Raw genomic sequence first — 57671 nt, 5'->3', positions numbered from 1 at the left:
GGCGCAACATCTGGTCGAAGAACACGCCTTCGCTCTGCCCAAACCCGTGGAGTCGGGCTTCTACATCATTCAGCAGCCCATGACCCTCGAAGCCCTTGAGCGCTCACTGTACGAAAACCCGCCAAGCGATGCACTGCGCGGGGAATTCCGCTCGCTCAATCGCCATCTCGGTGAGCGGGTGAAACCGGGGCAAATGGTGATTTTCAGCGATTCACGGCATTACATGTGCCGCCGCGAAGAGGCGCAAATGATGATCGCGGCGCAGAAGGTCAACGAAGCATTGAAGGATCTGAGTGATGAAGAGGCGTCGTTTTTAGTCAGCATCATGAGGTGATTGAGCCGTTTTTGGAGGTGTCGGCGGGCTCGTTAGGCGTGGCGTCGTTCATGATCGGTCAGCATTTGGAGAGTCTGAAAACGACACTGAAAGAACTTGATGGGCTGCATCAGCAACAATTTCGTAAACACGGCCATTTGCACTCCCCTGAGTTTCTTTCCCAGCGCAAGCGGTTGATGGCCAAACTCGATGCCGGCCTAGGGTGGCTTGTACGAAAAGGCACCGGTATCCCGGATCATCCCAAGCTCAAGCGTGCCTTGGGCCTTTCTACTCGTAGAACGATTCATCATTGGAACAAGGCTGGGGCACCAACACAGTTACCTGGCTACGCCTCTAATATTGATGGTGTGGCGAAGGCCGCCAAGTTTATGAAGGCGGGAGGCTATGTAGGAATAGGACTTGCGGCAGGTGCAGCCACCATGCGCATCAACGAGGTTTGCCGAACAGGAAGCGCCGAAGACTGCAGGCAGGTGCAATTTTCCGAGGGCGGTAAACTGTCTGGCAACGTAATTGGCGGGGTTACCGCAGGCGTTGTGACGGGAAAAGTCACCTTAAAGTACTGCGCCGGTATTGCTTTGAAGACCCGCGGCTTAGGCGGTATCGTTTGCGCGTTAATTCTCAGCGGGGGTACAGCATCGGTCGGAGGAAATATCGGGGCGAAGTTGGGAGAGGCAAGTGGAGAATTGCTCCACGAGGTAACCACTCCATGAGCCAAGAAAAAATTTTCTTTGGAGCATGCGCCCTACTTTTATTGGTATGTATGCTAATAAATTTGGTCGTCATTTTATATGTGGCTTTTTTCAAACTTGACGAAATTGAAAAGTATCTTAAGAACTCCTCTGTTTTAGAAGAAGATCAGTTGATGGGCAGCGGAGCCATTAGCAGATTAATGCGCTTGAGCCGAATTAGCGGATTGCTTTGCGCCAGCAAGTCATTTCTGCAACGAACTGAGCCTCTGATAATCTCGGATCTAGCGCAACTCCCTGCGACGCTTAGGTTGTGGGTCAATATTCCATTTCATATTGCAACGTTTTTCATTGTTTGTATGGTGACTTTATGGGGGTGGGGCAAATATACCGGTCTACTGAATTAAGACTGCTCAGACATTCAGGGTTTTCCTGACGCAGCGATTGTCTGTTTGTTCGTTCTTCGCAGTGATAGCGCTTTGGGGATTGGGAAAGGCCACTGGACTGCTGGGCTAACCCGCAGTCCACACACCTCAATTCGCCAACCGCGCCCCACCCAAACTCCCACTCAACTCATACGCCGCCAATTCCGCCTGATGCGCCGCCAATATCTCCGGCAACGACCCACGCAAGTACTCGACCCACGTCTTGATCTTCGCATCCAGATACTGCCGCGACGGGTAGATCGCATACAGATTCAATTCCTGTGAGCGATAGTTCGGCATCACCCGCACCAACGTGCCGTTGCGCAGCCCTTCAATCGCCGCATAGACCGGTAAAACGCCAACCCCCATGCCGCTGGTGATTGCGGTCTTCATCGCATCAGCGGAGTTCACCAAAAACGGTGAGCTGTTGATGGTGACCATTTCCTGGCCGTCAGGGCCGTCGAAGGCCCATTTCTCCAGCGGGATGACCGGGCTCACCAGGCGCAGGCAGGCGTGGTTGAGCAAATCGCTGGGTTTGTGCGCGCAGCCGTTGGCTTTTACATAGGCGGGCGACGCGCAAACGATGCTGTAGGTGATGCCCAAACGCTGGGAGACGAAGCCCGAGTCCGGCAGTTCGCTGGCGAGCACGATGGACACGTCGTAGCCCTCGTCGAGCAGATCCGGCACGCGGTTGGCCATGGTCAGGTCGAAGGTCACGTCCGGGTGGGTTTTGCGGTAGCGGGCGATGGCGTCGATCACGAAGTGCTGACCGATGCCGGTCATGGTGTGCACCTTGAGTTGCCCGGCCGGCCGCGCGTGGGCGTCGCTGGCCTCGGCTTCGGCTTCTTCGACGTAGGCCAGGATCTGCTCGCAACGCAATAGATAGCGCTTGCCGGCCTCGGTCAGGGCGATGCGGCGGGTGGTGCGGTTGAGCAGGCGGGTTTGCAGGTGGGCTTCCAGGTTGGAGACCGCGCGCGAGACGTTGGCCGTGGTGGTGTCGAGTTGCACGGCGGCGGCGGTGAAGCTGCCGGCCTCGGCCACGTAACTGAAGGCGCGCATGTTTTGCAAAGTGTCCATGGGGTGCTCTCTTGGCGAATGGCAAATTGTGACACGAAGTTGCTGATTCTTTACAGGCGACTAAAGACGAGACCAAGGGATTATCGCGTTAACGGTAACAAAGATTCACAAGAATCCCGGCTTATCGCCAACAAGGCCGACCCCTAGAATTGCGCCCACCTATGTAGGAGCTGCCGCAGGCTGCGATCTTTTGACCTTCGCTTTTAAAAGCAACATCAAAAGATCGCAGCCTACGGCAGCTCCTACAGGGGATCTCCCTCATCTCAGGAAATCGCAGCAGTGCCGCGTCGCATCAACAGAGCGCTCAAGACGCTCAGTGTTTTGGCTTTAACCCTGGCAATCAGCGGCTGCATCGGCACCGCAGGTATTGCCCCGCAAGACAAGGCACTGGAGGCCAATGCATTGGCCACCGACGATGCCATTCAGAGCGCCGAGCAAGACGCTCATTGGCCCACCGCTCAATGGTGGCAAGCCTACGGCGACCCGCAATTGAACCGCTGGATCGACCTCGCCCTGCAAGGCAGCCCGAGCATGGCCATGGCCGCTGCGCGAGTGCGTCAGGCGCGGTCGATGGCCGGCCTTGCCGAGTCCGCCGAGTCGTTGCAGATCAATGGCCAATCCACCCTCAAGCGCCACAACTGGCCCACCGATCAGTTTTACGGCCCCGGCGAGTTGGCCAACACCACCACTTGGGACAACAACGCCGCGCTGGGTTTCAGCTATGCCCTCGACCTCTGGGGGCGCGAAAGCAACGCCACCGAACGCGCGGTGGACATGGCTCACGTGAGCGTCGCCGAAGCACGGCAGGCCCAGCTTGAATTGCAGAACAACATCGTGCGCGCCTACATCGAGCTCTCGTTGCATTACGCGCAACGGGATATCGTTGCGGCAACGTTGAAGCAGCAACAGCAAATTCTTGACCTGGCACAGAAACGTCTGAACGGCGGCATTGGCACCCATTTCGAAGTCAGCCAGGCCGAAACACCATTGCCGGAAACCCATCGGCAGATCGATGCCCTGGACGAGGAAATTGCCCTAAGCCGCAACCAACTCGCCGCGCTGGCCGGTAAGGGACCGGGGGAGGGCGCACAGTTGCAACGGCCGACGCTGTCATTGGGCGCGGCACTGAAGTTGCCGTCGTCTTTGCCGGCGCAATTGCTCGGTCAACGCCCGGACGTGGTCGCCAGTCGCTGGCAAGTGGCGGCGCAGGCGCGGGGTATTGATGTCGCCCACGCCGGTTTCTACCCCAACGTCGATCTGGTCGGCAGCCTCGGCTACATGGCCACCGGCGGTGGGGCGCTGGAGTTTTTGACCGGCAAGAAGCTCAACTACAGCGTCGGCCCGGCGATTTCGTTGCCGATCTTCGATGGTGGCCGCTTGCGTGCGGAGTTGGGCGAGGCCTCGGCGGGTTATGACATCGCGGTGGCCAGGTACAACCAGACGCTGGTCAACGCGCTGAAGAACATCTCCGACCAGCTGATTCGCCGCGAGTCGATGGACAAGCAACAAGCCTTCGCCGCCGAGTCGGTGGCCACGGCGCAGAAAACCTACGACATCGCGATGATCGCCTATCAGCGCGGGCTCACCGATTACCTCAACGTGCTCAATGCGCAGACTTTGTTGTTCAAGCAGCAACAGGTGCAGCAGCAGGTTCAGGCAGCGCGCTTGAGTGCTCATGCGGAATTGGTGACTGCTTTGGGCGGAGGCGTCGGCGCTGGCAACGACGTCCCGAATGCCGAAAAAACCCAGCCCCCGAAAACCCCGGTTCTTTTGCGTTGAACACAAAACCTGTGGGAGCGAGCCTGCTCGCGATAGCGGTATGTCGGTCGACATCAATGTTGAATGTGAAATCGCCATCGCGAGCAGGCTCGCTCCCACAGGTTCCGCGACCTGACTGAATTTCATTGAGCAAAATTCCATGACTCCCTTGCCCGCACCTTTGCGCTGGCTGTATTCCTTTGAATGGCGCCGGGGTTTCTTCGACTGGGCACGCAGCGACGGCGTGACCTGGGTGTACATTTTCAAGGTGCTGTTCGCCGCGTTCCTGACCCTGTGGCTGGCCATGCGCCTTGAGTTGCCACAACCGCGCACCGCGATGATCACCGTGTTCATCGTCATGCAACCGCAAAGCGGTCAGGTGTTCGCCAAGAGTTTCTATCGCTTCCTCGGCACGTTGGCCGGGTCGGCGGTGATGATCACGTTGATTGCCCTGTTTGCGCAGAACACCGAACTGTTCCTCGGCTCGCTGGCAATCTGGGTCGGCCTCTGCTCGGCCGGCGCGGCGCGTTATCGCAACTTCCGCGCTTATGGATTTGTGCTCGCCGGTTATACGGCGGCGATGATCGGGCTGCCTGCATTGGCTCATCCCGACGGCGCGTTCATGGCAGCAGTCTGGCGTGTGCTGGAAATCTCCCTGGGGATTCTCTGTTCGACGCTGGTGAGCGCCGCGATCCTGCCGCAAACCGCCAGCGCCGCGATGCGCAATGCCTTGTATCAGCGCTTCGGCGTGTTTGCCTTGTTCGTCACCGATGGCTTGCGCGGTCGCAGCCGGCGCGAGGCATTTGAAGCGAACAACGTGCGGTTTATCGCCGAGGCGGTAGGTCTGGAAGGACTGCGCAGCGTCACGGTGTTCGAAGACCCGCACATGCGTCGGCGCAACGGACGGCTCAGCCGCTTGAACAGCGAGTTCATGGGCATCACCACGCGCTTCAATGCGCTGCATCAGTTGCTCGAACGCCTGCGCAACAGCGGCGCCGATCATGTGGTCGCGGCGATCAAACCGGGTTTGCAGGATCTGGCCGAAGTGCTCGACGGTTTCAGCGGTCGAGCCTTGACCAGCCCCGACGCTGCGCGCCTGGCCAGTGCTTTGGCGACCTATAAGGAAAACTTGCCGGCGCGGGTCCGCAGCCTGCGGGCGACCTTTCAGGAGAGTGATCCGAGCGACGCCGAGCAGCTGGATTTTCACACCGCCTACGAGCTGCTTTATCGCTATGTCGACGACCTGCACAGTTATGCACAGACCCACGCATCGCTGGCCGATCACAGCCACGAACGGGAACGTTGGGACGAGCCCTTCACCCCGCAAACCAATTGGCTGGCCTCGGCGGCATCGGGCATTCGCGCAGCATTCATTCTCGTGGTGCTCGGCAGTTATTGGGTGGCCACGGCGTGGCCGAGCGGGGCGACCATGACCCTGATCGCCGCCGCCACCGTCGGCCTTTCAGCGGCGACACCGAACCCCAAACGGATGGCGTTTCAGATGGCCTGCGGGACGTTGCTCGGGGCGCTGATCGGCTTCGTCGAGATGTTCTTCATCTTCCCCTTGATCGACGGTTTTCCGTTGCTCTGCGTAATGCTGGCGCCGGTGATCGTGATCGGGGCGTTCCTGGCTTCACGGCCGCAATACGCCGGGGTTGGTCTGGGGTTGCTGATCTTCTTCAGCACCGGCTCGGTGCCGGACAACCTCACGGTTTACAACCCTTACGCCTTCATCAACGATTACATCGCCATGATCATGGGCATGCTGGTGTGCGCGGCGGCCGGGGCGATCATTTTGCCGCCCAACAGTCGCTGGCTATGGCGGCGCCTGGAGCAGGACTTGCGCGGGCAAGTGGTATACGCCATCAGCGGCAAACTCAAAGGTTTGGCGTCGAGTTTCGAAAGTCGCACTCGCGATCTTTTGCATCAGGCCTATGGCCTCGCAGCGGGACAGCCGCAGGTGCAACGGGACTTATTGCGCTGGATGTTCGTGGTGCTGGAAGTCGGCCACGCGATCATCGAGTTGCGCAAGGAACAGGCGATTCTGCCGGTGCATCCGGCCTATGCCGAATCCCGGCCGTGGCGTCAGGCGATCCGGGCGATGGGGCGTTCGCTGGTGCGACTGTTTCTGCAACCCGGCCCGAGCAATCTGCAGCGTGCGCTGGTCGCGGTCGACCACGCGATCAGCCGCGTGCAGGCCACCGATGAACCCTTCGCACCGCACTTCGACACCTCCGCCTTGCGCCGGGTGAAGAGCTACCTGCACTTCATCCGCACCTCGCTGCTTGACCCGCAATCGCCACTGGCCGGCTACATAAAAGCTAGTGCCATCGCCAAGCCCCAAGGACTTGAACATGCCTCGTGAAATCGCCTTCCACGGCGTGTACATGCCGACCATGACCCTGATGTTTTTCATCGCGGCGGCGCTGGCCTGGGCGCTGGATCGGTTCCTGTCCGGGTTCGATCTGTACCGCTTTTTCTGGCACCCGGCGCTGCTGCGCCTGAGTCTGTTTACCTGTCTGTTCGGCGCTCTTGCGCTGACTGTTTACCGTTGACTTTCTATCACTGAAGAAGGCCCTGATGAAAAAGCTTTTCAGCCTGCTCGCGACCCTGTTGGTGTTGGCCCTTGCCCTGTGGATCGGCCGGACCCTGTGGGTGCATTACATGAACACGCCCTGGACCCGCGACGGCCGGGTGCGCGCCGACATCATCAACGTTGCCGCCGACGTTACCGGTGAAGTGGTGGATGTGCCGGTGCGCGACAACCAGTTGGTGAAAAAGGGCGATTTGCTGATGCGCATCGACCCCGAGCATTACCGCATCGCGGTGAAACAGGCGCAGTCGCTGGTGGCCTCGCGCAAAGCCACGTGGGAGATGCGCAAGGTCAACGCCCATCGCCGCGCCGACCTCGACAACCTGGTGATCTCCAGGGAAAACCGCGACGACGCCACCAACATCGCCGACTCGGCCCTGGCCGATTACCAGCACGCCCAGGCACAACTGGAAGCGGCCGAACTGAACCTCAAACGCACCGAAGTGCGCGCGGCGGTGGACGGCTATGTGACCAACCTCAACGTCCATCGCGGCGACTACGCACGCATCGGCGAAGCGAAAATGGCCGTGGTCGACATGAACTCGTTCTGGGTTTATGGCTTCTTCGAAGAAACCAAACTGCCGCATGTGCGCGTGGGCGATAAAGCCGATATGCAATTGATGAGCGGCGAAGTGCTCAAGGGACATGTGGAAAGCATTTCTCGCGGGATCTATGACCGGGATAATCCCGAAAGCCGCGAGCTGATCGCCGATGTGAACCCGACCTTTAACTGGGTGCGCCTGGCGCAGCGGGTGCCGGTGCGGATTCACATTGATGAAGTGCCAGAGGGCGTGCTGTTGGCGGCGGGGATTACTTGCACCGTTGTGGTGAAACAGGCTGTCGAGGGGTAACTGACAGACCGAGTCGTCTGCTTCGCGAGCAAGCCCGCTCCCACACTTGATCTACTTTGTGCACATATTTTGTGTTCACTGAAGATCAAATGTGGGAGCGGGCTTGCTCGCGAGTGAGGCAACTCGGTCCCTCAGGCAGATGGCGACAGTTCACTCCTTGCAAAACGTCTCATGCAAATGCCGCCAAACCACCTTGCCATCGGCCTGTTTCTCGAACACCACCGAAGACCGTCGATCAGAATGCAACCCCGTCGCATCGGTCTGCTGCTCGCGGTAACTCACCACCGCGCCACCGTCGTATAGCGCAACACCGCGCAACTCGCTGAGCTCAATCCTGAACCCGAGCTTCTTCCCGCCCGCCAGTAGAAACAGTTCATTCAACGCCTCGAAATCCAGCACCCGGCCCAACGGCGAGATCATGGAAAACCGGGGTGAAAAACGCATGAGCAATTGTTCAAGCTCGGATTCGTCCCGCTCCTCGGCCAACCATTGTTCAATGGCTATGTGAGCCTGGATCACTTCGTCAAAGTATTCGGTGTAGTCGGTCATGTTGTTTCCTGAAATTTTGCAGCGTCTGTCCTGACGTCTTCGCGGGCAAGTCGAATCGTCGCACCGCCGCTCCCACAGTGGTCTTTGGTGTGAATGCTATCTATGCCACCCAGCAGAACCTTGTGGGAGCGGGCTTGCTCGCGAATGGGATACCGCGATCTCAAAGCTGCCCGCGCAAGCCAAACCGCTTCATCAACCCCGACTCCAGCAACCCCTTGGGCAACAACCCCGCCATCAACGGCAACGCCCGGCTGCCATTACCCAAACGCACCAGACGCGGCGGTTTATTCTGCTGCACGGCCTTCAATAAACCGGCGGCAAATTCACTGGCCGGCGTCGGTTTGTCCTGAGACGCCTTGGCCCGCGCGCGAATACCTTCACGCAGCGGCCACCATGGCGATTGCTCGGTGATCAGTTGCTCAGCCTCTTGGCCGGCATTCTTGGCGAAGCTGGAGGCGATGGCCCCTGGCTGAACTTCCATGACCCGCACACCGAACGGTGCCAATTCCATGCGCAGCGCATCGCTCAAGGCATGCACCGCGGCTTTCGAGGCGCAGTAGGCGCCGGCAAATGGCGTGACCAGAACCCCGGAAACGCTGCCGATGTTCACCACCAGGCCCCTGGCCCGGCGCAGCACCGGAAACATCGCGCGAGTGACGCCGACGATGGCAAACACATTGGTTTCGAATTGCCGCTGCATGGCCGGCACACCGCCGTCGAGCAGCGGCCCCATGGCGCCATAGCCGGCGTTGTTGATCAGCACATCAAGGCCGCCGCGTTGCTGATTGATCCGCTCGCTCAGTTGTTCGAGGGCCGGGCCATCGTTCACGTCCAGTTGCACGGCGGTGAACCCGGCGGCGGTTAGAGCGGCTACGTCTTCGGCTTTGCGGGCGCTGGCCCAGACTTCGTACCCGGCACTTTTGAACGCGTCGGCGAGGGCGCGGCCAATGCCGCTGGAACAACCGGTAATCAACGCAACAGGCATGGCGCGGTCCTTGTGCAAAAAGAAAAGGGATCAGTCGGAGAAACTACCCTGCAAACGCTCGGCGCGAAACTCCAGGGTTTGCGGGCGATAACCGGGGCGCAGGGGCGGCATAGGCAAGCAGTCTTCCCAATTGCCGCCGGCCTGCAATTCGCCGGGCCCGCGATAGCGCGGTGCGGCGTATTGATTGTCAGCCAGATTGACCGTATCGCCCGGTGCATAAGCGGCGATTCGCCAGCGCAGTTCGGTCAGCGGCACGTCGTTGCCGTTGTTCATCGTCAGCTTCAAGGGGCGATCCGCCGGGCAGTGCTCGGGCGCGTAGGTGATGCGCAGCTCCAGGCGCGCCAGTTGCTTGACCTCGCGGGTGTCCAGCCAGAACACCCACACCGCCACCAGGCCCAACCCGACAGCGGCGGCCATGGACACCGGCACGGCCTTGGACGGGTAGCGCAGCAGCAGGATCAGCCAGGTGATGACCAGCAGGACGCCGATGAACATGTGTGAACGCTCCTTGAACTCATAAACACCATCCTACCGAAGGGGCGCGGGAATGGACATTCGTGGAGCAAGATCGGTGGCCGTTGGTCGGTACTGTCATTTCTGATAGTAGCCAGGAATGTCCATGAACAGTTAGATGAGGACATACAGACATGCAGGTCTTGACGATGGGAATACACCACAAAACACCAAAGTTGTCCGCCGTCGACCCGCGCGGCTTGACCATCCGTACGGTGGACTATTGGCGTGCCGTCGAAAACCTGCCTGCCGAAGCACGCATCAATCGCACGGCCCATGATGCTGCGGGCCACCCGATAAAACAGTGGGATCCGCGGCTTTGGGCATTGCAGGTTGAGGATCCCCTGACACCCGCCAATTCAACGACCGTGCATTCGCTGTCCGGCCATGCGCTGTGTACCGTCAGCGTCGATGCTGGATTGCAGCTGAACCTGCCCGGTCTGGGCGCCGAGATTTTGCTGGCATGGGACAGCCGAGGTACACGACGTGAGGTTGAATACGACGACCTGCTTCGTCCTGTGGCAGTGTTCGAGCAGGGCGCAACTGAGCCACGAAGGTCCGTTGAACGCATGACCTATGGCGGGCCCGATCAGGGCGACCAGAATCAATGCGGGCAGTTGATCCGTCATGACGATCCCGCCGGGACGGTGCTGTTCGAGGCATTTTCGATCACCGGCCAATGCGTGAAGCAAGTCCGTCACTTCACCCTGGACCCTGTTGCCCCCGACTGGCCGGAGCTGGAAGCCGATCGCGAGCGGCTGCTTGAGCCCGGTGAAGGTGCGTCGTCGACGTGGCGTTTCGGTCCACAGGATCATGTGCTGGAACAGACCGATGCCAAGGAGAATCGTCAGGCTTTCCACTTGACGCTTGATGGACAATTGCGTGAGGCACGACTGCAACTCCACGGGCTGACCACCTGGCAAACGCTGGTGCGCGATATTCGGTATAGCGCGCAGGGTCAGGTCGAACACGAAACCGCTGGTAACAGCGTACAGACGACCCTCGTTTACCGCCCCGAAGACGGTCTGCTGATGGAGCGCCGGGCACAGGATGCCAGTGCCGGACTGTTGCAACACCTGATCTACGATTATGACCGGATGGGCAATGTCCTGAGCATCGAGGACTGGGCACTGCGGGTGCGTTACTTCAACAACCAGCGCATTGATCCCATCAGTCGCTTTATCTACGACAGCCTGTATCAATTGATCGAAGCCTACGGCTGGGAGGAGGGCATTCTCCAGCAGGGGCCAGCGTCGGTGGGACGGGTCGATCCGGCGGCGGTCAGCAACTATCACCAGACCTACCGCTATGACGAGGGCGGGAACCTGCTGACGCTGACGCACGTCGGCACGCAGAGTCGGGGGCGCGAACTGAAAGCGGCGCGATACAGCAATCGTTGTCTGCCCTGGCGCAACGGCGTGCCGCCGACCGAAGAGGACATCGCCGCGGCGTTCGACGCCAAGGGCAATTTGCTGGAGCTGGATCAGGGGCGGATCCTGAATTGGGATCTGCGTAATCAGTTGCAGTCGGTCAGCCCGGTGGAACGCGTCTCCGGGCTCAATGACAGGGAGTCCTATGTCTACGATGGCAGTGGGCAGCGGGTACGCAAAATCCGCTCATTGCAGACTAATGCCCGGACCGTGGTGGCTGAAGTGCGTTATCTGCCGGGGCTTGAAATGCGCAGCGATAACGGCACGGGAGAAGTATTGCAGGTGATCACCGCCCAGGCGGGACTCAATAGCGTGCGAGTGCTGCATTGGGAAACAGCGCCACCGTCCGGTATCGCCAACGATCAATACCGCTACAGCCTGGTCGATCACCTGAAATCCTGCACGCTGGAACTGGCCGACGACGCGCGAATTATCAGTCAGGAAACCTACTATCCCTTTGGCGAAACGGCTTGGTTTGCCGGGGCTGGCGTCGTTGAAGCGAGTTATAAAACCATTCGTTATTCGGGCAAGGAGCGGGATGCGACGGGGCTTTATTACTATGGTCTGCGTTATTACGTGCCGTGGTTGCAACGTTGGCTCAACCCAGACCCCAAGGGGTTCGTTGATGGACCGAACCTGTATCAGATGGTCAATAACTCGCCCATGACTTATGCCGATAGCGACGGCGGGGGGAGGACCAAGGCTTCACAGCTGAGTGAGAGCCTGGATAAGCAGCAAGCCTTGGTCTCATCGGTTGGAAGCGCCGTTTCTGATCTCAAGAATTCAATACTCAATCACGCCTATCCGCAGCATCGGTTCAAAGCGTTGGTCAGACGGGTACTCACCCAACTTGCCAGCAATGCCGTCAGCGCGGCCGGTACGTCGGCGGGTGCTGTGGCAGGCGGTACCTTGGGTGGGTTGGTAGGTCCGGGAGGCGCAACGCTGGGGGCCAAGGTCGGGGCGAAAGTCGGCTCCAAAGCGACAGATGCTTTGATTTCCAAGGTGGTGGACACTTATCAACTGGAGCGTCCGATCAACTTCAAGGGTAACGAAATGAACCCTAAAGCATTCATTGAGAGCGTTGAACCCAAAAAGAAACTCAGTCTTGCAGCGGTAAAATTTGAGCTGGCGGCGGTTGACCCGCGGACAAGTGAAGGGCGAAAGCAATTGAGGAAAAAAATCACCACCGCAGTTGTTGATAAGGGGGTCGAAAAGGTCGGCAGTAAGCTGGGGTCGGAAGCGCCAGGTCTGATCAAGACAGGTCGGGAATTTTACCAGGCATCGCTAGGGTTGAACGCGACATCGCTCAGCGAGGCTTACGACGAGACGCCAGTGGTGGTCGATATACTGGAGTTCAGGATGCAGGCAATCAAAAATGAATTCGCCGTTTCCGGTAGTGCGGATTCAGAAACCTTCGAGCGTATCGCCGAGCTCTCGGCGCAGACGCAGCAGGTGGTTCAGACGTTGAACCGAAACCAGGATTTCATTGAGCTTGTCGCGCCCAAGCCTTATGCCGGAAGACGACAATCACTGAATAGAACGTCCAGGTCAGCCCCGGTTCGGCAAATGTCACACGGCTGAGGCAAAGAAAAAAGCCCCCACCCAACCCACTGCGGATAGGGAACGCAGCGGGCTGGACGGGGGCTTCTTGTATTACTGAGCGCTACTGCGCGATGGTTTTCACCGACACGCCACGCTCGATCGGGTTGGAGCGACCGTAGATATCTTCAAACCGCTCGATATCGTCTTCACCCAGGTAGCTGCCCGATTGCACTTCGATGATCTCGAGTGGAATCTTGCCTGGGTTGCGCAGACGGTGAACCGAGGCGATCGGGATGTAGGTCGATTGGTTTTCAGTGAGCAGGAACACGTTTTCGTCGCAGGTCACTTCAGCAGTGCCACTGACCACGATCCAGTGTTCGGCGCGGTGGTGGTGCATCTGCAGCGACAGGCATGCGCCCGGCTTGACCGAGATGCGCTTGACCTGGAAGCGACCGCCCATGTCGACCGAGTCGTAGGAGCCCCACGGACGATAGACTTCGCAGTGGGTCTGGGTTTCGCTGCGGCCCTGCGCGTTGAGGGTGTTGACCATCTGTTTCACGCCTTGGACCTTGTCCTTGTGGGCGATCATCATGGCGTCCTTGGTTTCGACGACCACGATGTTTTCCAGGCCGATCACCGACACCAGTTTTCCGTTGCCGTGGATCATGCAGTTCTTGCTGTCCTGGATGACCACATCGCCTTTGGTGACGTTACCGTTGGCGTCTTTTTCATTGACTTCCCACAGCGACGACCAGCAACCGACGTCGCTCCAGCCTGCGGTCAGCGGCACGACGCAGGCGCGCTGGGTTTTTTCCATCACCGAGTAGTCGATGGAATTGTCCGGGCAGCAGGCGAAGGTGGCAGCGTCGATGTCGACGGTGTCGGCATCCTGTGCGCTACGTTCCAGCGTCAGTACGCAGGTGTCGTAGATGTCCGGATCATGCTTTTTCAGTTCTTCGAGGAAACGGCTGGCGCGGAACAGGAACATGCCGCTGTTCCAGAAGTAACCACCGGACTGAACGAATTCGGTGGCGCGTTTCACGTCAGGTTTTTCGACGAAGTGCGAGACACGGCTGACGCCTTCCGGCAGCAGGGCATCGTTGGTGGACTTGATGTAGCCGTAACCGGTTTCCGGTTTGGTCGCCGGCACGCCGAACAGCACCATCTCGCCACGCTCGGCTGCCACAGTGGCCAGGGCCAGGGCGCGTTGCAGGGCTTTCTGGTCTTCCAACACGTGGTCGGCCGGCAGCACCAGCATCAACTCGTCGCGACCTTCATTGACCAGCATCATCGCGGTCAGGGCCACGGCCGGCGAAGTGTTGCGGCCAAAGGGTTCCATCAGCACGCGCTGCACGTCCAGGTTGCGGGCGCTCAACTGCTCGTTGACGATGAAACGGTGTTCCTTGTTGCAGACCACGATCGGGGTGTCCATGCCTTCGAACACCAGGCGCTCCAGGGTTTGCTGGAACAGCGTTTGTTCGCCGGTCAGGGCGAGGAATTGCTTGGGGAATTGCTTACGCGAAAGCGGCCAAAGACGTGAGCCGCTACCACCTGACAAGATCACCGGAATCATGTTGTTACTCCTTCAAAATCGATTGGTTAGAGCTACTGCGTTCTGTCGTTTCACTCTTGTTCTTGTTCCGTGTCCGAATTGACACCTCGGTCCCTTGTGGGAGCGGGCTTGCTCGCGAAAGCGGTGGGTCAGCCAACATCATCGTTGAGTGTGAAACCGTATTCGCGAGCAAACCCGCTCCCACAGGGATATGGGTCAATCCGGCAAATGTGTTAGCGCGTCGAAACCGGGCGCTTGACCCACACTGGCGACAGGCTGCTGCCGCTACCGGTGACGTACAGCACCGCGGCTTCGCCTCGTTCCAGGGCAACCGGTTTCACGTCGCCGACTTTGGTGGCGCCGTCGTACAGGGCCAGGCTGACTTTCACCGGGTTGATTTCACGCTCGCCACGGCCCTTGGCTGCCACAGACGGGACCACTTCGGTCTTGCCGTCGGCGGTTTTCAGGGTCAGGGCCTTGTCGCTGAGGTTCTGTACGCGAACCAGGGATTTCTGCTTGTTCTTGAACGGCGGCTCTTCGATCAGTTGTGGCGCGCCGCTGGCGTTGTTGACCAGGGTGTAATAGTGGTCGCCGGCCAATTTCACTGGCAGGGTCTGGCTGCCGACCTTGGCGCTGTAATCGCCGCCCGGCATGAAGCTGAAGTCGGTGCTGGACAGCGGCGCGACTTCGCTCAGGTTGGTGGTGCCAACAGTGGCGCTGACTTCAGCGTTACCGGCGTTGTAGACACGCACGAAGCTGGAGCCTTTCGGTGCAGTCGGGCCGTAGAGTGCGGCGTCACCGGCGAAGGCCTGCATCGACAGCACGCTCATGCCGGCGACGAGAGCAACTGCTTTTAGGGAGCGAGCGGCGAGACGGCGAGGAGTAGTAGTGAAAGTCATGGTGTACCTCTCTTTCAGTTTTGCGCCCGGTCGGGCGTCTCGGATTTAGTGTTTGCAGCTACGTTTTGTTGGCGAGCGCCGGCTTGTTTAAGCTCTGCGACCCACTGCGGGTCGGCGTCACCGATTTCGTTGTTCACAGGCAGATATCGTTCAGGGAACTCCCAGATCAGCACTTGTGGCGGGCTGTTCTTGAAGGCATCGCTTTTCAGGTAGCTGAGCATCGGCAGAATCGGGCCATGGCCGTCTTCGGCGTAATTGACCACGTCGCTGTGCAACGCTTCTTTCAGCGCACCGACGAAGTTCCAGTTCGGGTTGGCGCTGTAGCTGGTGCCAATCAGGGCCACCGGCACTTCAGTGTTGGCAAACAGGGCGTCATCACCGGCAGGCTGATCCTGGGCCGCCACGGTGTTGCGCTTCTGCAATGGCTCTTGCGCCGGCATCAGGTTTTCGAACAGCGGATCCAGCGGCAGGAACAACCGCAGGTCACCCTTGTGCGTCACCTTCTCCGCAGGTTCGGTGACGAAGTTTTGTGGTTCGCCGCTCAGCGGAGCCTTGTCGGCAATGGTTTTGGCCAGGGTCTCGGCGGCGATTTGCGCGCCTTCCGGGGTCCAGTGGGTGTCGGTGCGCAGGAACACTTGCTGACCGTCTTGCTTGGCCTTTTGCAGCGGGCCGAGCAGGTCAGGGGCGAGGATTTTGTCGGCCGCCACACGAGCGTGGAAGTCCTGGTACAGATTGGCGTGGATACTCGCCGGCTTCACTTCACCCAGGTGTTCCGGGTACAGGCGAGTTTTGGCCGGGACAATCGCCATCACCAATTGCACACCTTGTTTTTTCAAGGTTTGACGCACGCCTTCGACCAACGCGTAGTTGCCCTGCAGGTTCAACTCTTCGTTGACGATCGGGTGGAACTCTTCATCGCTGTAGAGCCACTGATCGCGACCGAGCACCACGCCCGGACGACCTTCGTTGAACAGTTTGAAATCCAGCGCGGCCCAAAGGTTGGTGCCCAGGCGCTTGATCGGGAACTCGTCGTCGTAGTGCGTCTCGACGGCTTTGGTCCAGCGACCGTTGAGCACGGTCGCATCGGCGTTGGTACTGAAGCCGAAGAAGCTGCGTACCGACCACACGCCCAGGACCAGCAAGGTCACCAGGAACAGGGCGATGTAGAAGATGCGTAATGAGCGGGTCATAGTCAGATCCCTCAGAACTGGAAGTAAAGGAACGGCGAGAAGCTTTGCGCCGAGAGTTTGAGAATCGAGGCGATGAACAGCAGCAGTACCAGAGCGCGCATCACGTAACGGGACCAGTCAGCGGTCCAGTAGGCCGGTTGCACAGTCGCTTCAACGCCGACGGTGTAACCCGGTTCGTGGATGCTGGCCGGGTTATCACCCGGTACGGCCTTGATCATTCCAGGCGTAGCCGCGGCAGGGCCATCGGCCTCGACGTTGACGGCAGGCTTGGTCTTGACCGGCGGCCGGTTGGTGTAGAAATCACGGATGCCGAAGAACGCCAGGGTGACGTAGGCCACCACCAGGGTTGCTACTTGCAGACCGGTGAGGCTGGCCTGGTTGAGTTCCGACAGCGACCATTCGCCGAAGCTGAACATCGCACCGTACATGCGACCGGCGACGTGCAGGTTTTCCGAGCGGAAGATCACCCAGCCCATGACAACAAGCAGGAAGGTCAGCGCCCAACGGATCGGGTTGATGCTGCGCGGCGAAGTGTTCAGGCCGAGGGCCTTTTCGATCGCCAGCCACATGCCGTGCCAGGCACCCCAGACGATGTAGGTGATGTTCGCGCCGTGCCACAGACCACCGAGCAGCATGGTCAGGAACAGGTTGCGATAGGTCATCAGCGTACCTTTACGGTTACCGCCGAGGGTGATGTACAGATAGTCACGCAACCAGGTCGACAGGCTGATGTGCCAGCGACGCCAGAACTCGGTGATCGACTGGCTGATGTACGGCTGTTTGAAGTTTTCCATGAAACGGAAACCCATCATCAAGCCCAGACCGATGGCCATGTCGCTGTAGCCGGAGAAGTCGAAGTACAGCTGCGCGGTGTAGGCCAGGGCGCCGAGCCAGGCGTCGCCCGTGGTCGGGTTCTGCAAGGCGAAGCAATGGTCGGCCACCACCGCCAGGGTGTCGGCGATGAAGACCTTCTTGATGAAGCCCTGCATGAACCGCGTGGCACCTTCGGAGAACTTGTCGAGGGTGTGAGTGCGGTTGTTGAACTGGTCGGCCAGATCACGGAAACGCAACACGGGACCGGCGATCAAGTGCGGGAAGATCGCCACGAATGCGGCAAAGTCGATCAGGTTGCGGGTCGCCGGGGTGTCACCGCGATAGACGTCGATGATGTAGCTGATGGACTCGAAGATGTAGAACGAGATCCCGATCGGCAACAACACGTGAGTCAGGATGAACGGCGACAGACCGACCGAGGTCATCATCGCGTTGATGCTGTCCACGCCGAAGTTGGCGTACTTGAAGTAGCCGAGGATGCACAGGTCGACGCCCACGCCCAGGAGTAGCCAGCGCTGGGCCGGTTTGGTCCGAACGCCTGCCGCACCGACTTTCAGGCCGATCCAGTAGTTCCACAGCGTGACGGCTGCGAACAGCGCAAGGAAGTCCACACGCCACCAGGCGTAGAACACGTAGCTGGCGATCAGCAGCAGCAAGTTGCGATAGCGTATTCCGCTCAAGTAGTACATGCCGAGAAAGATCGGCAAGAACAGAAACAGGAACACGTTGGATGAAAATACCATCCCGATCTCTCCATGTTTAACCAACAGTCAAGGGCCGCAGCCCCCCCAAACCCCCCACCGAAAACCGGAGGGCGTAACACACAATTCATGCCTGACACTGACCCTGTGGGAGCGAGCCTGCTCGCGATAGCGATCTGATATTCAGCATCGATGTCGCCTGACACTCAGTCATCGCGAGCAGGCTCGCTCCCACAGGGGTTTTGCGTTTGGCTCTAGGAACCTTTTTTGCCTTTCTCGCTGGCCGGGTCGTAGACCTTGGTCAAATCCCCGCCGAGGCGGAAGGTCTTGAACGGCTGCATTTTGTGTTTCTGTGCCAGCACATCCGGCGTGCAGGTGTAGAGCGAGCAGAACGGTTCGAGCCAGGCGAATTTCGAATCGACCTTGAGGTCGGTCATGTCCTGCTCTTTACCGTTCTTCTCCTCGAATTCATCCGGGTCTTCCACGCCTGCAAGCACGCGATCACCCAGACGCTTCAAGGCACCGTTGTTTTCCTGACGCAGATCCACACCGTTGACCTGAGCGAAACTGGCGATCATCGCCAGTGGCGGCAGGGCATAGTTGTGATAGGCGAGGGCGCGTTGCTGGCGCTTGAGCTCGTTGGGCAGGAAGCCTTGGGCGTCGACCTGATTGACGCCGACCTTGTATTCCTTGACGGCCCAATCGAACAGGTCGCGGCGGTTGGTGGCGACCGACGTGGCCATCACCGACCAGGCGGCCCAGTACGAGTGGTTGTTGGTTTGCTCGAGCGGCAGGTTGTCCCAATCGCTGACCACCTGATCAGCCATTTTGCTGAACCAGGCTTCAATCACTTGCGCTTCTTCCTGGTGGGTAGCCAGTGGATGCGAGTCAGAGAACTTCAGGCGGACATAGGACGAAGCCATGCTGCCCAGGGCCCATTTGCGCATGGACTTGCCGGTATGGTTGAAGTCCTTGGACATCAACGCGTCGGCCTTGGCCCAGGCGGTCAACCAATTCAGGGTGCATTCCAGTTGTTCCGGACGACCGTCACGCATGAACTGCATCACCCGCTTGCTGGTGGCGCGCTCGATCTTGGTGATGTCGGCGGTGGTGTCGCGGAAGGCTTTTTCCGATGCCTCGTTCAGGGTCGAACGGGCCTTGTCGGAACCTTCGTATTTGCTGCGAAATTGCAAGGCACCGGTGTAGGGCGTCGGCATCGCGTCGCAGCCTTCACTCTTGTCACCGGTTTTGACTTTTTCAATGGGCGCAAAGTAACCCTGGGGCGGGCGAAGTGGCGCGGCAGCCTGGGTGGCGCCGGCGAACATCGCCAGCGTCAGCAGGGAGGGCGCGAGTAACTTTTTCAGCGTTCGGGTTTGCATGCAGTTCATAAGAGGTAGCCTCATTGCCCGGCTTGAGCGGTACGCTGCTCGGCGCCGGAGAACACGTTGCGTTTGCAGATTTTCGCTTCGACTTTCTGAGGCGTGGTACCTGGTTTTTCAGGTCCCTGGACTTCGACGGCCAGCAGATTCTGCGAGGCCCAGTCTTCGTCCGTGCGCAACTCGAAGGCGAAACGCCCGTCGGTTTCGGATGTTTCCGGTTTGTCGATCTTGATGTCCTCGTGGCGCCCGTTCATGTACCAGAGGGTGGCTTGCAAGGTTTTCACCGAGGTGTCGGCGAAGCGGATATCGACCTGGTGGCTGCTGTTGCGCAGGTCCAGGTTCTTGCTGTTGACCATCAATTCGTTTTTGCCCGGCTTCAGCGTGGCACTGGCACTCATTTGTGCATCTTTGCCTTCGCAACCGTTGTCCAACAGCGCCATCATCTGGCGATAGATGGTTTCCTGATCGAGGCGATAAAGCGGCGAGAATTCCCAGATGAGGATTTTCGGCGGTTTGGTCTGGAACTCTTCACTGCCCAGGTACTGCAGCATCGAACCTTCCAGGCCACCGCCGGGGAACGCCACGTTGAGGATGTCGGCGCCGATGGCCTCTTCGAGGAAACCGGCGAAGTTGTAGTTCTTGCCACTGTGGCTGGTACCGACCAGGGTGATTTCCGGATTGCCGGAATCGCTGAACAGGTCGCCATCGCCCGCTTCGCCTTTTGGCTCGGTGGTGAACTGATCCATGTACTGGATCGCGTAGCTGGTGCCACAGAGTTGACCAGCCATGTTGTGTAACGTTCCGGTCTTGCCCATGCGACCCGACTTATGGGTCTCGAATTCACGCTTGGGAACGTCGGCGAAGGCCGGCAATTGCTTGACCTTCTCGGCAACGATTTTCGCTGTGCGCTGGGCGCCATACGGCGTCCAGTGTTGGTCGCCGCGGAAGTAGAAATCGTGAGCTGGCAGGGTGTCGGGCAGCGATTCGTTGGTCAGCGGCGACAGGTCCGGGACCACGTAGCCCATCTGCGCGAAACGCCCGAGCATGGTTTTGTAGTTCTTCAGCGCCTTGTCGAAATCGTAGCTCGCTTTCTCTGCCGGGTTCAGCTTGTTGCGGTTCACCAGGCCACGGGTCGGCTGGTAAACGATGACCAGTTCCACGCCTTTGCTCTTGAACGCATCGTGCAGTTGCTTCATGCGTTTGTAGCCAGCGGGAGTGGTATCGAACTCGGTGCGCAAGTCTTCTTGCGTACGGAACAGCCAATCGCCCTGCGCCTGCACCAGCGTGGTGAAGTTCTGCTGATAGCGGGTGGTGTAGTTCTTCGGGTCGTGGGCTTCAGGGCAGAGGTTGCAGCAATCATCGGCCTTGAAGCTGGGGGCTTTGGCGTCTTCGGCACGTACGCCAGTGCTCGCCGCAAGAATGCCAGCGGTCAGGGCCGACAGGCTGAGTAATTTGATCAAGTGTGGGTGCATAAAATTATCCTCAGTCCTGCATTTTGGTCTGGCGTTCGACTGGGTCGATCAGCACGGCTTTCTGCTGGCGCACCAGCAGGTCGAGAATTTCATCCTGGCGTTCGCCGAGGATTCCCGAGAAGCTGATGCCGCTGGATTTGGTCGGCGCGAGCATCGACACGCGATACAGCTCCACGCTCAGCGGCGAGTCGATCGACAGTGGTCCGCTGCCATTGGCGGCCAGCTCACCACCGACCACAATCAGGGACACCTGGGCGTCGAACGGGTCGAGCTTGATGTCCCGGTCGGTGTCGCTCAGGTCTTTGATGTGCCCGTAGACACCGGTCAGGCCGTTGGCCATCGAGACGTTTTCATACAGGCGAATGTTCACGCTGTTACGAATACGGATGCCGTGGCGCTTGTTGCTGATCACCTTGTTGCCCCACAGCAGGTTGTCAGCACTCTCATAGAGGGTGATGCCGTCGGTGTGGTTCTTGTAGATCTCGTTGTAGGCGATCAGGTTGTTCACACTGTTACGGTCGATCACCAGACCCGACAACTTGTTGTCGTAGCTGCGGTTGTTGAAGATGAAGCTGTCGTTGACCTCACGGGAAATAATGATCCCGTGCTTCTTCTTGGTCCCGAACACCGTATTGTCGGCGATGATCAGACCGTGGGAACGGTCATGGGGGTCGATGCCGTAGACGATGTTGTCTTTGTAGGTGTTGCCCTTGACCACGAAGTCGCGGGTTTCGTAGCAGTAGAAGCCGTACCACATGTCCGAGAACTCGGAGCCGACGATCCAACCGGTCGGTTCCGGGCGCTTGAGCACCTTGGCCATGTTCGGCGTGTATTGGGAAATACTCACGCCATAGGACTTACTGTTGGCGTAACCGAAACTGGCGATCTTGCTGTTGGCAATGTAGGTCTCGGTGCCACCCCAGGCCAGCAGGAACGGACGGAACTCCTTGGGCGACTTGAAGACCGCCGGGCCGTTTGCCTTCTCGCTCCAGCCAGTGATTTTGGTATCACGTACGAACAGTTGGCCGTCGTTGACCAGGAACGAACCGGCCTCTTGGGACAGGCGCAATTCCTGAGTCTGCTTGTCGATTTCCAGAATGCCCTTGTTACCCACCACGATCGGCAACTTCGCCAGGAACACACCCGGCGAAGTTTCGCTGAAGTACTGCTTGGGCAGCTTCTTCGCCAGGTCCTTGAGGTTCATGTAGCCGTCGTCGACGAAGATCGCCTGCGGGATGCCATGCTGACGCACCACCCACTCGGCCATCTTGTTGTCGCCGCCGATGAAGTCCTTCAGGGCGTCTTCCTGCATCATCCGGCGCACGCTGATCTTGCCGGGTTTGGTGCGCACGATTTTCGCGGCGATGGCTTCGGCGGTGTAGCCAGAGGTGTCCGGCAGTTTCGGCTTGGCCAGGTCCAGCGGCGCGGTTGGCGCGCTGCTGACGGTGTAGGTCTTGGCCTGTTGCAGCCCTTTGGCTATGGTCGCCGATTTGCCCTGTTGCACAGGCTTGGCCGGTTCGACGGTGGCGAAGGCGGCTGCGCTGGCGAGCAGCAGCGCGCCGGCCAGCAGGCTGATCGAGCCTTTCTTGGCACTGTTCATGTCGGGCACTCCCTTCGCGGTTTGCATCAGAAGCGCCAGACCACGTCGACAAACGCGCGGTGCATGTAGGAGTCGACTTCTTTGCCATACGCATCGCCAGGCTTGAACACACCGCCACGGAACCGCACCAGAGCCGAAGGCTCATCGATCGACTGGCTCAACGCTGCTGGCAGCAGGCCTTGCTTGAAGTACTTGGTGACCACCAGGTCCATTTCCTGACCGAGGTCTTTGTTGCCATCTTCCAGCGGCAGCGAGGTGCTGGAGAGGATCGCGCCGGTCACGTCGTCGGTGTTGTTTTCGACGGCGTTGATGCCATTGCTGCCCACCGGCTTGTTGCCGTCGACGCGCCAGAACTTGTGGTAGATCAGACTGGCGTCGTATTCGTCGTTGAGCATCCACGAGCCGAACAAGGTAGCGGTCTGCATGTTGTTCATTTCGCCACGGAAGGCTTCGCCGAAACGGTGAACCCGCGAGCGTGTACCGGTGTAGTTCGAGCGATTGCTTTCCAGGCCGGTCTGTTCGTACTCGGCGCTGGCACGGGCATAGGCCGCACCGACTTGCCACTGCGGATCGAGGCGCAGACGCAGGCCGATATCGGTGGCCCAGCCATTGAGGTCTTCACCGCGTTTGGCTTCGGTCGGGCGCGTGCCATCGGCGTTCAGCGGGTTGACCGTGTCGGTGTCGCCGCTCATACCGGTGATGCTGCCCCAGTAGTTGACGGTGTTGGTGTTGCGCCAGTTATAGGCGTCGCTGTCGGCGGTGAGGCCGAGCCAGCTGATGTCACCGTTCTGTTTTTTATCCAGCGAATCGCCGGCAACGCCCGGCTCCGGGTAGTCGAGCTTGCCGTCATCGTGAGTGTGATGACCGCGAATGCCGACCCAGTTACCCGGCGACCATTGAGTGGCAACGTCGCCGAAAACGTGCAGGCGATCTTCGTCCTTGGGTGCCAGTTCTTTCAAGTCGGTGCGGTATTCGCTGAAGCGTTCGGCGATACCGACGTTGGCGCGCAACAGGGTGGTGTCGAAGGTCCAGTTCAGGGCTTCGATGTTGGTGTCGCGCCATTGGCCGTCGTCGTTGCGCAGGCGTTGGCGACCGAGCTTGAGGATCTCGCCAGGGTAGGGCGTGAGGCCGCTGTAGCCGACCCAGAACTCGCGCATCGCCAAGTAGTTCTTCTTGGTTTTGCGATCACCGTTGTCGGTGGTCTGGGTACCATCGCTGTCGGACTGTTGCAGGGTGTCCGTTTCGATGATGTCGGTGGACGTCACGGCCTGACCCATGGCGTACGCGCTCCACGCGCCGCTTTCGCCGTATACCCATGGACGCAGGTCGAGGCCGACGCCGGAAACGTCGCCGCCACTGGCAGTGCCCAGGTCACGGTCGTCTTCGGACTGGCCGGTAACTTTGACTTCGAGGCCGAAGTTCTTGTCTTCGGTCAGGGCCGCCAGGGTCGGGCACGACCACAACAGGGCGAATGTAAGGCCAATACCGGCCTTCACGAATGGATTAAGCTTCATAGGGATTCCTCGCCGTCTTCTTCTTGCAGGGCGTGCAGTTCCAGCGTGTCCGGACTCACGGCACTACGAATGGCCTGCTCTTGTTTCAGCAGGCGTTGGGCCTCGGCCAGCCGGTCAGGCGGCAGTTGCGCTTCAATGGTTTGCGCAAGCTCATTGGCTTGTGGGGTGTTTTGAGCCTTCGCCAATTGGCTGAAGACATAAGCGTTGACCGGGTCGGGTCGGGTGCCCTTGCCTTGGGAGAACAGTTGGGCAATGGCGAAATCGGCGCTGTTCTGGCCATTACGCGCAGCGGTCAGCAGGTGATCCAGGGCTTTTTGCGGATAGACCTTGCCCAGATAACCACGACGGTAAATCTGGCCGAGGTAGTAATCGGCGGCGACTTCACGGCCAACGGCTTTCTTGAAGTGCTCTTCGGCGACCTTGGCGTCGGCCGGCACCATTTTTCCTTCGAAGTAGAGCTTGCCCAGCAACAGTTCGGCGCGGGGCTGATCAGCGGCGCGGCCGTTGTCCAGGTACTTCATCATGGTGTCGACGTCGCCCAGTTCCGGGAAGTCGTAGAGCAATTGCGCCAGGCTGACCCAGGATGCCGGGTAGCCAGGTGCGATGCCTTCGAGCAGCGACTGAGCGGTTTTCTCGTCGGTCTTGCCCAGGCTTGCATCGCCCAGTACGCGAGCCACGCTGTCCACACGTTGCGCAGTGACGACGCCACGGCTTTGACCCGCCTGCATCTGCTTGATCAGTTCTGCCTGTTGCTCTGGCTGGCCGCGTTTCTGATAGACCGTGGCCAGTTCGACGTAGCAGATGTCGGTGGTGTTCAACGCGGCTTTGCAGATCTTTTCCACGTCGTCCAGATGCTGGTCGTAAGTGCCCTGGGTGCGATAGAGCAGCACTTGCGCCAGACCGGCTTCCGGTTTGCCTTCGGTGCGCCATTGGCTGATCTGCTGCTGCGCGTTGACGTTCGGGAAACTGTGCGGGTATTGCAGGTACAGCATGGCCAGCGGGATCAGGGTGTTGCCTTCGCCATTGGCCGAGGCTTTCTTCAACAGCGCTTCGGCTTCGTGATGTTCGGCTTCGGTGGCACCGGGCTTGGCCACCAGCAGACGACCCAGGCGAGCCTGAGCCCGCGGCGAGACGCTGGCCGCGGCACGGTAAGTCGCCTCGGCCTTTTTGATTTGCGCCGGGTCACGGCTGTCGACCTGCAGATCGGCCAGGCCGACCTGAGCTTCGCTGTAACCCAGGTCTGCCAGCTGCTGGTAGTTCTGCGCCGCCAGCGCGGTGTCGCCGCGCTTGAGGGCTTCATTGGCCAGACGCTGGTCGGGCAGGCCGGCGCAGCCGCTGAGGCTCACCGCTAACGCCAATGCACAGAATGCACCCTTGTGGGAGCGGGCTTGCTCGCGAAGCTGGCGCTGCGGTGCATCAGGCAGACCGTGTTGATCCCTTCGCGAGCAAGCCCGCTCCCACAAGGTGTGCGGTGTGTTCAGGATTTTTGTGATGGTCACGGGCATGTCCTCTGTTTAAAGACCGGCGGCCATGGCTTTGTTGATCAGCCAGCTCAGGTTCGGGCCACGGGTGCTGTTCACTTCCACCGGGCGACCGGCGAAGGCGCTGTCCAGCGGCTCGTCAGGTTTGATCTGCACGCGGATGTCGGATGACAGGTCGGCGCTTTTCAGGCTGGTGCTGCTGACGATCTTGCCGGTACGGGTTTGGTCTTCGCCGGCGATCTGGAAGCTGACAGTGGTGCCAGGACGCACGTCGCCGAACTGGCGATAGGAGAAGCGCGCTTCAACGTTGGCTTCGGTGTTACGCGGCACCAGTTGGAAGATCACGTCGCCTTTGCTGGCGTACTGACCGTTAGCCACCAGTTGCTGAGACACGGTGCAATCGCACGGCGACGTCAGGGTGCCGGTCATTTGCTTGCCGAACAGTTCTTCAACCTTGGATGGTTGCAGTTGACCTTCGTCCAGATGGCCCTTGAGTACGTCGAGCATGCTGGTGCTGAAGGTCGCCAGCGGTGCGCCTTTAGCGGCAACGCCGTCAGCCTTGATCAGGCTCTGCACGGTGCCGTCGCGTGGCATGGTGATGTTCATCCCCTGCACGCTGACCAGACCGGCCTGGGCGTGGCTGACGAAGTACATGCCGTACACCGATTTGAAAATGAAACCGAACGCCACCAGGCCGACCACGAAGATACCGGCGCTGAAGGTCACTGCTTTCAGACGGCCCAGCGGGGTCATGCCGTGGCCGCCATCCTTGACCTTGCGTGCCTTGGTGAAGTTGTCGCGCTGCAGGGTCGCCAGCATTTCACCCACACTGACGATGTCGCCAGCCAGGTGCGAGGTGATCAGGTGGCGCAGGGTGGAAATGTCACGGGGTTCCAGGTTCTGGAACTGGCAACCGGTGCGGCCGGTCTGGCGATCCACGGAGCGGATTTGCAATTCCACGTCCATGGCCAGGCCGAGGTTATCGATCACGAATTGCAGGCGGGCCTTGTGCACATCGCCGACCTTCAGCGGCAGCTGACCGGCGTTGAACGCCAGGCCGCCAGCGGAGAGGTCGATGAGCCGGGCTTCAACCGGAGTCCGGTCTGGACCGAAGAAACGCAGCTTGGCCGGGATTTTCACGCGAGCGTGTTGGCGCTGGGCTTCGGATTCGTGCACTACGTTGGAGTTGACGGCGGTATTCATATGGGCGATTTCCTAGTTAATTCAGGCGAGTTCGGTCAGACCATCAGCAGCAGCACGGCGACAAAAATGCTGCCGGCGGAGAAGGTCATGGTCCGAGACGACCAAGTGTTGAACCAACGTTGAAAGCTGGCGAGATCACGGGTCAGAGAAGTGGGCTGGCGAGTCCAGGACTGTTGATCGAGGCGGAAGAACACGTAGATTTTCACCAGCGCGCCGACGATCTGGTTGTAATAGAGAATCGCCGGGTAAGCCGGGCCGATCCGGTGACCGGAGCAGGACAGCAGCACGGTCAGGATCAGGCGGGTGATGCCGATCCACAGCAGGTAAACCAGGATGAACGCGCTGCCGTACTTGAAGGTGGCGAGGAGTGCCACGGTCAGGCCCAGCAAGGACGTCCACATCGACACGCGCTGATCGAACAGCACCACCGACGTGAACAGGCCGAGACGTTTCATCCCCAGGCCCAGGGCGCGAGAGTTCTGCCGCAGGTTGTTGCCGTACCAGCGGAACATCAGTTTGCGACTGGCCTTGATGAAGCTCTTTTCCGGCGGGTGTTCCACGGTATGGATCGCGGCATCCGGCACGTAAAACGTGTCGTAGCCCAGACGCATCAAGCTGAACCAGCTCGACTTGTCGTCACCGGTCAGGAACTTGAAACGGCCCAGGCGCCAGTGTTGCAGCGAGTCGCTTTCCACATCGGCGATGAAGTCCGGGTTGGTGACCACGGTGGCGCGGAATACCGACATCCGGCCGGTCATGGTCAACACGCGCTTGGACAGGGCCATGGAGCACATGTTGATGTGGCGCTGGGCGAATCGCAGTTTGTGCCATTCGCTCATGATGTAGCCGCCGCGCACTTCACAGAACTCGTTGGTGGTCAGGCCGCCGACGTTGCCGAACAGCTGGAACCACGGCACGGTCTTGAGCACAACGCCTTCGGCCAATACGGTGTCGCCATCGATCACGGCAACCACGGCGCGGTCGTCCGGCAGGTGGCGTGAGATGGCGCGGAAACCGTAGGCAAGGCCATCGCGTTTGCCGGTGCCGGGAATGCGCACGAAGTCGAGCTTGACCCGTGGCGGTGGGTTCATGCGTTTCCAGAGGCTCTTGACCAGCAGCTCATCGGACATTTCGACGATGGAGCAGACCACGGTGGTCGGCAGTTCGCAGTCGATGGCCTCGCGGATTACCGAGCTGTAGACCTGAGCGGTGGTCAGCGCGTCGATACGGAAGCTGGTGACCATCAGAAATACATGGGACGGGTCTGCCGCTTTGCCCAGCTTGCGCACTTTGCGCCGCAGGTGCGGGTAGACCACGTACAGAAACAGCATGCCGCGCAGAAAGTGCGTGGCACCCATCGAGTAGCGCCAGATACCGACGATACCGATCAGGAAGATGAAGTCCTTCGACTCGGAGTCGAACGTGGACGTAGGCAGCGCCGTGGCGATGCCCATCAATAAACTTAGGTAAAACAGCCAACCGGCGGCCTGAAGTAGGCCGTGCTTTAGCCTGTGCATAATCTGCATCCGTCTCGATCTCGGGCGAGCCTGTGGGGTGGCCCGATGGGGTTAAGGCAGGCCTGTGAAAACTGGCGTCACCCGTTCTGGATGACGCCAGAAATCCTGGTAGGAGCTGCCGCAGGCTGCGATCTTTTGGCGTCAGTGAGATCGCTGAAAATCAAAAGATCGCAGGCTTCGCCAGCTCCTACACAGATGCAGCGTTACCAGCAGATGCCTTCAGTCCGGCCGCTCACGCTGGTGGCTTTGGACATGAAGCCAACCAGGTCGACCACTTGCTTGCCGTGTGGAGCTTCCAGCGCCAGGGCGCGGAATTTCTCGTCACGGTTGCCGAGGATGATCACGTCGGAGTTTGCGATCACATCGTCGAAGTCGGCGTTGAGCAAGGACGAGACGTGAGGGATCTTCGACTCGATGTAATCCTTGTTCGCACCGTGGACACGGGCGTATTCGACGTTGCTGTCGTAGATGCTCAGGTCGTAACCCTTGCCGATCAGCATTTCCGCCAGATCAACCAGCGGGCTTTCGCGAAGGTCGTCGGTGCCGGCCTTGAAGCTCAGACCCAGCAGGGCGACTTTGCGCTTGTCGTGGCTGGAGACGATGTCGAACGCGTTCTGCACCTGGGACTCGTTACTGCGCATCAGCGAGTTGAGCAGCGGTGCTTCCACGTCCAGGGAACCGGCGCGGTAGGTCAGGGCGCGGACGTCTTTTGGCAGGCAAGAGCCGCCGAACGCAAAGCCTGGGCGCATGTAGTACTGGGACAGGTTCAGTGTCTTGTCCTGGCAGACCACTTCCATTACTTCGCGACCGTCAACACCGACGGCCTTGGCGATGTTGCCGATCTCGTTGGCGAAGGTCACCTTGGTGGCGTGCCACACGTTGCAGGTGTACTTGATCATCTCGGCAACGGCGATGTCCTTGCGGATGATCGGTGCGTCGAGTTCTTCGTACAGCGATTGCAGAACGTCACCCGAAGCCTTGTCGAACTCGCCGATAACGGTCATTGGCGGCAGATCGTAATCGGCGATCGCGGTGCTTTCACGCAGGAACTCAGGGTTGACCGCTACGCCGAAATCGACGCCGGCTTTTTTGCCGGAGCAGTCTTCGAGGATCGGGATCACCACGTTTGCCACGGTGCCCGGCAGGACGGTGCTGCGAACCACGATGGTGTGGCGGGTGGTCTTGTCACGCAGGACAAAACCGATCTCGCGGCACACGGCTTCGATGTAGTTCAGTTCCAGATCGCCGTTCTTCTTGCTCGGCGTGCCGACGCAGATCATCGACAGGTCGGTGTCGCGAATCGCCTCGGCGAAGTTGGTCGTGCCGCGCAATTTGCCCGTCTCGATGCCCTTCTGCAGAAGTTCGCCCAAACCCGGTTCAACGATCGGCGATTTGCCGGCGTTGATCATATCGATTTTGTCTTTGGCAACATCGACGCCAACGACGTCATGGCCCCGTGCAGACAGGCAACCGGCACATACTGCGCCGACGTAACCCAAACCAAATATGCTGATGCGCATCGCAATTACCTCTGTGTTTATCAAGCCATTACATGGCCGGAGTTAATGGTGTTCAGCGGTCATAGTGCACTCGCAAGTGCGACTTAAAGGCGCCACAATGCCGTGTGCAGGCATACTAAGTTCCGAGTGTCTAAATAAATGCACTCAAGATGTGCGCAGCCAGGTCTTATTGTTATGACGTGCCCTGTTATGCAGCCGATCCTCTTTTCTGAAGACTTCCGTGCAAAGGTCTTGCGCGCTCAATGCCAGGCCCGAAAGCCCGTAAATCAAGCGGTTGGGTGCTCAGGTGAGCACGTTTATAGGGGCGCAGCCGTGGCCTTGTAGGGGATAGTAATGGTGCGTTATCTCCTGTCCTTCATGTGTTGCCCAAATAAGTGATCAGTAAGCCAAAGTAAGTGTGACAACTTCGCTACATCGATCTCTTGTCTGTGTAAGTTATCTCGCACAATCACCGAGAGAATCGTTACCGGTGGTATGAGCGGCGCATTTGGACATAGTTCCTGTCCGCCCATCGCGAATTCTGAAATTTCTTGAAATATTGAAAAAGATGGCACTGCTTTCATATTGATAGCACTTGCCCTTTGGCCCTTTATATATGGGGCTATTGTCGCGCTGGATATGTTTTTGCCACTACGAGTAAAATTTTTCAGTGCCACTACTGAAAAAAATGATCAATGTCGAGTGAAACTAAAGTTAGAAAATTGAGTGCTTGAATATTGGCGCCAATAAAACGGCGAAAAGGAGGGGGTTGTTCGACGATCAAAGGGGGGGCGCACGACGAAGTAAGGGGTGTCGTGCGCTGACTTAGTGCAGGCTCTATTACTCCGGAGCGTGATCTCGCAGGAACACCAGATTGTCCGGTTTAGACTGTTCGGCGCTGTAGCGATAACCCTGAACGTCGAACTGCTTGAGGGCGACCGGGTCATTGATGCGTTCTTCGATGACGAAGCGACTCATCATCCCGCGGGCCTTTTTCGCGTAGAAGCTGATGATTTTGTACTGGCCGTTCTTCAGATCCTTGAACTCGGTATTGATGATGCGCGCGTTCAAAGCACTGCGTTTGACCGCCGAGAAGTACTCGTTGGAGGCCAGGTTCAGCAGCACGTCATCGCCTTGATCGGCCAAGGCTTCGTTCAGCCATTCGCTGATCCGGGTACCCCAGAAAGCGTACAGGTCTTTGCCACGGGCATTGGCCAGTTTGGTGCCCATCTCCAGCCGATAGGGCTGCATCAAGTCCAAGGGGCGCAACAGGCCATACAGGCCGGAGAGCATGCGCAAGTGCTGCTGGGCGTAATCGAAATCGGCTTCGCTGAAAGTTTGTGCATTCAGGCCGGTGTACACATCGCCCTTGAATGCCAGCAACGCCTGCTTGGCGTTGGCAGGGGTGAAGGCCGGGGTCCAACTGCCGAAGCGCGCGGCATTGAGACCGCCGATCTTGTCGGAGACGTGCATCAATTCGCTGATCTGCGCTGGCGTCAGGTCGCGCAGTTGCAGGATCAACTCCTGGGAATGGTCGAGGTATTGCGGCTGAGTGAAGCGCTGGGTCGCCGGCGGTGTTTCGTAATCGAGGGTCTTGGCGGGGGAAATCACCATCAGCATGAAGTCGTCTCCTTTAATCGTGGGGGCGATTCTAGGGGGTTGTCCTTGTTGACTCCAGCTATGGGTGTCATAGGTGATCGGTGGTGTCATGGAACAAGATCGCAGCCTCGCTTCGCTCGACAGCTCCTACGGTGCGCGTACATCTGTAGGAGCTGTCGAGCGAAGCGAGGCTGCGATCTTTTGATCTTCCCGAGATATAGTGCCGCGCGGGTTTTGTTATGGAGACATCCCATTGCGTATCGTTTTTCTATTCTCGGCCTGGCTCTTGAGTTTTGGCGCAATCGCCGCGCCGGGCGATGTGGCGACGCTGGATCGCAGCACCTGGCCTGAGCAGCTCAGCAGCCCGACGCTGTTTGACGTTGCCTCGCGGGCCGAAATCCTCATGTTCGCCCGTGTTCTGCTGGCCAGTGAATCGCTGGATGAAGCGAGCCTGGCTCAACGCCTGGGCCTGCGCACCCTCAATCTGGAGTCGGTCAACCAGCTGCGCCAACGCCTGTGGCAGCGTTTGCTGACCAATTACAATTTCGCCCAGCAGAGTTGCGATCAGGATGCTTCCTTCTGTTTCCTGGTCGAGGACATGGCCACCTTGCGTGAGCAAGCGGCCAAGTTTCAGGTGAGCGATGACAGCTATTACATCAAATGGGCCGAGCCGAGCCGGTTGTTCCACGCCCAATACCTGGACGAGCAGCTGCGCAAGGCTGCGCTGTTCCCGCAGACCAGCAGCGAAGTCGATCGTTTTGGCGACTATGAGCGCAATGGCGAGGCCATGAATGATCGTCTGTTTCTGCTGACCTTCGACAGCGCCGCCAATGCCACGCCAGATAACACGGCGTGGGTCACCGAGTACCTGCGCAAATCCAGCATGAGCGCTACGTTCTTCGTCCTCGGCAAGGACATCCAGGCCCGCCTGGCCGATCGTTCGGTGGCCAACCTGCAAGGGACTTATTCGCAGCAATGCGTTGGCGTGCAAGGCTGGGAGTTTCGTTCCCACAGCCACTGGCAAGACTGGCAGGATTCGGTGCGACGCAGCGTAGAGCTGGTCAAAGGCAAGCTGCCGGAGAATTACGTGCCGTTGTTTCGCCCGCCCGAGGGGCAGCGTCGATCCGATGCCGAGGGCTTCTTCACGTCTCAGGGCTTGCGGGTGGCATTGTGGGACATCGATGCCCAGGACGGCGCAGGCAGGCTCAAGGGCAGCCAGAGCGCACAACGGGTATTGACCCTGATGCTGCTGTGGCGGCACGGGGTGATCAATTTCAATGTGAAGCAGGATGCGCTGAAAACGGCGATGCCTTGGCTTATTACGCAAACGGCGCCAAGCGGAATCGGTTGGGCAGACTGTCAGGACGCGTTTCGCTGAAAACGGCAAAAGGCCGTAAACATTGAGCGAAGAGCGATTTTTGGAGAGAAATAGGTGCAGGCGGACTTCCGACTTTAACGGCACATTGCCTGCACGCCAAGGGCTATTCGTCACTCTGAAAAATAAACTTCAAAAAAGCGTCAAAGTGCTTTTTTCTGTCACAGGTTTTGGGGTATTACGAAGACAGACCGCCGAAACCTGCAACACAGGTGGCGTCTCCCAAGACCCCAGTTTGTGTGCAGTTCACTTGACTCCTCGCAGGTGAATTCGGCGGCCACTTCGAGGCGCAGCACCGTCATGGTATTGCGTCGACTGGCTCCCACAAAGGTGACCGAGTATGGATGATCACGGACGTAGCCCTTCTTCCAACCAGCCAATCCTTTATGTACTCGATACCAACGTATTGATTCACGATCCAAACGCCCTGCTTAATTTCGAAGAACACCACGTCGCCATCCCGATGACCGTGCTTGAAGAGCTGGATAAGCTCAAGAGCGGGCATCACAGCGTTGCCGCGGAATGCCGCCAGGCGATTCGCCTGATCGACAAGACGTTGGGCGATGCCAGCCCCGAAGACGTTGAACTCGGCGTACCGATCCAGCGCGGCAAGAGCGGGCCTAAGGGTTTGCTGTCAATTTTGATGAGCAAACGTGCGGAACCGAACCTCATTCTGCCCGAGCACCTGAACGACAACATCATCATCAACCAGTTGATCGACCTGCACGCGCGCGAACCAAAGCTGCCCGTGGTGCTGGTGACCAAAGACATCAACATGCGCCTCAAGGCCCGTGCTTGCGGGATCGCGGCCGAGGACTACAGCACCGACCAGCTGGTCGACGACGTCTCGCTGCTGCCCAACGGTTATCACAACATGACCGGCTCCTTTTGGGACCGTGTGAGAAATGTCGACACCCGTCAGGATCATGGCCGCACCTGGCACCAGGTGCAGTTGATCGACAACCTGCCGGCGGTGCACGTCAACGAGTTCATCATCGACGAACAGGGTTTTGTCGGCTGGATCAAGGAGATCGAGGAAGACAAGTTGCTGATCCTCGATCTGCATCAGGAGCCTCTGTTGCACCAGGAAGCCTGGGGCCTGAAACCGCGTGACATCTATCAGAGCCTGGCGCTGTACGCCTTGCTTGATCCGGACATTCACCTGGTCAACCTGTCCGGCGCGGCCGGTTCCGGTAAAACCATCCTGGCCCTGGCGGCGGCCATCGAGCAGACCATGGTCAGCAAACGCTACCGGCGCATCATCGCCACCCGCAGCGTGCAGGGGCTGGACCAGGAAATCGGCTTCCTGCCTGGCACCGAAGCGGAAAAAATGGAGCCTTGGCTGGGCGCCATCACCGACAACCTCGAAGCGCTGCACATGGACGACGAAAACACCCATGGCAGCGTCGACTACATCCTCAGCAAAGTGCCGTTGCAGTTTAAATCCCTCAACTACATCCGAGGCCGCAGCTTCCAGCAGAGTCTGATCCTGATCGATGAATGCCAGAACCTTACGCCGCACCAGATGAAAACCATCATCACCCGTGCCGGCGCTGGTTCCAAAGTGGTGTGCCTGGGCAACCTGGCGCAGATCGACACCCCTTATCTGTCCGCGACCAGTTCCGGGCTGACGTACTTGACCGAGCGCTTCAAGGATTTCCCCAACGGTGTGCACATCACCCTGCAAGGGGTGCCACGTTCGATTCTGGCCGAATACGCCGAATCGCACCTGTAGCCCTCACCAGAACCGGGCGGCCCAAAGCCGCCCGTTTTTTTGTACCCGACACATAACCCCTTGTAGGAGCGAGGCTTGCCCGCGAAGACGTCGGCACATCCGACATCAATGTGACTGACACATCGCTTTCGCGGGCAAGCCTCGCTCCTACAGGGGCATGTCTATCCGATAATCAAACGTGCGGAAATTTGACCCACAGGTTTACAATCGATGCTCCTGATCAGGAGTATCCCTGTGCTGACTCATCTCGATTCCCAAGGTCGCGCCCATATGGTCGACGTCACTGAAAAAAACGTGACGTTCCGTGAAGCGACGGCCCAAGCGCTGGTGCGCATGCTGCCCGAAACCCTGCAGTTGATTGTCACGGGCGGCCATCCCAAGGGTGACGTGTTCGCCGTGGCGCGGATCGCCGGCATCCAGGCGGCGAAGAAAACCAGCGATCTGATTCCTCTGTGCCACCCGTTGATGCTCACCGGCGTCAAGGTTGAACTCAGTGCCGAAGGCGACGACACCGTGCGCATCGTGGCGCGCTGCAAGTTGTCCGGGCAGACCGGCGTCGAAATGGAAGCGCTGACCGCCGCCAGCGTCGCGGCGCTGACCATTTATGACATGTGCAAGGCCGTGGATCGCGGCATGACCATCGAGAGCGTGCGGCTGCTGGAGAAACTCGGCGGCAAGAGCGGCCATTTTCGGGCGGATCAGCCATGAACATTACCGTGAAGTTTTTCGCCCGTTACCGTGAAGCGCTCGGTGTGGACTCGGTGAAGGTCGAAGGTGATTTCGCCACGGTCGACGATGTGCGCACGCTGCTGGCCCAGCGTGACGGCGCCGAGGTACTGAGCGAGCAAAACCTGATGTGCGCCCGCAACGAATACCTCTGCCAGCTCGACGAGCCGGTGAGCGATGGCGATGAAGTGGCGTTTTTTCCGACCGTGACCGGGGGCTGAGCCATGGCTATTCGCGTGCAGCCTACGCCGTTCGATCCGGGTACTGAAGTCAACGCCATGCACGCAGCCAACGTGGGCGTTGGTGCGGTCGTGAGTTTTGTCGGCTACGTGCGCGACTTCAATGACGGCCTCGATGTCGCCGGGATGTTTCTGGAGCACTACCCGGGCATGACCGAAAAAGCCCTGGGCAAGATTGCCGCGGAGGCCGAGCAGCGCTGGCCACTGTTGAAGCTGGAAGTGTTGCACCGCATCGGCGCGCTTGAGCCGGGCGAGCCGATCGTTTTCGTCGGCGCCGCCAGCGCCCACCGTCAGGCGGCGTTCGATGCCTGTGCCTTTGTCATGGACTACCTGAAAACCCGCGCGCCGTTCTGGAAGAAAGAAAATACCCGTGATGGGCCGCGTTGGGTGGAAGGGCGTGACAGCGATCATGCGGCGGCGGATCGGTGGAAGCAGTAAGCAACCCTTCGCGAAGACCGCGTCGCGGTTTCGATTATTAACAATCGCTTAAAGGTTAATCCGTGCTTAACCGGTTTATCGTTTATTCCCCCGACTTCAGCGGCCCGTTCAAGGCTCTCAAAGGGCAGGGGCTGCGTGTAGACTTTCGGACAACCGATATCCACGGACACAAAAGGGAAACGCGATGAGCGAGGAAACCATGCGGTTGGGACGTGAGCGGCGCTATCTGGTGTTGCTGGGCATTATCTGCCTGGCGCTGATCGGTGGCGCGCTGTACATGCAAGTGGCTCTGGGCGAGGCACCGTGCCCGCTGTGCATCCTGCAACGCTACGCGTTGTTGCTGATTGCGCTGTTCGCCTTTATCGGCGCAGCGACACGCACCCGCCGCAGCGTCACGCTGTTCGAAACGTTGGTGGTGATCTGCGCCATTGTGGGCGCCGGGGTGGCCGGGCATCACGTCTATACCCAGTTTTACCCGGCGGTCAGTTGCGGCATCGATGTGCTGCAGCCAATCGTCGACGGCCTGCCGCTGGCGAAGATCTTCCCGCTGGGCTTCCAGGTCGATGGCTTCTGCTCTACGCCGTACCCGCCGATCCTCGGCTTGTCCCTGGCACAGTGGGCGCTGCTGGCCTTCGTGCTGATCGTGGTGCTGGTGCCGCTGCTCATATCGCGTAACCGCAAAGCGCTGCGCTGAGGCTGTACGTCGTACTGTTGCAGGAAGCAAAAAAACGCCCCGGTTCTCGTTGAGAGGCCGGGGCGTTTGCATATTCGCAGGTCAGGTAAAAAGACCTTGATGCTCGACAAGGAAGGGTGCGACACGTATGCGACATGTTGTCACAGCTTGAGTGTCGCAAGGCATTTCAAATCGCTGATTCAGGGCATCGCTTTGCAGCAAAAACCTGCTCTTCCAGGCACTGTCGGTTTCAGCGCTCGTCAGTCGAAACAGGCAGTTTTAACAGGGCCTGGCAAATTGGCAAAGCCCTTGTCACATAGGGGGTAGAGCAGGGTCGAAGGCGAGCGCAGAGCCTTGGAAGCTGTCTGAACTTCGCGTGGTAGACCTACTATTTTTGGTGTTTTTGTTGAGAATGTATTTCGATACCATGGCGCACTTTTGCAAAAGCCGTGAATGATTGTTGTCGGATCGGATATAAATTATTTCGGGATGAGACATGGTTTATGAATCGTTACATATCTACAATCGCCCGCACTGAATTCCCGGCACTGCTCACCCTTACTCAGGTGCATGAGCAGAACCAGGGTGTCGAGAGGTCTGATGGCTTCATGCGACTCCCAGGTGTCGGTGCCTTCCGACTATCCGCACCAAATGGAATTGGTCTGTAACAAGGCCCTTGACCACGAATTCGAATAAGAACTCACCGCAGGCCCAGCAATTGTCGAACAGCGTCTGACGCGCGACGGGCAGGCCCTTATTCAATCCAAGAAAAATGCCAACCCTTGGCAGGGTGAAGTGTTGGCGATCAAAACCCAACTGCATTGCGCAAGCTGCTTTAGAGGTCGTGAGATGAGTAAAAACAGGTACCCCAGACTACTAGGCTTATTGCCGCTGCTCGGCACGTTGTTGCTGGGAGGCTGCAACATGACCTTGCTCGATCCCAAGGGCCAGGTCGGCCTGGATGAGCGAAACCTGATCATCACCGCAACGCTGCTGATGCTGTTGGTCGTCGTGCCGGTCATTTTCATGACCTTCGCGTTCGCCTGGAAATACCGCGCCTCCAACAAGGACGCCGTTTACACGCCAAAATGGTCCCACTCCACCAAGATCGAAATCGCGGTGTGGACTATTCCGGTACTGATCATCATTGCCCTGGGTTACGTCACCTACAAGTCGACCCACGCGCTGGATCCTTACAAGCCGCTGGAATCCGACGTCAAGCCGATCACCATTGAAGTGGTCGCGCTGGACTGGAAGTGGTTGTTCATCTACCCGGAACAAGGCATCGCCACGGTCAACAAGATCGTGTTCCCGGCGCACACGCCGATTAACTTCAAGGTGACTTCGGACTCCGTGATGAACTCGTTCTTCATCCCGGCCCTGGGCGGCCAGATCTACGCGATGGCGGGCATGCAGACCAAACTGCACCTGATCGCCAACCAGAACGCTGAAATGGACGGTATCTCCGCCAACTACAGCGGCGCGGGTTTCACCGGCATGAAATTCAAAGCTATCGCCACTTCTCAGGAAGATTTCGACGCCTGGGTAAGCGAAGTCAAAAAGGCACCTAAACAGCTTGAACAAGCTGAATACGCAGCCCTTGCCAAGCAAAGCCAGAACAACCCAGTCGAGCTCTACTCCTCGGTCACGCCGAACCTGTTCCAGATCATCGTCGACAAGTACGAAGGCATGAAACCGGGTCCGAAGGTCAAGCACGAGAAGAAAGAGAAAGAAGTGGCCGCTACGCAAGGAATGGACATGAACTCGCATTCAGCTGCCGGGGCAGAGGAGTAAACGATGTTTGGTAAATTAAGTTGGGAAGCGGTCCCGTTCCACGAACCGATCGTGATGGTAACCATCGCCATGATCGCGCTCGGTGGTCTGGCGCTGTTCGCTGCAATCACCTACTTCAAGAAGTGGACCTATTTGTGGACCGAGTGGCTGACCTCGGTCGACCACAAGAAAATCGGCGTGATGTACATCATCGTCGCCATGGTCATGCTGCTGCGTGGTTTTGCCGACGCCATCATGATGCGTACCCAGTTGGCCATGGCCACCGAGGGTTCGCCTGGCTACCTGCCACCTGAACACTATGACCAGATCTTCACCGCTCACGGTGTGATCATGATCATCTTCATGGCGATGCCATTCTTCACCGGCCTGATGAACCTTGCAGTGCCGCTGCAGATCGGCGCGCGTGACGTTGCCTATCCATTCCTGAACTCCCTGAGCTTCTGGCTGCTGGTTTCCGGCGTGGTGCTGATCAACCTGTCCCTGGGCGTCGGCGAATTCGCCAAGACCGGCTGGGTTGCCTATCCGCCGCTGTCGGGCCTGCAATACAGCCCGGGCGTGGGGATGGATTACTACATCTGGGCGCTACAGCTATCCGGGCTAGGTACGACGCTGACGGGGGTCAACTTCCTGGCCACCGTGCTGAAAATGCGTACCCCTGGCATGAAGCTGATGGACATGCCGATCTTCACCTGGACCTGCACCTGGGCCAACGTCCTGATCGTGGCTTCGTTCCCGATCCTGACCGCTACCCTGGCACTGCTGACCCTCGACCGTTACATGGATTTCCACATTTTCACCAATGAACTTGGTGGCAATCCGATGATGTACGTCAACCTGTTCTGGGCCTGGGGTCACCCCGAGGTTTACATCCTGATTCTGCCGGCGTTCGGGATCTTCTCCGAAGTCATCTCGACCTTCACTGGCAAGCGTCTGTTCGGCCACCACTCGATGGTCTACGCATCGGGCGCGATCTCGATCCTGGGCTTCATGGTCTGGCTGCACCACTTCTTCACCATGGGTTCGGGGGCCAGCGTCAACGCCTTCTTCGGTCTGGCGACGATGCTGATTTCGATCCCGACGGGGGTGAAGCTATTCAACTGGCTGTTCACCATCTACCAGGGCCGTCTGCGTTTCACCAGCCAAGTGCTGTGGACCCTGGGCTTCATGGTGACCTTCGCCATCGGCGGCATGACCGGCGTACTGCTGGCCATCCCGGGTGCTGACTTCGTTCTGCACAACAGCCTGTTCGTGATCGCGCACTTCCATAACGTGATCATCGGCGGCGCGGTATTCGGTTACATCGCAGGTTTCGCCTTCTACTTCCCTAAAGCGTTCGGCTTCAAGCTGCACGAAGGCTGGGGCAAGGCAGCGTTCTGGTTCTGGATCACCGGCTTCTTCGTCGCATTCATGCCGCTCTACGTACTGGGCTTCATGGGCATGACCCGTCGTCTGAACGCCACCACCAACCCTGAGTGGGTACCGTACCTGTACGTTGCCATGTTCGGTGCGGTGATGATCGCCGTCGGTATCGCCTGCCAGCTGATCCAGCTGTACGTCAGCGTGCGTGATCGCAACAAGCCAGAGAACATGTGCGAACACGGCGACCCGTGGAATGCCCACACCCTGGAATGGTCGACCTCCTCGCCACCACCGTTCTACAACTTTGCCGTGCTGCCAAAAGCAGAAACCATCGACCCGTTCACCGAGGCCAAGGAAAACGGCACTGCGTACAAGGCTCCGGCCAAGTACGAACCGATCCACATGCCAAACAACACCGCCACCGGTGTGGTCATGGGTGCTCTGTTGACCGTGTTCGGTTTCGCGATGATCTGGCACATCTGGTGGCTGGCCATCGTTAGCCTGGTCGGCACTGTGGGCTACTTCGTGATCCACGCTGCACGCGATGATCAGGGCTATATGGTGCCGGTCGACGTGATCGAGCGCATCGAAGCCGAGCAGCACAAGCGTCTGGTAGCGGCCGGGAAAGTTCCAGCCACCGCCACCCGTGTTGAAACCTCGTTGGAACAGGCTTAAACCATGTCGAACTTAGTGACCAATGCTGGACACACCCATGTCGATGGACATGGGCATGATGACCATCACCACGACTCGGGCGAGATGACCGTATTCGGTTTCTGGCTCTACCTGATGACCGACTGCATCCTGTTTGCGTCGATCTTCGCGGCGTATGCGGTACTGGTTAACAACGTAGCGGGTGGCCCGTCGGGCCACGACATCTTCGAACTGCCATATGTACTGGGCGAAACCGCTCTGCTGCTGTTCAGTTCGATCACCTACGGCTTCGCCATGCTGGCGTTGTTCAAGGGCAAGAAGAACCAGGTCCTGGGCTGGCTGGCCCTGACCTTCATGTTCGGTGCCGGCTTCATCGGCATGGAGATCAACGAGTTCCACATGCTGATCTCCGAGGGCTTCGGTCCTAGCCGCAGCGGCTTCCTGTCCGGGTTCTTCACCCTGGTCGGCACCCACGGTCTGCACGTGACCAGCGGTCTGATCTGGATGGCGATCATGATGTACCAGGTGCAGAAAAACGGCCTGACGGCGACCAACAAGACCCGTCTGAGCTGCCTGAGCCTGTTCTGGCACTTCCTGGACGTGGTATGGATCTGCGTATTCACCGTTGTTTATCTGATGGGGACTATGTAAATGGCTAACGCTCATTCCCACGATAGCCACGACGCCGGCCACGGCAGCGTCAAGTCTTATGCTATCGGTTTCATCCTGTCGGTGATCCTGACCGTCATTCCTTTCGGCCTGGTGATGTACCCGTCGCTGCCGAAAGCCCTGACCCTGTGGATCGTACTGGCCTTCGCAGTCATCCAGGTGCTGGTGCACCTGGTGTACTTCCTCCACCTGGACCGTTCGGCGGCACAGCGTAACAACGTCATTGCGTTTGTTTTCGCCGCGATCGTAATCGTCCTGTTGGTAGGCCTGTCGCTGTGGATCATGTTCAGCATCCACACCAACATGATGGCGCACTGAGGTAAGTCCGGATGTCCTTGAAGCACTTTATCCAAATCACCAAACCGGGGATCATTTTCGGTAACGTGCTTTCAGTGGCAGGCGGATTTTTCCTGGCCTCCAAAGGGCATGTCGATCTGGCCATTTTCCTGGCCGCGATGATCGGCACGTCCCTGGTGGTCGCTTCCGGTTGCGTGTTCAACAACTGCATCGACCGCGACATCGACCTGAAGATGGAACGTACCAAAAACCGTGCGCTGGTCCAGGGCCTGATCTCCCTGAAACTGGCCCTGGCTTTTGCGACCATCCTTGGTGTTTTCGGCGTTGCACTGTTGTACAAGGTGGCCAACCCGTTGGCTGCACTGTTCGCGGTGATCGGTTTCGTCATCTACGTCGGTTTCTACAGTCTGTACCTCAAGCGCAAGTCGGTTCACGGCACGCTGGTGGGCAGTCTGTCGGGGGCGATGCCGCCGGTGATTGGCTACGTGGCTGTGACTAACAGCTTCGACATGGCCGCACTGACGCTGCTGGTGATGTTCAGCCTGTGGCAGATGCCGCATTCCTACGCCATCGCAATCTTCCGCTTCAACGATTACCTGGCCGCATCGATTCCGGTGTTGCCGGTGAAGCGTGGAATTGAAGTGGCCAAGAAGCACATCCTGCTCTATATCCTGGCGTTCCTCGTAGCGACCTTGATGCTGACCTTCAGCGGCTACGCCGGCATGAGCTACCTCGCCGTCGCCGCGGCCATGGGCATGTATTGGTTGTACATGGCCTGGACCGGTTACAAGGCAGTGGATGACACGGTCTGGGCACGCAAGCTGTTCGTGTTCTCGATCTTCACCATTACCGCGTTGAGCGTGATGATGTCGCTGGATTTTAAAGTGCCGAGTGAGCTGTTGCTGACTTACGCGCCTTAAGCGTCGGATGCTGTAAAGAAAAGCCCCGCCCTTCGTGAGAAGGGCGGGGCTTTTTGTTGGGTTGTCCTGATAGACCGCGTCGCCACCTTCGCGAGCAAGCCCGCTCCCACACTGGATCGGCGTTGCCACATTTTTTGTGATCGATGCCGAGCCAATGTGGGAGCGGGCTTGCTCGCGAAGGCTGCGCCGCGATGTATCAGAAAAAAGTTAATAGGCGAACAGGCAATAAAAATCCCCGCTCTGATGGCGGGGATTTTTGTGTGCAGCGTATAGCGTTACTGCGCGGCGATGCTGTAGCCGTCGAACGCGGTTTGCTGCTGAAGCGCGGTGATGATGTTCTTGCGGTTGACCGCTTGTTCGGCCCCGGCATTGTCCAGGAACGTTTCGCTTTCCAGCTCCGCCTCATCGCCGTCGCCGACGAAAGTGAAGCCCAGGAACTCCAGCGCTTCTCGGTCAACGTTCAGGCGCGAGCGCGGGGTGCGCAGGGGCAGGGTGACGCTGATGCCGTCCTTGCTGATGGTGAACACTTCGACGTCTTTCTTGGCGCGAGCCGCTTTGCTCTTGCCGCTGCTCGGGTTGCTGATGGCCTGGTGAGTCTGGTTCAGTACCTTCAGCGCCAGGCCGTAGACGATTTCCTGGAACGCCGGGTCGTCCTTGAAGCTGGACAGAATACGGCTGATCGGGAATTTGCTGCTCAGGTCTTCCAGGGCGGCAATGTCGGCCGCTTCGGCATCTTTCAGTTGCTTGAGTTCGCCCATCAATTCGTAGGCTTTATCGTCGTCGAAGCTGTCGTGAGCCTGGCGAATCGCGGCGCGCAGTTCGCGGATCTGGTCGCTTTCGCGGGTGGATTGAAAAGCATCCAGAACCATCTCGCTGATGGTCTTGGCCTGAGGCACGTGTTGTGAAAGATTGATGGAGTTTTCGTATTCCGCTTTGGACGACAAGGTGACTACGGATTCAGCGGTGTTGGAATCGGACATTGAAATTTCACTACTTCTTTTAACTTGGATTGAGGCGAGAAAGCACGAAGCCTTTTCAGGCCGCCTAATCTATTGGACCGAGGCTGCGTTGTCACGGATGAACCGGTGGACGGGGGAAATATTCTGGCGCGAAATCGCACCCCATGGATAGCTAAGGCATAAGGAGCGATTCTTGGCCTCACGGCACCGGTTCAGGTTGAAGGTGGTAACGTTTGGAAAAAAGCGCCACGAGAGTCCCGTTCAACACTGGTAATGAAAACGTAGTCGGGATGATAGCGTTCAATTAACCCGACAAGTTCACTCGGCTTGATTTTGAGATAGTGCACCTGAATGATCTCGGAAAAGGTTGCGGCCATGAACGGCGCCATAGCAGTACCAAATGAATCGCGTAACCACAGAACTCTTTTGGTGTTCAACGCCTCCGCTGACCGTACCAGCAGAGGCGTCAGAGGGGCCGCGATTGGATTCGCTTGTCCTGAATAGATCTTTTCTCCGGATTTTAGATCGTAGTGCTCAACGGGCGTAGGGTATGAAAGGTGAAAGTCCAGCACCGTTTCATGGTCTTTCAGCGAGTTTTGAATACGCAGAAAATTAGCGAGATCACCGCCAGGACGTTCCAGAAGACTTGACGTCCCGCGTGGCTGGGGCCAGCCAAGTTCTGGTCTTGCACGTGCAAGGTTCTGTGAGAACTCATAGAAGGCTAACCAGGCTCCCAGATTGTTCCAGTGAGTATCTGTCTTGTAATAAAACGGGTGGGGGTGCTTGCTTTTTGCTTGACGTAGTGCTGCTGCAGGGTTGATGTAGATGTCCGCAGTTGTGCGATTGATCATCGCGTCGGTCACTGTTTGTGTAGCATGTTTCGACCAGTCAGGAAGGTATTCGGGATAAATCGAGTCTTTGTCGGGGCCGAGAATAATGCGGAACTCTTCTACGCCTTTATGTTTGAACCAATTGTTCCAGGACTCCACCGAGTTGGCTATTTTTTCAATAGTCTCTTCATCTTTGATCTGGACGCCCATGCGCTTGGTCGTAATTGAACTCTCATAGGCATCGCCCAGATACAGCCAACCTTCTTTCCCTATAATTGTGCGTGCCGGGTCGATGGAAATACCTAAGGCATAAGAAATGCTCCCCAGTGGCTGAAGAAGGAAGTCCATATTGTAGAGGGCCTTGCGTTTCCACCACTTGGCACCGTTTTGTGCCATAAGCGCGTTATATGTGTTTATGGATGGCACTATAAGTAACAATAAGGCTGTAGCAATCAAAAAAACGTATAGCTTATTTTTCAATGTCGGCGCCGATTAAAAATTAAAATAGAGGAAAACAGTACTTGTGCTCTGGATGGTCGAGTGCAGCGCAATGGAAAACAGCGTCGTCATCCAGATTATTTTTGACCATCCAAATCTGGTTTGAACAGTGAGGTCAAACGCGTTCTTTTGGCTGATAATTGCAAATGCAATAGCAATCATGGAGAGCGGGGCAATGTTGGCAATCAGTCCAATAGGAAGGATCTCGGTCAGACGATCCGATAAGATACCTCCCCATGCAAGACTTGAGGTTGCAACCCCATCGACAGATAAATCATTCATCGACTGAATATCGAACATGCTACGTAACAGGCGATTCGCATCATCCAGCGTATTTGCTCTGAAGAATATCCACGTGATGTTTACAAAAGAGAAGGTCACGAACCACGCCAGCCAGGTCGGCAGGCGCATGCCCAGTTGCTTCCATATCCGATGCACAATCAGCGCTCCCCCGTGCAATGCCCCCCAGATGATGAACATCCAGCTGGCGCCGTGCCATAAACCTCCCAGCACAAAGGTAATCATTAAATTGAGATACAGACGTGCAGAGGTGCATCGATTTCCGCCTAGAGGCACATACAGATAGTCTCGCAGATAGCGACTGAGAGTCATGTGCCAGCGACGCCAGAAATCCTGTATGTCCAGTGACTTATAAGGAGAGTTGAAGTTGATCGGCAGCCATATGTTGAAAAGAAGGGCCGCCCCGATAGCCATATCGCAGTAACCGCTAAAGTCAAAGTACAGCTGAAAGGTGTATGAGAGGCTGGTCGCCCAAGCGCTGAAGAAGTCGTGAGTGGCATTACTCGCAAACCCAGCATCTGCCCAGATGGCGAAAGTGTCCGCAATCATGACTTTTTTGAAGAGGCCAATACTGAAAATGAACAGCCCCATTAATATGTTTCGATATCGAGCTGTCAGCGTCCAGCGAGATTGAAACTGGCTCATCATCTCCTTGTGATGCAGGATGGGGCCGGCAATGAGGTGCGGGAAAAACGTCACGAACAATGCATAATTAATAAAGTCGTACTCTTTTGCTTGGTTTTTATAGCTGTCAACCAAATAGGCGATTTGTGTGAAGGTGTAGAAGCTGATTCCCAGAGGTAAAACTATCTGCTGAATATAAAGTGTTGTTCCGGATAAGGTATTGATGTTTTCAATGAAAAAATTTGCGTACTTGAAGTAGATGAGGAGTAACAGGTTTATCGTTATTCCGATTGTGAGTGTTAGCCGTTTTGATATGTGGGTGCGGTTGATTTTTATGGTCGGGGAAACGGCCTTGCCTATTGTGAAGTTTAAAGCGATGGAGCCAATAAGTAATGGTAGATAAAGGATGCTCCAGTATCCATAAAATAGCAGGCTGGCAATGACGAGCCAATATTTTCCTGTGAGTAGCAGTCGCTGGCGATTAAGAATAAAGTAGCCAAAAAATACAATGGGTAAATATAGCAGGATGAATTTTGTAGAGCTAAATAACATTTAATTGCCTGGGGGAGGGTGGGCGAGGTAATGAGTTGTTTCTGGATATTCATGTTTGTGTTTTTGATTGTTGAATTGTAAGTTGGTTACGGCGTCAATGGGAGGCGTAAAGTCGGGCGTTGGAATGAATCAGAAGTTTCCTACTTGTTTTTCGGAAGCGGAGTTCATTTCATTATCGAATTCATATTCATCGAGCGAACCACCCATTGTTCCGCCGTTTGCTCATCCACCGGCAAGGAAAAACGAAAGGTAGCGCCGCGTCCGGGAATATCTATCAGATGGATCTCTCGACCGTGCAATTGCAGGATCCGATGCACGATCCGCAGCCCCAATCCGCCATCGCGCCGTGCGCCGCCAATGTTGAACGGGCGCAGGAACAGACCTTCGCGCAGTTCTGGAGCGATTCCCGGGCCGGTATCGCTGACGGTGACTTCGATGAAAGACCCTTGTGGGCGCAGGCTGAGTTCGATTTCTCCACCCTGGGGCGTATGGCGTAGCGCATTGTCGAACAGGTTGGTCAGTACCCGCTCGATCAACCCAAGATCTGCGCAGGCCGCCGAGACGTTGGGGGCGAAGGTGGCCTTGAGTTCGATCTGGCGCGCTTCGGCGCTGAGTTCGAATTTCTGAAAGATGTCCTGCACCAGATCGGTCAGCGAAAAGCGCTCCAGCACCGGTTGCACGAAACCGTGCTCCAGCCGCACCAGTTCCAGCAGCGATTGCGCCAGGCCGCCGACCTTGCGGCTCTGATCCAGGGCGATCCCCAGATAACGGCGGCGGTCGGCGGGGGACAATGTGGCGTCCTTGAGCGACAGGGTCTCCAGGTAACCGTGCAGCGAGGCCAGCGGTGTGCGCAGGTCGTGGGAGATGTTCGCCACCAGTTCACGACGCTCCTGATTCTGACGGGTCAGCGAGCGCCATTGTTCGCCGAGGCGCGTTTGCATCTGCCGGAAGGCGGCGTCGAGGATGGCTATTTCATCGTGGCTGGCGGCTTTTTCTACCGGTTCAGGCTCTGGTTCGGGCGAGGCGGACGGAACACCGTTGATGTCGAACTGACTGACTTTTTCAGTCAAACGACGCAATGGTCGTGTGATCAGGGCAAATGCCGTGAGGCCGGCAATCAGGCACAGCAACGCCACCAGCCCAATGGACAACAACGCTGTATTGAGCGCCGCGCTGGTGGCGCCGCGTTCGGCGAAGCGATCGTGCTCTTCACTGAGCAACACCACATAAAGATAACCGGCCGGCTGACCATTGACCCGCAACGGCGCGGCGCTGAACACCTTGCTGCCATCGACGCTGCGCGGATCGTCGCCGAGAATCGGCAGGGCCTCGCCTTTGAGCAAACGCAGGATTGGCGCCAGGTCGACTTGCTCTCGGCGTATTCGACCCTCGGGCGCGGCGCTGCCGACAATTCGACCCCCGGTGTCGAGCAGATAGACCTCGACACTGGGGTTGACCAGCATCAGCTGGCTGAACAGTTCGCGCACGGCATTGGGCATCGGGCCATTGCGGTCCATCAGCACGGTGTCGTGGGCGATGTGTTGCGCCAGATCCCGCGACAACCCCTGCACCACTTCCAGTTCATGCATCTGGTTGGAGCGCACCTGCATCCATGCCGAGGTGCCGCAGCACACCAGCAACAGCACGGCGAACACCAGGGACAGGCGTTGGGTCAGGGTCAATTTCATGGCTGATCTGCGCTCGTCACGAATTTGTAACCGCGACCCCACACGGTGAGGATGCGCGCCGGTTGTGCCGGGTCGGTTTCGATCTTGGCCCGCAGGCGGTTGATGTGGGTATTGACCGTGTGCTCGTAGCCTTCGTGGCTGTAGCCCCACACCGCGTTGAGCAGGTCCATGCGCGAGAAGACCTTGCCGGGCTGGCGGACGAAGAAGTACAGCAAGTCGAACTCCCGCGGCGTGAGGTCAAGACGACGGCCATCGAGGGAGACTTCACGTGTGATCGGGTCGATGGACAGGCCATCGCTGATCAGGCTGCCAGCGTCCATTTTCAGGTTGCGGGCCATGGCGTCGACCCGTCGCAGCAATGCTTTGACCCGCGCCACCAGTTCGAGCATGGAAAAGGGTTTGGCCAGGTAATCGTCGGCACCGAGTTCCAGCCCCAGAATCCGATGGACTTCGCTGGAGCGCGCACTGGTGATGATGATCGGTGTGTAGCGGGCCATGGCCCGGGCGCGGCGGCAGATTTCCAGGCCGTCGACGCCGGGCAGCATCAGGTCGAGAATCAGTGCGTCCCAGCTTCCTTGCTGCAGCAGTCGCATGCCCTCATCGCCATCGGCGCAGTGCACCACCTCGAACTGCTCATCGCGCAGATGCAGGCAGATAAGGTCGGCGATAGGCAGGTCGTCCTCGACCACCAGGACGCGTTTGGTCGGTTCCATAGAGCTCAATCCCTCGTGACGCAATGAACAACATTGTGCGGCTTTTCCTGAGGCTGAGTTATCACGAATTGTTTAACTCCTCGTGAGGATTTGGCGATCAACTAAAGCCTAGGCTGTGTTCCATGCAAGGCACCTGGAATTTTGGAGAAAGCCATGTTTTCACGGCGACAGTTTCTGGTAGCGAGCGGCGGGCTGGGGGCTGCGGCCCTGGTGGTTGGTGTATTGCCAAAATTTTCCGCAAGCGTCGTGCTGTTCGATGAGGCCCACGCGGAGGAGGTTTTCGAGGTGACTCACAGCGATAGCGAATGGCGCGCGCTGCTTAGCTCCGAGCAGTACGAGATCCTGCGCGAAGAGGGCACCGAACGGGCCTACAGCAGCCCGCTGAACAACGAGCACCGCAAGGGCGTTTTTGCCTGCGCCGGTTGTGATCTGCCGTTGTTTTCTTCCGACACCAAGTTCGACAGCCGCACTGGATGGCCGAGCTTCTGGGCGCCACTGGGCAACGCGGTGGCCACCCGTCAGGACCGCTCCTTCGGCGTGCTGCGCGAAGAGGTTCATTGCCGTCGTTGCGGCGGTCACTTGGGCCATGTCTTCGAGGACGGGCCAAAGCCCACCGGTCTGCGTTACTGCATGAACGGTCTGGCGCTGACTTTCAAACCGCAGGCGTAATCCATGGGCACTTCCTTCCACTCACTTCATGCAGGTCGACGTTATGTGGCTTCTGGTCCTCGCTTATCTCGGTGGTGTGCTGACGATCGTCAGCCCGTGCATTCTGCCGGTATTACCCTTTGTCTTCGCTCGCACCGGGCAGCCGTTTATCAAGAGTGGCTTGCCGCTGCTGGCGGGGATGGCGCTGACCTTCGCGCTCGTCGCCTCGTTGGCGGCGGTGGGCGGCGGTTGGGTGGTGCAAGTCAATCAGTACGGTCGCTGGCTCGCGTTGCTGTTCGTTGCACTGTTCGGGCTGACGCTGTTGCTGCCTCGGTTGGCCGAGCGCCTGACGCGTCCATTGGTGGCGGCCGGCGGTCGGCTGTCGGAAGCCGCGGCTCTCGATACCCGGCCGCGCCCCGGCGCTTCGTTGCTGATCGGTGTCGCCACGGGCCTGCTTTGGGCGCCCTGCGCCGGGCCGATTCTGGGCCTGCTGCTGACTGGCGCGGCGCTGCAAGGGGCAAATGTCGCCACCACCTTGTTGCTACTGGCTTACGCGGCCGGCGCCGCCACCTCTCTCGCCGCGGCACTGCTGCTGGGCGGTAAAGTCTTCGCCGCGATGAAGCGCTCGATAGGCGCAGGCGAGTGGCTGCGTCGAGGCTTGGGAGGCGCGATGCTGGCGGGTGTAGTGGCGATCGTCTTGGGGCTGGATACCGGGATTCTGGCGCGGGTCTCGACAGCCTCCACCGGCGATATCGAGCAGGCGCTGGTAAATCGGCTGGCCGGTCAGTTGCCGACCGGCAGTGGGGCGATGATGTCGCAGATTCCACGGGGCGGCGATCAACCTGCCGGCAGCATGAAAATGACCGCCAAGATACCGGGCGAACTGCCGATTGAAGGCAACCTTCCATCGCTGGACGGCGCTGTGCAATGGCTCAATTCACCCCCACTCACCGCCCAGGCCTTGAAGGGCAAGGTCGTGCTGGTGGATTTCTGGACTTACTCCTGCATCAACTGCCTGCGCACACTGCCGTATGTGAAGGCCTGGGCCGCGAAGTATCGTGATCAGGGCTTGGTGGTGATCGGCGTCCATACGCCCGAGTTTGCCTTCGAACGTGATGTAGGCAACGTCACCAAAGCCATGAAAGACCTGGGTGTCACTTATCCGGTGGCAATCGATAACGATTACAAGATCTGGCGTGCTTTCAACAACCAATACTGGCCGGCCCACTATTTTGCCGATGCTCAGGGGCGCATTCGTTACCACCACTTTGGCGAGGGCAAATACGCCGAATCAGAGCGAGTGATTCAACAACTGCTGCATGAGGCAGGCGCCGAGAAGGTCGCGGACGGGCTGATCAATGCTCGTGCCGAGGGCGTCCAGCTCGCTCCGGACATGAATGAAGTGCAATCGCCGGAAACCTATATCGGCTATCGACGGGCGGAGCATTTCGTTGCTGAAACCGATCTGGCGCCAGACAAGATGACAGCCTATAGCCCGCCGTCCCGACTGGCCCTCAATCACTGGAGCCTGGAGGGCCAATGGACGGTCGGTCCGGAGCGGGCCGTTTCGAACGCACCGGCCAGTCGAATCGTCTACCGCTTCCACGCTCGCGATCTGCATCTGGTATTGGGCCCCGGCGCTGACGGCAAACCGGTGCGTTTCAACGTGTTGATTGACGGCAAGCCCCCAGGTAGTGCCCACGGTGTTGACGTGGCGCCGGATGGCAGCGGTAGCGTTACCGAGCAGCGGTTGTATCAATTGGTACGCCAGACCACAGGCGTAAAGGACCGGACATTCAGCATTGAGTTTCTCGATCCGGGTGTGTCGGCGTATGCATTTACGTTTGGTTGATAGCCGTTTGGTCGATAGCCCCATTCATTCAGGAGACAAGCCATGAAAACCTTATTTAACTGGCGTCGCACCCTGCTGGGATTGGCCGCGGCCAGTGTTATCGGTCAGTGCGCCGCGTTTTCTTTCGCAGGCGCCGAAGAGGCGGTCATCATTGCGCCACCAACCCTCGACGAGAACACTCAAGCCCGCAGTGAAACGGCAATTTTTGCCGGCGGTTGCTTCTGGGGCGTCCAAGGGGTATTTCAACACGTCAAAGGGGTGAAGAACGCTGTCTCCGGTTACGCGGGTGGCACAGCCGACACCGCTCAATACGAGCGGGTCAGCAATGGCGATACCGGTCATGCTGAGGCCGTCGAAGTCATCTACGATCCGGCTCAAGTCAGTTATGGCAGCCTGTTGCAGATCTATTTCTCGGTGGCCCATAACCCCACCGAACTCAACCGCCAGGGGCCGGACCACGGCACTCAGTATCGGTCGGCGCTATTCCCGAAAAGCACCGAACAGCAACGCGTCGCCCAGGCTTACATCGCCCAGCTAGACGCTGCCCATTCGTTCAACAAACCCATCGTCACCAAACTGGAAACCTACAACGGCTTCTACCCGGCCGAGGAAGAACATCAGGACTTCCTGACCGAACATCCGACGTACCCCTACATCGTGATCAATGACCTGCCGAAAGTGGCGCAGTTGAAGAAGTTGTATCCGGATCGGTATCAGGAGAAGCCGGTGTTGGTGAAGGCAGGCATGTAGGCAAGCTCACCCCGAAATCACATTCTTGCCCGCAATCTTCGACCGATACAGCGCCTGATCGGCCCTGGCCAGCAACCCTGTCTGTTGCTCTTCTTCAAAGCGTTGCACCACGCCAAAACTCATGGTGACTTGATAGTCCCCGACCGGCAGTAAGCTCGACAGGCTGTGACGGATTTTTTCAGCGAGTGCCCTGGCGTCGGCCAACGAGGTGTTGGGCAGGATCATGATGAACTCGTCGCCGCCCCAGCGCGCCAACAGATCGCCTTCGCGCACGCAGTGCTTCACGCTCTCGATCACCTGCACTAAAGCCGCATCACCCAACGCGTGGCCGTAGTGATCGTTGATGTTTTTGAAGTCATCGATGTCCATGGCGATCAGTGACAGCGGCTGGCGGAAGCGTTGGGCGCGATCGCATTCCAGGGGCAGGGCTTTTTCCAGACGATAGCGATTGGCGATGGAGGTCAGTACATCGGTTTCTGCCAGTTTGCGGTTTTCTTCGAGTTGGATTTGCAACTGCTCATTGACTCGGGACAACTCGCGTGTGCGTTCTTCGATGATGGCTTCGAGGGATTGATTGCGCCGTTCCATTTCTTCGAACAGGCGTTTCTTGTCTTCGATACTGCGGTGCGCGCCGACCATTCGAGCCACCGAGCCGTCGGCATTACGTGCCAGCACATAGCCGCGATCTTCGATCCAGATGTAAGTGCCATCGCGCATGCGGCAGCGATACTCGGCTTGATAGCCGGGTGCGCGCTGATTCAGGTAGTCATCAAACAGCGCCATGACCCGCGAGTAATCGTCGGGGTGGATCACGTTTTCCCAGGTCAACACGTTGTTATCCAGGGAATGAGGCGGATAGCCGAGCATCTCGTACCACCCGGGGTTGCGGTAGACGAACCCGGTGTTGGCGTTCCAGTCCCAGATGCCATCGCTGACCAGTTCCAGAATGGTGTGCAGCATGTCTTCGTTAAAATCTGACAGATTGAACTTCAACGGCTCGATATTCGATGCCTCACCCATCATCGGTCTCCCTGCCGAACTGATCAACGTGACTCGCCAGTCGAGGAGATTAGTTCATGGGGTATTGCCCCTGCTAGAGGGCGTTCTCAATTAGTTTCCCCGGCGCGGCGGGGAAACTAATTGAGAGCGCCCCCTACTGCTTGCCCCACCTCTGCAGCGCAAAGTCGACGAAGCTGCGCAATTTCGGCAAGCGGTAGCGGTCCTGGGCGTACACCAGGTTCATCGGCCGACTCGGCAATTGGTAGTCCTGCATCAAGGCCACCAGTTTTCCGTCTTGAAGGTCCTGCTCCACCAAGGCATCGGGCACCATCACGATGCCCATCCCGGTGCGCGCCGCTTGATGCAGCCCCGCCGAACTGTTGATCAGCATCGGCCCGCTGACCTCCACCATGACTTCGCCTTCGGGTCCCCTCAGGCGCCATTGTTTGGCTACCGAGTGCCAGTCGTCTCCGGCCGGGTAGGCGAAGGCCAGGCAGTCATGGTGTTGCAGGTCGGTGGGTTTTTCAGGAGTGCCCCGGCGCGCCAGATAGTCCTTCGATGCGCACAGGGTCATCGTGTAGTCGATGAGCGGGCGGGCGATCATGTTGGACATCTCGGTAGTGCCCAAGCGAATCGCCACATCGAAACCGTTGTCGAGCAGATCCAGGCGCTGGTTGGTCAACACGACGTCGAGTTTGACCTGCGGACAGCGCAAGGTGAATTCGCTCAAGGCTGGCGCCAGCCGTTCGGTGCCGAAGGTCAGCGGTGCGGTGATGCGCAGGGTGCCGCTCGGCTCGTCGAGTGTCTGTTCGGCCAGGCGTTCGGAATCGGCCACCAGCCCCAATACCTCAAGACAACGTTGATAATACGCCGTGCCGAATTCCGTCAGCCGCTGGCGTCGTGTCGTACGGTTAAGCAGGCGCACACCCAGACGTTGCTCCAGGGCCCGAAGATGATTGCCGACCATGGTCGTGGACATTTCGCACTGCAAAGCGGCGGCGGTCATGCTGCCGGCTTCCACCACTCTTACGTAAACGGTCATTGCCTGGAACAAATCCATTATCAAGCCCAGCTTTAAAATGATTGAAGTGTTGCAGTGTTTATCCAGCTCAGGTGGCTAACCATACTGCAAAAACACCGACTATTAATGGAGTTTGATGTCATGACCGCCGCCTGCCTGATGAGCACTTATCAACCCTTGGCCCTGAGTTTCAGCAAAGGCCTGGGCACACGCTTGTGGGATCAGGCCGGTCGCGAATATCTGGACGCGGTGGCGGGTGTGGCGGTGACCAACGTCGGCCATTCCCATCCTCGAATTGTGGCAGCCATCAGCGAGCAGGCCGGGCTGTTGTTGCACACCTCCAACCTGTACAGCATCGACTGGCAACAGCGGCTGGCGCAGAAACTGGTTCGGCTTTCCGGCATGGATCGGGTGTTCTTCAATAACTCTGGCGCCGAAGCCAACGAAACCGCGCTGAAACTCGCGCGGCTTTACGGCTGGCACAAAGGCATCGAGCAGCCGCTGGTGGTGGTCATGGAAAACGCCTTTCACGGCCGTACGCTTGGCACCCTGTCCGCCAGTGACGGCCCGGCGGTGCGTCTGGGGTTTAACCAATTACCGGGGGACTTCATTAAAGTGCCATTCGGCGACCTCGCTGCGCTGGAGGCGGCCCAACAAGCCCACGGTCCACGCATCGTGGCGATTCTGATGGAGCCGGTTCAGGGCGAAAGCGGTGTGCAAGTGGCACCGCCCGGTTATCTCAAAGCGGTACGCGAACTGTGCAACCGGTGCGCCTGGCTACTGATGCTCGACGAAATCCAGACCGGCATCGGCCGCACCGGCCAGTGGTTTGCGTTCCAGCACGAGGGGATTGTCCCGGACGTCATGACGCTGGCCAAAGGCCTCGGTAACGGCATTCCTATCGGGGCCTGCCTGGCCCGGGGCAAAGCCGCCGACCTGTTCACCCCCGGCAGCCACGGCAGCACATTCGGCGGCAATCCATTGGCGTGTCGAGTGGGGTGCACCGTGCTGGAGATCATTGAGGAGCAAGGGCTGCTGGAAAACGCCAAACTGCAGGGTGAACGCTTGCTCGCCAGATTGCGCATCGAATTGGCCGATGATCCCAACGTTCTGGCGATTCGCGGCCAGGGTTTGATGATCGGCATTGAACTCAAACAACCGATTCGCGACCTGACCCTGATTGCAGCCCGCGATCATGGCTTGTTGATCAACGTGACACGGGGCAAGACCATTCGCCTGCTGCCACCGCTGACGATTGATGAGCGGGAAGTGGAGATGATTGTCAGAGGCGTTGGTCGGGCGGTGAGCGCAGCCTGACTTCTATTGAATGTATGCATTCCCCTGTAGGAGTCGGTGTTCGCGTGAGTGGAATCGGGAGCGACTAGTCGATTTGTTGCATCGTACTGACGAAAGTCGTGACTTCATTCCGATTCATCAGTTGAAGTTTCGAACCGCTAAACCCTGCGAACAAGCGCTGATGCGCGGCAAATCCACTGGAATCGCCGCGCATACGGTAGCTACCCGCCCAGTCCTGTAACGCTATCAGCAACTCGTCACTATCATCGCGCTCTGCTTCACGCTGGCGAATATGACTGACGCAGTCTTCGTCCTCCAGGCACAGCCAGATCAACGTCGTCGCCAGTTCCACCAGTTCACTGACCATCCATCCATACACACCCTCGATAACCCACCGCTCTTCATTCGCTGCCACCCGCGCCATTCCCAATGCTTCGGCGCGGGGACGAGCGATGCTGTGTTCATCGGATATCCAGTGGATCAGGTCGAGATCGATCCAGGGTACTTGCAAGTGCTCTGCCAGTCGTTTGGCCAGCCAACTCTTGCCCGAGCCGGAGTTGCCGATGATTAGGGTTCGGGTGAGGTTCATGGTGTGCAGGTAATAATTGCTCATGGCAACTCGGCCAAAGTCATTCAACCGCTTCGGAAATTTCAGGCGCCACCATCCGCGTCTTCGGCGAACCATCCGCGTTGTGCTGATAAATATCCTGCGGCAGGCCTTTTTCATTAAAGAACACCTGGCCGATCCCCGCCGAATTCCATAACCGCTCGCCCGCCTCGGCATGCTCTGGAACATGCGGAACAATGCGCATCCGCCGACGCTTGGTCAGCCAGTTCAGCGGCGAACGGGGAGAGTAGAGCCAGCGGTTGAGGCGGTCGAACCATTCGAGCAGCGCAGGCGGAAACTCGTTTTTGATACCGCTGCTGGTGATCTGCCAGATTCGTGGGCCAGCCTTGCGGTGTCGGATCAATACTTCGTAGACGAAGGAATAATGCACATCACCGGACAGCACCACGTAGTTACCGGGAGTGCGGGAGTGTCGGAAAATGTTCAGGATGACCTGGGCGGCGCCGCGATGGGCCATCCAGTTTTCGGCGTCTACCAGCAACGGATAGCCGCACCAACTAAACACCCGTTGCACGGTTTCGATCAATTTGACGCCGAAAATCGGCGCCGGCGAAACGATGATCGCCGAGGGATGATCGAGCAATTCCTGCTGCAGCTCGCTGAGCGCTTCCCAATCCAGCAGACCGGACGGTTGCTTGAGCGTCATTTCGCTGCGCCAGCGCCGAGTGCGAGTGTCGAGCACCACCACCGCAGGGCGAGTGGGCAGCACGTAATGCCACTTCTGAAAGCTCAGCAGCTCGTCGATCAAGCTATCCTGGACATCGCTGTCCAGGTAAGGATCTTGCCCCGAGGCACTCAATAGGCGGGTTTTTTCCAGCATGCCGCCAAACGCGTCCGGGTTGTTGCCCCAGCCTTGGCACAGCATATAAGCGAGCAGCGCGTTGCCGATGATGCGCTTGGAGAACGGATGGCCGTAGGCCGTTTCCTCCCATTGCGCGGAAAGATTCCAGTCATCGGTAATGTCGTGGTCGTCGAAAATCATCAGGCACGGCAGGTGCGCCATCGCTCGCCCAACACCACCCAGTCCTTTTTTGAACTCCTCGATGCGCGTCAGCTCCAGGGCATAACGCTTGCGTCGTTCGGGCGTCAGTACCGGTGGTTGCGGCGCGATCAGTGTCCAGGACGTGGGCGACCATACTAATAGGTACATGGCCATGACCTCGGCGAAGGTCACCAAATGGTTGTCGGCGCTGCTACTGGTAAAGATCGGCTTACGCGCTCCACCGAAAAATCGTTCGCGCAGGGTTTCGTTGCTCTCAAGCGCCGGTAACAAATCCGCACGATGGTAGTAACTGGCCGGGTGCTCGTAGAGTTTGGCGCTGTCGCTGACCACTGCACCGTCGAGGTGTTCGCCGAACAGCCCCAGACGCTCGATCAAGGCATGAATCGCCCGCAACATCGGCCCCGCGACATCATCCGCATATACCTGATCGCCGCTCATCATTAATAGCGCGGGGCGCTTGCAAGCCTCCGGCTCAGACTCCAGCAATCGATCGACGCACAGCAAACCATCGGCAGCCGGATAGTGAGGTTTGCGGCAGGAGCCATGGAGTAATTGATCGATCCGCGAGCGCAACACGAAATTCGGACATTGCGCCTCGCCATATAGTAGATGAGGCGCCCATTCGAGAATGCCCGACTGAGAGCCATCCGCGTCGGTGATCAGCAGGTCGTACTCGATCAACGTATCGCAGGGCAGGGCGGCATCCAGTGGCACATCTATCAAATGAATAAAGGCATGAGTACCGACCGGGATGATCGTGCATTGCCCTGCATCGAGACGGATGTCGACCCCTTGCAGGCGCAGCGTCAGCGACAGCGCCCGCGACCCCACCAACCACAGTACCAGTCGCGTGGGCTCCAGGCGCCGTAATAGCGGACCGACGAGGACCGGTGGCAATGGGGAGTGATCGGCAGGCAATGGCAAAGATACGGACATCCGGGTTCAAGACTCTTGGTGCAGAGAGGCGGGCGATGATAACGCAGCCAGGGGTGAGGATTGAGCCTTGTCCATCACTGGGGTGTCGCTTAATAGAAGCAGAAATCAGTGCTCGCCTTGAAGGGCTTTGCTAAGGGAAAAAATAATCGCAGCAGGTGGTTGACCACGAAATTAAATACTGTACTATTCGCCTCCCGCTAACGAGAGATCGGAAGCGCAAGTGGTTGAAGTTGTTGAAGATTCCCAAGCGAAACTTTGAAAACTTCTGAAAATAACCGCTTGACAGCAACAGAGGCTGCTGTAGAATGCGCG

The 57671-nt window shown here is 58.3% G+C and carries 49 protein-coding genes (1 of these 49 running past the window's edge); 23 read left to right on the top strand and 26 right to left on the bottom strand.

The window, feature by feature from the left end; all coding sequences use genetic code 11:
• The 3 genes in view from IB250_RS25175 to IB250_RS25165 are tightly spaced (each overlapping or abutting the next) and all read left to right on the top strand, a layout consistent with a single transcriptional unit that may run on beyond the window.
• Nucleotides 1-334: the 3' portion of a hypothetical protein gene (locus IB250_RS25175; RefSeq protein ID WP_192346134.1), read on the top strand. 296 nt of this gene lie to the left of the window's left edge; only the last 334 of its 630 coding nucleotides appear in the window; the start codon falls outside the window, past its left edge; its stop codon occupies nt 332-334.
• Entirely contained in the window at nt 331-1044 is a 714-nt protein-coding gene (locus IB250_RS25170) for a hypothetical protein (protein ID WP_192346132.1), read from the top strand. The genes IB250_RS25175 and IB250_RS25170 overlap by 4 nt, the downstream gene beginning before the upstream one ends.
• Nucleotides 1041-1427, top strand: coding sequence for a hypothetical protein (locus tag IB250_RS25165; RefSeq protein ID WP_192346130.1), 387 nt, complete (start codon nt 1041-1043; stop codon nt 1425-1427). The genes IB250_RS25170 and IB250_RS25165 overlap by 4 nt, the downstream gene beginning before the upstream one ends.
• Before the next feature lie 126 nt (nt 1428-1553).
• On the opposite strand, the gene IB250_RS25160 is transcribed toward IB250_RS25165, so the two are convergent.
• Nucleotides 1554-2522, bottom strand: a complete 969-nt coding sequence (locus IB250_RS25160; protein ID WP_008070477.1) for a LysR family transcriptional regulator — start codon at nt 2520-2522, stop codon at nt 1554-1556.
• A gap of 279 nt (nt 2523-2801) precedes the next feature.
• Between IB250_RS25160 and IB250_RS25155 the strand changes: the two genes are divergently transcribed.
• The 4 genes from IB250_RS25155 (at nt 2802) to IB250_RS25140 (ending at nt 7724) form a co-directional block, all read left to right on the top strand.
• Nucleotides 2802-4301, top strand: a complete 1500-nt coding sequence (locus tag IB250_RS25155; RefSeq protein ID WP_192346128.1) for an efflux transporter outer membrane subunit — start codon at nt 2802-2804, stop codon at nt 4299-4301.
• A 139-nt stretch (nt 4302-4440) separates the two neighbouring features.
• Nucleotides 4441-6645: an FUSC family protein gene (locus IB250_RS25150; protein ID WP_192346126.1), complete on the top strand. Its 2205-nt coding sequence runs from the start codon at nt 4441-4443 to the stop codon at nt 6643-6645.
• Nucleotides 6635-6835, top strand: a complete 201-nt coding sequence (locus IB250_RS25145) for a DUF1656 domain-containing protein (RefSeq protein WP_007896379.1) — start codon at nt 6635-6637, stop codon at nt 6833-6835. Before IB250_RS25150 ends, IB250_RS25145 begins: the two co-directional genes overlap by 11 nt.
• A gap of 25 nt (nt 6836-6860) precedes the next feature.
• Complete coding sequence (locus IB250_RS25140; protein WP_063341503.1) at nt 6861-7724, top strand: HlyD family secretion protein; 864 nt, start codon at nt 6861-6863, stop codon at nt 7722-7724.
• Between the two features lie 150 nt (nt 7725-7874).
• On the opposite strand, the gene IB250_RS25135 is transcribed toward IB250_RS25140, so the two are convergent.
• The 3 genes from IB250_RS25135 to IB250_RS25125 all read right to left on the bottom strand — a co-directional run bounded on the left by IB250_RS25135 (nt 7875) and on the right by IB250_RS25125 (nt 9753).
• Nucleotides 7875-8273 (bottom strand): DUF4440 domain-containing protein, encoded by a 399-nt coding sequence (locus IB250_RS25135; RefSeq protein ID WP_192346124.1) that lies wholly within the window; start codon nt 8271-8273, stop codon nt 7875-7877.
• A 160-nt stretch (nt 8274-8433) separates the two neighbouring features.
• Entirely contained in the window at nt 8434-9258 is an 825-nt protein-coding gene (locus tag IB250_RS25130) for an SDR family oxidoreductase (RefSeq protein ID WP_123358528.1), read from the bottom strand.
• A 30-nt stretch (nt 9259-9288) separates the two neighbouring features.
• Nucleotides 9289-9753, bottom strand: a complete 465-nt coding sequence (locus tag IB250_RS25125; RefSeq protein ID WP_008070465.1) for a hypothetical protein — start codon at nt 9751-9753, stop codon at nt 9289-9291.
• Nucleotides 9754-9920: 167 nt separating this feature from the next.
• Here IB250_RS25125 and IB250_RS25120 point away from each other — a divergent pair, with 167 nt between their 5' ends.
• Nucleotides 9921-12782 (top strand): RHS repeat domain-containing protein, encoded by a 2862-nt coding sequence (locus tag IB250_RS25120; protein ID WP_192346368.1) that lies wholly within the window; start codon nt 9921-9923, stop codon nt 12780-12782.
• A gap of 82 nt (nt 12783-12864) precedes the next feature.
• On the opposite strand, the gene IB250_RS25115 is transcribed toward IB250_RS25120, so the two are convergent.
• The 13 genes from IB250_RS25115 to yaaA all read right to left on the bottom strand — a co-directional run bounded on the left by IB250_RS25115 (nt 12865) and on the right by yaaA (nt 31204).
• The gene (locus tag IB250_RS25115) at nt 12865-14316 is read right to left on the bottom strand and encodes a mannose-1-phosphate guanylyltransferase/mannose-6-phosphate isomerase (protein WP_192346122.1); all 1452 of its coding nucleotides are present in this window, start codon (nt 14314-14316) and stop codon (nt 12865-12867) included.
• A gap of 212 nt (nt 14317-14528) precedes the next feature.
• Nucleotides 14529-15194 carry an alginate O-acetyltransferase AlgF gene (locus IB250_RS25110; protein ID WP_192346120.1) on the bottom strand — a complete coding sequence of 222 codons (666 nt, stop codon included), beginning with the start codon at nt 15192-15194 and terminating at the stop codon, nt 14529-14531.
• Nucleotides 15195-15208: 14 nt separating this feature from the next.
• A complete protein-coding gene (locus IB250_RS25105) occupies nt 15209-16384 on the bottom strand; it encodes an alginate O-acetyltransferase (RefSeq protein WP_192346118.1) in 1176 nt (391 codons plus the stop codon).
• A gap of 11 nt (nt 16385-16395) precedes the next feature.
• Nucleotides 16396-17961, bottom strand: a complete 1566-nt coding sequence (locus IB250_RS25100; RefSeq protein ID WP_192346116.1) for an MBOAT family O-acyltransferase — start codon at nt 17959-17961, stop codon at nt 16396-16398.
• Nucleotides 17962-18173: 212 nt separating this feature from the next.
• Nucleotides 18174-19307 carry a mannuronate-specific alginate lyase gene (locus IB250_RS25095; RefSeq protein WP_192346114.1) on the bottom strand — a complete coding sequence of 378 codons (1134 nt, stop codon included), beginning with the start codon at nt 19305-19307 and terminating at the stop codon, nt 18174-18176.
• An 11-nt stretch (nt 19308-19318) separates the two neighbouring features.
• Nucleotides 19319-20770, bottom strand: coding sequence for an alginate O-acetyltransferase (locus tag IB250_RS25090; RefSeq protein ID WP_192346112.1), 1452 nt, complete (start codon nt 20768-20770; stop codon nt 19319-19321).
• Between the two features lie 10 nt (nt 20771-20780).
• A complete protein-coding gene (gene algG / locus IB250_RS25085) occupies nt 20781-22370 on the bottom strand; it encodes a mannuronan 5-epimerase AlgG (protein WP_192346110.1) in 1590 nt (529 codons plus the stop codon).
• A 26-nt stretch (nt 22371-22396) separates the two neighbouring features.
• Nucleotides 22397-23884: an alginate export family protein gene (locus IB250_RS25080; RefSeq protein WP_123501030.1), complete on the bottom strand. Its 1488-nt coding sequence runs from the start codon at nt 23882-23884 to the stop codon at nt 22397-22399.
• Nucleotides 23881-25389 carry an alginate biosynthesis TPR repeat lipoprotein AlgK gene (algK, locus tag IB250_RS25075; protein ID WP_192346108.1) on the bottom strand — a complete coding sequence of 503 codons (1509 nt, stop codon included), beginning with the start codon at nt 25387-25389 and terminating at the stop codon, nt 23881-23883. Before algK ends, IB250_RS25080 begins: the two co-directional genes overlap by 4 nt.
• Before the next feature lie 9 nt (nt 25390-25398).
• Nucleotides 25399-26568, bottom strand: a complete 1170-nt coding sequence (locus IB250_RS25070) for an alginate biosynthesis protein Alg44 (protein ID WP_123501032.1) — start codon at nt 26566-26568, stop codon at nt 25399-25401.
• 35 nt (nt 26569-26603) lie between these two features.
• Nucleotides 26604-28085, bottom strand: a complete 1482-nt coding sequence (gene alg8 / locus IB250_RS25065; protein WP_412548352.1) for a mannuronan synthase — start codon at nt 28083-28085, stop codon at nt 26604-26606.
• 203 nt (nt 28086-28288) lie between these two features.
• Nucleotides 28289-29605 carry a nucleotide sugar dehydrogenase gene (locus IB250_RS25060; protein ID WP_123501037.1) on the bottom strand — a complete coding sequence of 439 codons (1317 nt, stop codon included), beginning with the start codon at nt 29603-29605 and terminating at the stop codon, nt 28289-28291.
• A gap of 819 nt (nt 29606-30424) precedes the next feature.
• The gene (gene yaaA / locus IB250_RS25055; protein ID WP_123501039.1) at nt 30425-31204 is read right to left on the bottom strand and encodes a peroxide stress protein YaaA; all 780 of its coding nucleotides are present in this window, start codon (nt 31202-31204) and stop codon (nt 30425-30427) included.
• A gap of 232 nt (nt 31205-31436) precedes the next feature.
• Between yaaA and IB250_RS25050 the strand changes: the two genes are divergently transcribed.
• From IB250_RS25050 to cyoE, 11 genes are all read left to right on the top strand, one after another.
• Entirely contained in the window at nt 31437-32561 is a 1125-nt protein-coding gene (locus IB250_RS25050) for a polysaccharide deacetylase family protein (RefSeq protein ID WP_192346106.1), read from the top strand.
• Between the two features lie 337 nt (nt 32562-32898).
• Nucleotides 32899-34293, top strand: a complete 1395-nt coding sequence (locus tag IB250_RS25045) for a PhoH family protein (RefSeq protein ID WP_192346104.1) — start codon at nt 32899-32901, stop codon at nt 34291-34293.
• Nucleotides 34294-34527: 234 nt separating this feature from the next.
• Nucleotides 34528-35001 carry a cyclic pyranopterin monophosphate synthase MoaC gene (gene moaC, locus IB250_RS25040; protein ID WP_095633366.1) on the top strand — a complete coding sequence of 158 codons (474 nt, stop codon included), beginning with the start codon at nt 34528-34530 and terminating at the stop codon, nt 34999-35001.
• Entirely contained in the window at nt 34998-35240 is a 243-nt protein-coding gene (locus tag IB250_RS25035; protein WP_192346102.1) for a MoaD family protein, read from the top strand. The genes moaC and IB250_RS25035 overlap by 4 nt, the downstream gene beginning before the upstream one ends.
• A gap of 3 nt (nt 35241-35243) precedes the next feature.
• On the top strand, nt 35244-35696 hold the full coding sequence (gene moaE / locus IB250_RS25030; RefSeq protein ID WP_192346100.1) for a molybdopterin synthase catalytic subunit MoaE: 453 nt from the start codon (nt 35244-35246) through the stop codon (nt 35694-35696).
• 184 nt (nt 35697-35880) lie between these two features.
• Nucleotides 35881-36390, top strand: a complete 510-nt coding sequence (locus tag IB250_RS25025) for a disulfide bond formation protein B (RefSeq protein ID WP_192346098.1) — start codon at nt 35881-35883, stop codon at nt 36388-36390.
• 828 nt (nt 36391-37218) lie between these two features.
• On the top strand, nt 37219-38163 hold the full coding sequence (gene cyoA, locus IB250_RS25020) for a ubiquinol oxidase subunit II (RefSeq protein WP_192346096.1): 945 nt from the start codon (nt 37219-37221) through the stop codon (nt 38161-38163).
• A gap of 3 nt (nt 38164-38166) precedes the next feature.
• A complete protein-coding gene (gene cyoB, locus IB250_RS25015) occupies nt 38167-40197 on the top strand; it encodes a cytochrome o ubiquinol oxidase subunit I (protein WP_192346094.1) in 2031 nt (676 codons plus the stop codon).
• Nucleotides 40198-40200: 3 nt separating this feature from the next.
• Nucleotides 40201-40827, top strand: coding sequence for a cytochrome o ubiquinol oxidase subunit III (locus IB250_RS25010; protein ID WP_192346092.1), 627 nt, complete (start codon nt 40201-40203; stop codon nt 40825-40827).
• Nucleotides 40828-41163 (top strand): cytochrome o ubiquinol oxidase subunit IV, encoded by a 336-nt coding sequence (gene cyoD / locus IB250_RS25005; RefSeq protein ID WP_008025399.1) that lies wholly within the window; start codon nt 40828-40830, stop codon nt 41161-41163. It abuts the gene before it with no gap.
• Between the two features lie 11 nt (nt 41164-41174).
• Nucleotides 41175-42062, top strand: a complete 888-nt coding sequence (gene cyoE / locus IB250_RS25000) for a heme o synthase (RefSeq protein WP_007896421.1) — start codon at nt 41175-41177, stop codon at nt 42060-42062.
• Between the two features lie 275 nt (nt 42063-42337).
• Here cyoE and IB250_RS24995 read toward each other — a convergent pair whose 3' ends face one another.
• The 5 genes from IB250_RS24995 to IB250_RS24975 all read right to left on the bottom strand — a co-directional run bounded on the left by IB250_RS24995 (nt 42338) and on the right by IB250_RS24975 (nt 48226).
• A complete protein-coding gene (locus IB250_RS24995; protein ID WP_192346090.1) occupies nt 42338-43042 on the bottom strand; it encodes a hypothetical protein in 705 nt (234 codons plus the stop codon).
• A 191-nt stretch (nt 43043-43233) separates the two neighbouring features.
• Entirely contained in the window at nt 43234-44247 is a 1014-nt protein-coding gene (locus IB250_RS24990) for an alginate O-acetyltransferase AlgX-related protein (protein WP_192346088.1), read from the bottom strand.
• A 96-nt stretch (nt 44248-44343) separates the two neighbouring features.
• On the bottom strand, nt 44344-45825 hold the full coding sequence (locus IB250_RS24985) for an MBOAT family O-acyltransferase (protein ID WP_192346087.1): 1482 nt from the start codon (nt 45823-45825) through the stop codon (nt 44344-44346).
• Nucleotides 45826-45989: 164 nt separating this feature from the next.
• Nucleotides 45990-47513, bottom strand: a complete 1524-nt coding sequence (locus tag IB250_RS24980) for a sensor histidine kinase (protein ID WP_192346085.1) — start codon at nt 47511-47513, stop codon at nt 45990-45992.
• Nucleotides 47510-48226 (bottom strand): response regulator transcription factor, encoded by a 717-nt coding sequence (locus IB250_RS24975; protein WP_192346083.1) that lies wholly within the window; start codon nt 48224-48226, stop codon nt 47510-47512. The genes IB250_RS24980 and IB250_RS24975 overlap by 4 nt, the downstream gene beginning before the upstream one ends.
• A gap of 153 nt (nt 48227-48379) precedes the next feature.
• On the opposite strand from IB250_RS24975, the gene msrB reads away from it, so the two are divergent.
• The 3 genes from msrB to msrA are packed head-to-tail and all read left to right on the top strand — an operon-like array spanning nt 48380 to nt 51476.
• A complete protein-coding gene (msrB, locus tag IB250_RS24970; RefSeq protein WP_192346082.1) occupies nt 48380-48895 on the top strand; it encodes a peptide-methionine (R)-S-oxide reductase MsrB in 516 nt (171 codons plus the stop codon).
• Nucleotides 48896-48938: 43 nt separating this feature from the next.
• The gene (locus tag IB250_RS24965; RefSeq protein WP_192346080.1) at nt 48939-50726 is read left to right on the top strand and encodes a cytochrome c biogenesis protein DipZ; all 1788 of its coding nucleotides are present in this window, start codon (nt 48939-48941) and stop codon (nt 50724-50726) included.
• A gap of 42 nt (nt 50727-50768) precedes the next feature.
• Entirely contained in the window at nt 50769-51476 is a 708-nt protein-coding gene (gene msrA, locus IB250_RS24960; RefSeq protein WP_192346078.1) for a peptide-methionine (S)-S-oxide reductase MsrA, read from the top strand.
• 6 nt (nt 51477-51482) lie between these two features.
• Here the strand turns inward: msrA and IB250_RS24955 are convergent, their stop codons facing one another.
• Together IB250_RS24955 and IB250_RS24950 are read right to left on the bottom strand one after the other, a co-directional pair.
• Complete coding sequence (locus IB250_RS24955; protein ID WP_123501067.1) at nt 51483-52496, bottom strand: sensor domain-containing diguanylate cyclase; 1014 nt, start codon at nt 52494-52496, stop codon at nt 51483-51485.
• A gap of 133 nt (nt 52497-52629) precedes the next feature.
• Nucleotides 52630-53535, bottom strand: coding sequence for a LysR family transcriptional regulator (locus IB250_RS24950; protein WP_123501069.1), 906 nt, complete (start codon nt 53533-53535; stop codon nt 52630-52632).
• Nucleotides 53536-53637: 102 nt separating this feature from the next.
• Between IB250_RS24950 and IB250_RS24945 the strand changes: the two genes are divergently transcribed.
• Nucleotides 53638-54813: an aspartate aminotransferase family protein gene (locus tag IB250_RS24945; RefSeq protein ID WP_192346076.1), complete on the top strand. Its 1176-nt coding sequence runs from the start codon at nt 53638-53640 to the stop codon at nt 54811-54813.
• A 64-nt stretch (nt 54814-54877) separates the two neighbouring features.
• Here IB250_RS24945 and IB250_RS24940 read toward each other — a convergent pair whose 3' ends face one another.
• Nucleotides 54878-55405 (bottom strand): adenylate kinase, encoded by a 528-nt coding sequence (locus tag IB250_RS24940; RefSeq protein WP_192346074.1) that lies wholly within the window; start codon nt 55403-55405, stop codon nt 54878-54880.
• A 16-nt stretch (nt 55406-55421) separates the two neighbouring features.
• Nucleotides 55422-57359: an alkaline phosphatase D family protein gene (locus tag IB250_RS24935; protein ID WP_192346072.1), complete on the bottom strand. Its 1938-nt coding sequence runs from the start codon at nt 57357-57359 to the stop codon at nt 55422-55424.
• Nucleotides 57360-57671 lie beyond the last annotated feature (312 nt).

Source organism: Pseudomonas sp. PDM09 (assembly GCF_014852305.1).
Classification (GTDB): Bacteria; Pseudomonadota; Gammaproteobacteria; order Pseudomonadales; family Pseudomonadaceae; genus Aquipseudomonas.
Note: the sequence above shows the minus strand (reverse complement) of the source record. Positions and strands in the feature narration are given on the sequence as shown.

What these genes read in the sequence shown, in the direction of transcription:
- IB250_RS25165 (WP_192346130.1), top strand. Translation starts at nt 1,041, where the DNA reads ATGAGCCAAGAAAAAATTTTCTTTGGAGCATGCGCCCTACTTTTATTG.
- IB250_RS25160 (WP_008070477.1), bottom strand. Translation starts at nt 2,522, where the DNA reads ATGGACACTTTGCAAAACATGCGCGCCTTCAGTTACGTGGCCGAGGCC.
- IB250_RS25150 (WP_192346126.1), top strand. Translation starts at nt 4,441, where the DNA reads ATGACTCCCTTGCCCGCACCTTTGCGCTGGCTGTATTCCTTTGAATGG.
- IB250_RS25145 (WP_007896379.1), top strand. Translation starts at nt 6,635, where the DNA reads ATGCCTCGTGAAATCGCCTTCCACGGCGTGTACATGCCGACCATGACC.
- IB250_RS25140 (WP_063341503.1), top strand. Translation starts at nt 6,861, where the DNA reads ATGAAAAAGCTTTTCAGCCTGCTCGCGACCCTGTTGGTGTTGGCCCTT.
- IB250_RS25135 (WP_192346124.1), bottom strand. Translation starts at nt 8,273, where the DNA reads ATGACCGACTACACCGAATACTTTGACGAAGTGATCCAGGCTCACATA.
- IB250_RS25130 (WP_123358528.1), bottom strand. Translation starts at nt 9,258, where the DNA reads ATGCCTGTTGCGTTGATTACCGGTTGTTCCAGCGGCATTGGCCGCGCC.
- IB250_RS25125 (WP_008070465.1), bottom strand. Translation starts at nt 9,753, where the DNA reads ATGTTCATCGGCGTCCTGCTGGTCATCACCTGGCTGATCCTGCTGCTG.
- IB250_RS25120 (WP_192346368.1), top strand. Translation starts at nt 9,921, where the DNA reads ATGGGAATACACCACAAAACACCAAAGTTGTCCGCCGTCGACCCGCGC.
- IB250_RS25115 (WP_192346122.1), bottom strand. Translation starts at nt 14,316, where the DNA reads ATGATTCCGGTGATCTTGTCAGGTGGTAGCGGCTCACGTCTTTGGCCG.
- IB250_RS25110 (WP_192346120.1), bottom strand. Translation starts at nt 15,194, where the DNA reads ATGACTTTCACTACTACTCCTCGCCGTCTCGCCGCTCGCTCCCTAAAA.
- IB250_RS25105 (WP_192346118.1), bottom strand. Translation starts at nt 16,384, where the DNA reads ATGACCCGCTCATTACGCATCTTCTACATCGCCCTGTTCCTGGTGACC.
- IB250_RS25100 (WP_192346116.1), bottom strand. Translation starts at nt 17,961, where the DNA reads ATGGTATTTTCATCCAACGTGTTCCTGTTTCTGTTCTTGCCGATCTTT.
- IB250_RS25095 (WP_192346114.1), bottom strand. Translation starts at nt 19,307, where the DNA reads ATGAACTGCATGCAAACCCGAACGCTGAAAAAGTTACTCGCGCCCTCC.
- IB250_RS25090 (WP_192346112.1), bottom strand. Translation starts at nt 20,770, where the DNA reads ATGCACCCACACTTGATCAAATTACTCAGCCTGTCGGCCCTGACCGCT.
- algG (WP_192346110.1), bottom strand. Translation starts at nt 22,370, where the DNA reads ATGAACAGTGCCAAGAAAGGCTCGATCAGCCTGCTGGCCGGCGCGCTG.
- IB250_RS25080 (WP_123501030.1), bottom strand. Translation starts at nt 23,884, where the DNA reads ATGAAGCTTAATCCATTCGTGAAGGCCGGTATTGGCCTTACATTCGCC.
- algK (WP_192346108.1), bottom strand. Translation starts at nt 25,389, where the DNA reads ATGCCCGTGACCATCACAAAAATCCTGAACACACCGCACACCTTGTGG.
- IB250_RS25070 (WP_123501032.1), bottom strand. Translation starts at nt 26,568, where the DNA reads ATGAATACCGCCGTCAACTCCAACGTAGTGCACGAATCCGAAGCCCAG.
- alg8 (WP_412548352.1), bottom strand. Translation starts at nt 28,085, where the DNA reads ATGCACAGGCTAAAGCACGGCCTACTTCAGGCCGCCGGTTGGCTGTTT.
- IB250_RS25060 (WP_123501037.1), bottom strand. Translation starts at nt 29,605, where the DNA reads ATGCGCATCAGCATATTTGGTTTGGGTTACGTCGGCGCAGTATGTGCC.
- yaaA (WP_123501039.1), bottom strand. Translation starts at nt 31,204, where the DNA reads ATGCTGATGGTGATTTCCCCCGCCAAGACCCTCGATTACGAAACACCG.
- IB250_RS25045 (WP_192346104.1), top strand. Translation starts at nt 32,899, where the DNA reads ATGGATGATCACGGACGTAGCCCTTCTTCCAACCAGCCAATCCTTTAT.
- IB250_RS25035 (WP_192346102.1), top strand. Translation starts at nt 34,998, where the DNA reads ATGAACATTACCGTGAAGTTTTTCGCCCGTTACCGTGAAGCGCTCGGT.
- moaE (WP_192346100.1), top strand. Translation starts at nt 35,244, where the DNA reads ATGGCTATTCGCGTGCAGCCTACGCCGTTCGATCCGGGTACTGAAGTC.
- IB250_RS25025 (WP_192346098.1), top strand. Translation starts at nt 35,881, where the DNA reads ATGAGCGAGGAAACCATGCGGTTGGGACGTGAGCGGCGCTATCTGGTG.
- cyoA (WP_192346096.1), top strand. Translation starts at nt 37,219, where the DNA reads ATGAGTAAAAACAGGTACCCCAGACTACTAGGCTTATTGCCGCTGCTC.
- cyoB (WP_192346094.1), top strand. Translation starts at nt 38,167, where the DNA reads ATGTTTGGTAAATTAAGTTGGGAAGCGGTCCCGTTCCACGAACCGATC.
- IB250_RS25010 (WP_192346092.1), top strand. Translation starts at nt 40,201, where the DNA reads ATGTCGAACTTAGTGACCAATGCTGGACACACCCATGTCGATGGACAT.
- cyoD (WP_008025399.1), top strand. Translation starts at nt 40,828, where the DNA reads ATGGCTAACGCTCATTCCCACGATAGCCACGACGCCGGCCACGGCAGC.
- cyoE (WP_007896421.1), top strand. Translation starts at nt 41,175, where the DNA reads ATGTCCTTGAAGCACTTTATCCAAATCACCAAACCGGGGATCATTTTC.
- IB250_RS24995 (WP_192346090.1), bottom strand. Translation starts at nt 43,042, where the DNA reads ATGTCCGATTCCAACACCGCTGAATCCGTAGTCACCTTGTCGTCCAAA.
- IB250_RS24990 (WP_192346088.1), bottom strand. Translation starts at nt 44,247, where the DNA reads ATGGCACAAAACGGTGCCAAGTGGTGGAAACGCAAGGCCCTCTACAAT.
- IB250_RS24985 (WP_192346087.1), bottom strand. Translation starts at nt 45,825, where the DNA reads ATGTTATTTAGCTCTACAAAATTCATCCTGCTATATTTACCCATTGTA.
- IB250_RS24980 (WP_192346085.1), bottom strand. Translation starts at nt 47,513, where the DNA reads ATGAAATTGACCCTGACCCAACGCCTGTCCCTGGTGTTCGCCGTGCTG.
- IB250_RS24975 (WP_192346083.1), bottom strand. Translation starts at nt 48,226, where the DNA reads ATGGAACCGACCAAACGCGTCCTGGTGGTCGAGGACGACCTGCCTATC.
- msrB (WP_192346082.1), top strand. Translation starts at nt 48,380, where the DNA reads ATGTTTTCACGGCGACAGTTTCTGGTAGCGAGCGGCGGGCTGGGGGCT.
- IB250_RS24965 (WP_192346080.1), top strand. Translation starts at nt 48,939, where the DNA reads ATGTGGCTTCTGGTCCTCGCTTATCTCGGTGGTGTGCTGACGATCGTC.
- msrA (WP_192346078.1), top strand. Translation starts at nt 50,769, where the DNA reads ATGAAAACCTTATTTAACTGGCGTCGCACCCTGCTGGGATTGGCCGCG.
- IB250_RS24955 (WP_123501067.1), bottom strand. Translation starts at nt 52,496, where the DNA reads ATGGGTGAGGCATCGAATATCGAGCCGTTGAAGTTCAATCTGTCAGAT.
- IB250_RS24950 (WP_123501069.1), bottom strand. Translation starts at nt 53,535, where the DNA reads ATGGATTTGTTCCAGGCAATGACCGTTTACGTAAGAGTGGTGGAAGCC.
- IB250_RS24945 (WP_192346076.1), top strand. Translation starts at nt 53,638, where the DNA reads ATGACCGCCGCCTGCCTGATGAGCACTTATCAACCCTTGGCCCTGAGT.
- IB250_RS24940 (WP_192346074.1), bottom strand. Translation starts at nt 55,405, where the DNA reads ATGAGCAATTATTACCTGCACACCATGAACCTCACCCGAACCCTAATC.
- IB250_RS24935 (WP_192346072.1), bottom strand. Translation starts at nt 57,359, where the DNA reads ATGTCCGTATCTTTGCCATTGCCTGCCGATCACTCCCCATTGCCACCG.